We start from the raw sequence: 56,739 nt of genomic DNA, 5'->3' as shown, positions 1-56,739 counted from the left end.
GGTCGAAAGGCCGCTTAGCCTGAGCATGAGGGAGCTCCACAACCTGCGCGCCGAAAGCCTCGTGGTGACGCTGGAATGCGCTGGCAACGGCCGGAGTCTGTTCGATCCGGCGGTGCCTGGCGAAGCTTGGGGCCTGGGCGCTGTCAGCACCGCCGAATGGACCGGCGTTCACTTGATTGAGGTGCTTGAGCGAGCGGGCTTGCGACCGGGCGCGACGGAACTCACGTTTCGCGGCGCCGACAGCGGCGTCGTCAACGGCAACGGCGCGACGATTCGTTTCGAGCGTGGCCTCAGCCTGGACCAGGTTCGTGAGACGAAAGCGCTTCTTGCCTACGAGATGAACGGCGAGCCGCTATCGCGGCCTCATGGCTATCCATTGCGGTTGATCGTACCGGGCTGGTACGCGGTGGCGTCCATCAAGTGGCTGACGGAGATCGTCGTTACAGACAGGCCCTGCGGGGCGTACTTTCAAGCGGAGAAATACTGGTACAATTGGGTGCGAAATGGGCAAGCCGAGCGCGCGCCGGTGAAGCTGATGAACGTGCGAGCACTGATCTCTTCGCCTGACGAGGGCGAGGAACTGCCGTGCGGCGAGACCGCGATCCGAGGTGTCGCCTGGTCGGGTGCAGGCACCATATCCAGGGTCGACGTGAGCCTGAACGGTGGCCCGTGGCGCGCGGCGCGGCTCGTTGGCGAACGACGGCGGGCCGCCTGGCAATGGTGGGAGCTGATCACGCGACTTGAGCATTCAGGGCCACTCGCCGTGCGGGCGCGTGCCACCGACATGGCGGGCCGGACACAACCCGAGCACGCGGAGTGGAACCGTCTGGGCTACGGCAACAACTCGATTCACTCCGTTACGGCGCAGGTGATCTGAAGCCGGAGAGCGAGCGTTTCGGCAGAACGCTCCACGGCAGATGCGGCCGGCACGGAACGCGCCGGCCGCAGGATCGGAGTGACGATGCCACGTTTCGTTTTTGCCGCCTTTAGGCGGCAATCAGTTCGTCGGACGGGCCAAAGAACTCGAAGTGAACCCGCTCTCTTGAAACGCCTTCTCTGGCCAGCGCAGGAACGAGGGCACGAAGGAACGGCTTCGGTCCACAGAGATAGAATTCGGCATTTTCAATGGGTGTATTCTTGCGAAGCCACTCTGCGGTGATGAAGCCGTCGAAATCGTGAGACAGTCCGACCGCGTCCTCGGCCGTTGGTGCGCTGTAGAAGCTGCTGATCCTGATCTTGCCATGCGCGTCGGCGAGCTTGCGAACGTGCCGATCCATGGCATGCGTCCCGCTGTTCAGCGCGCCGTGGACGAAATGCGCTTCGAGGTTCGGATGCTCCTCGGCGATCGTCTCCAGGATGCTCACCATCGGCGTCAGGCCAACGCCGCCCGAGAGCAACACGACCGGTGCTTGTGGCGCTTCGGGCAGAAAGAAGTCGCCGGCCGGCGGGGTCGCACTTAGAACCATGCCGACGCTCGCGTGATCGTGGAGGTATCGAGATCCACCCTGTCCCTGCGCTTCCCGCTTGACCGAGATGCGGTAAAAACTATCGCTGGGACCGCTGGAGATCGAGTAGTTGCGCTTGATTTCCTGGCCGTTCTCCAGCTGGAAGCGAAGCGTCAGATACTGGCCGGGCTTGTGGCGCGCAACGCGACCGCCATCCTTGGGTTTCAAGACAAACGAGGTGACGACATCGCTTTCGCGAACCTTCGCGTCGACGACGAAGTCTCTCCAGCCATCCCAGCCGCCCGAGCGCTTCAGCAGTTCGCCGCGTATCTCGGCTTCGCGCTCCTTGAGGATATCGGCCAGGAACCAGTAAGCCTCGCCCCATGCATTCAAGAGTTCAGGTGTCGCTGCACTTCCGAGCACATCCTCGATGGCGGCGAGAAGGGCGGTGGCCACAAAGGGATAGTGCTCGGGCAGAATATGATACCCGATGTGCTTGTACGCGATCCGCTCGACCACGGGGCCGAGCACGGCAAGGTTATCGATGTTTTGCGCGTAGGCCACAATGGCGGCGGCAAGCGCGTTAACCTGTGAGCCGCCTTCGCCCTGATTGGCATGGTTGAACAGCCCGCGGATATGATCGTCACGGAACAGGTGGGCATACATGCTCTTCGTGATCTCGGCCCCGTGTGCCGCGAGGGCCGGGATGCTGGCCTTCACGATCTGAACGGTCTCGGGTGAGAGTGGTTTCGGCATGATCTTTCCTTTCGATGCGGTGCATCAGTGGGGCAGGTTGGTGATCGTAGAAGTGCAATTGAAGTTTCACCGGGCCTACGATCGGGAGGTGGTGGGGCACATCCGGTGGGGGATGATGACCGGCGAGCGGGTTTCCGCTTTCAAGCCAGCGTTCAAGACCTGGTCGGGTCGTACTTCGGCGTCGAAACGTTCAACGATCGTTCGGATGTCTGTTTCGGTTATAGCTCGCGAGCTCATCGCAAATCCGCGCTTAAATATGTATCTCAGATGCATCTATCTATGCGAGGACAAACATGCTATTCAAATGCATGTTTTTGGATTGGACTTTTTGACGCAGACCCCGATGAGGCTCACCAAGTATACCGACTACGCAATGCGATTGATGATCTATCTGGGATCACGGCCATCGGGGCTTAGCTCGATCCGGGAGATATCGGACACGTTCTCCGTCTCGCAAAACCATATGATGAAGGTTGTTCAGGACCTTGCGGGCGCTGAGTTTCTGGAGTCCGTGCGCGGTCGCAATGGCGGCATACGCCTCGCGAGGCCGACGAACGAGATCAATCTCGGCGCCCTGCTTCGGCATACGGAAGGGCTCACAGATCTGATAGATTGCCACGGCTGTCGTATCGCGCCCGCCTGCGCCTTGCCGAGCGTGCTTTCGGAAGCCACGGCCGCCTTTGTGGCGGTTTTCGACAAGTACACGCTCGCCGATCTCGTGGGCAAGCGTTCGGAGCTCGGCGCGCTTTTGGGCTTCGGGGCGCATTCGTCTTCGTCGCGGTAGGGTCATGTCGTGACCCTTCGACGACGCGGCCGTTCGCCTTGCCTCCCTTCGCAGGTGATCGCGGAGGTCGTGCCGCTCAAGTCCGCGCAATGTCGAGGCGAACGTCGAAGCTTGCGTCAGCGCAACGAGGCCGTGCCGCAGCGCCGCTAACAAGGATCACACAGGTTTCGCGAAGAGCGTCCATCTGCAGGACGATCGAACATAGCGGAGGGCGCAAATCATGGTCGACACGGAAAAGGGGGATCCGACATTATGCGATTGCGCGATTGAAGTTGCCGAACTGTTTGCCGGTGTACCGACCGGCGGTGCGGATGGCGGATCTATGCTCGATCTTCTTGCCGTTCGTCTCGAGGCATCGCGTGATCGCCTGAGGCCGCCGCCTCCGCTCGCGAAAGCAGAGGTGTTGTCGGAAAGAGCGGTCCTATGCTGACTTTGACAAGCCGACGAATTTTGCGCGTCGAGCGCGATGCCGATTTTTCCGTGCCGGCGGCGACCATGTCATCGGCGCTGCGACTGCCGCCGACCGAGCTCCGAAACCGCCTCGGCCGCGGAGAAGTCAGGAGCCAGGTTGAGGTCGGTCAGGGGGAGGACCTAGGTACGTTCAGGTTGACGCTGCCGTGCGGCGGCCGTCTCTGGACTGCAACGGTATCTGCCGATGGCACGGTGATCGACGAAGTCTTCTCGTTCGATCGCGAGCGCCTGGCGAACTGGCGCCGTCGTCACGGCAATACCGGCTAGGGTCCTTGGTCGCGATCTCTCCGGATTGAAGTTGCGTTTCGACAAAGAGCGATTGGAAAAACTGCCCCAGCTTCTCCCTGGATCAACGGGTCATGGATCGGTCCCGCTTCGACATCGATCGTGGATCACGACCTTTTCGGCATCAAGGAGAGCACATTGACAGAGTACACATTGGACACCGCCGTCGGAGTGATCGCATGCGAGCTTCCCGGCGCCGCGGAACTCTTCAGGCAGCATGGTATCGGATTTTGCTGTGGCGGCGACGTGCCGCTGGCGGAAGCGGCGGCGGATGCCGATTTAGAGGCCACCGATCTGCTGGCGCGGCTTCAGGGGCTTGAGCTTGCCGCGAGACGCGACGCACCGGATGGTACGGGCGAGCTTATCGCTCATATTCTCGAGCGTTATCACCAGACGCACCGCACCGATCTGGAATGGTTGATCCCGCTTGCGCAAAAGGTGGAGCACGTGCACGGTGCGCATCGCTCCGCGCCTCTGGGCCTTGCAGACGCGCTGGTTGATCTCAAGGATCACCTTCTTCCCCACATGGCGCGGGAAGAGCTCGCGCTCTTTCCGATGATGCGCCATGAGCCTGATCCGGATTTCGAACATTTGATTGCCGGCATGCGGGACGATCATGCATGCGAAAGCCGGAGCCTCGCCCTGATAGAGCATTTGACGCATGGATTTGCGCTTCCGGACGGCGCATGCAGGTCCTGGACGGCGCTCTATGTCGGTCTCCGAAAATTCTGCGATGATCTCGTCACGCATATGCATCTGGAAAACAGCGTCCTGTTTCCGAGGTTCTCCGGCATTTGATGCAGCGGTGGCGCCGCTGTTCCACCGGCGCCGCGTCCTGTGGGGTGAGACCCCGGCAGATCTGTCCGCATCGCTTTGCCCAACGTGAGCAAGCGGAGCTTCAGAGATGTTTGCGCAGGCAACCGGCGCTCGGTGCCGCACACGCCTTTACCGTTGAAGTTGGCGCCGCCGTGACCTCACGAGGCGCGGCGGCGATCAATCGCGCCCTACGAACCGAGCTCACAGGGCAGAACTTAATCGCATGACACTCAGTAGTTGTGGATGATGGTCGCCTGCCGCCCTCTGGCAGATATCGCGGGGGAGGGCGGGCCATGGGCCGGCCGATCCGCCTTCAAAGGTATCGCACTTGCGTCCGCCGGCCGGCGGCTTGACGCGAAATCCGTTCCCCAAATCCACCTGAACATCAAGCCGTGCACGATATGTGACAATCAAAGATTGCAATCAACGAAGCTGTCTTTGTTTGAGCTAGATCAAAGAATGTCTCGCGCCAAAGTTTCAATGCTCCGGCAACGATTTGCGGGAAAACACCCTGGAATGAAACTCTTCCGTCTTGTCCTTCTGCTCTGCCTCAGCCTGTGCGGCGCCGTATCCGCCAGCGCGGCATCGGTGCTGCAGGAGTTTTTGCCCGCTGCCACAGCGTCGGATCTTGTGCCGGGTGCGGACGGTTTCGGCCCGGTGCGTGACGATGTGGCGGTGGCCCCGGTGCTGAAGGGCGGCCAGACGGTAGCCTGGGTCTTTCTTACCTCGGATTTTGTCGGCACGACCGGCTATTCCGGCAAGCCGATCCATACGCTCGTGGCGGTGAACAAGGACGCCAAGATCGTCGGCGTCCGGCTGGTGAAGCATTCGGAGCCCATCGTCCTCATCGGCATTCCGGATGCCAAGGTGAAGGCGCTCGTTGCAGGCTATGCCGGCCTCGATCTGGTCGCCGAGGCGAAATCCGGCGGCACGACCCATGAGGTGGATATCATCTCGGGCGCGACGGTGACGGTCATGGTCATCGACGATTCGATCGTTCGGTCCGGGCTCAAGGTCGCGCGCGCGCTCGGCCTCGGCGGACTGACGCCGGAAGCGCAAAATGCCGGCCCTCGCTTCCAGATCGATCCCGCGGCTGCCGCGCCGGCCGACTGGGTCGAGGCAGAAGGTGACGGTACGCTGCGCCGCCTGTCGCTCGACGTTGCGCAGGTCAATGCTGCTTTCGCCGGCCATCCCGATGAGCGCGCCCGTGATCGTGCCATTCAGCAAGCGCCGGAAACGACCTTCATCGAGATGCAGGCGGCACTGGTTTCGGTTCCCCCTATCGGCAAGGCCTTTCTCGGGTCAGCCGAGGAGAAGAACCTTGAGGCCTGGCTCGGCGAAGGCGAGCACGCGGTCGCCGTTGTGGGGCGCGGGCTCTACTCCTTCAAGGGCTCGGGCTATGTGCGCGGCGGCATCTTTGACCGCATCGTGCTGATCCAGGACGATGTTTCCGTTCGTTTTCGTGATCGCGACCACCGTCGCCTGGGGGCAATCGCGCTTGCCGGCGCGCCGGAATTCAACGAGATGGACCTGTTCCGCATCCCGGCGGGTCTCGGCTTCGACCCGACAAAACCCTTCCGCATACAGCTTCTGGCGCAGCGCGAGGTTGGACCGGTCGAAAAGGTCTTTCATACGTTCGATCTGGGGTACCAGCTTCCGCAGCGGTATCTGCGTGCTGTCGCGCCACCGGTGAAGGACGTTGCCGCAGTTGCCGATCGTGACGAGGGGACGGCACAGGCGGACCTCTGGAAACGCATCTGGGACGACTCGAAGCTGAAGATTGTCGTGCTGGGCGCCATGTTGGTCGTGTTGACCGGGGTGTTCTTCTTCCAGACCTATGCGGTCAGGAACGCAAGAGCGTTCTACATCTTCCGCATAGTCTTCCTGACGGTGACGCTGGTCTTTCTTGGCTGGTATGCCAACGCGCAGCTTTCGGTTGTCAATCTGATGGCGCTCTTCGGCAGTCTCGTCAACGGCTTCAGCTGGCAGGCTTTCCTGCTCGATCCGCTGACCTTCATTCTGTGGTTTGCCGTTGCCGCGGCACTCCTGTTCTGGGGACGCGGAGCCTATTGCGGCTGGCTCTGCCCCTTCGGCGCCCTGCAGGAGCTGACCAACCAGATCGCGCGCAAGCTGCGTATCCCGCAATGGACGTTGCCCTGGGGGCTGCACGAGCGGCTCTGGCCGATCAAATACATGATCTTCCTCGGCCTTTTCGGGATCTCGCTGATCAGCGTCGAGCAGGCAGAACACCTGGCCGAGATCGAGCCATTCAAGACAGCGATCATCCTGAAGTTCATCCGCGCCTGGCCGTTCGTGGCCTATGCCGTCGCACTTCTCGTCGCCGGGCTCTTCGTCGAGCGGTTCTATTGCCGCTATCTCTGCCCGCTCGGTGCCGCGCTCGCGATCCCTGCGCGGATGCGCATGTTCGACTGGCTCAAGCGCTACCACGAATGCGGCAACCCCTGCCAGACCTGCGCCCACCAGTGTCCGGTGCAGGCGATCCACCGGACCGGCGAGATCAATCCGAACGAGTGCATCAACTGTCTGCACTGCCAGGTGCTCTACCAGTCCGAAACCGTCTGCCCCGTCGTGATCAAGAAGATGAAGTCGCGGGCGAAGCTTGCGGCAAGCCCGGGTGGCGTGCCGACCCATCAGCCCGCAGCCAAAGTTTAATCGAAGCCAAGGTTCAAGCAAAAAGGAACCAGATGATGGAATCAAAGGAACACAAGGGACTAAGCCGGCGAGCGCTTTTCAGCGCGACTGCAGGCAGCGCCATCCTGGCCGGCACGGTGGGGCCGGCCGCACTCAGCCTCGGCGCTGCGGGGCTGGTGACACCGGCCCGTGCGGCGACAGGCGCCGACGGCTCGGTCGCACCGGGCAAGCTGGATGATTACTACGGCTTCTGGTCTTCCGGTCAGACCGGCGAGATGCGCATTCTCGGCATTCCCTCGATGCGCGAACTGATGCGCGTGCCGGTGTTCAACCGTTGCTCGGCCACCGGTTGGGGGCAGACCAATGAATCGATCCGGATCCATCAGCGCACGATGACGGAGAAGACGAAGAAGCAGCTTGCCGCCAACGGCAAGAAAATTCACGACAACGGCGACCTGCACCACGTCCATATGTCCTTCACCGACGGCAAATATGACGGCCGCTACCTGTTCATGAACGACAAGGCCAATACGCGCGTGGCGCGCGTGCGCTGCGACGTGATGAAGACCGACGCCATCCTGGAGATCCCCAACGCCAAGGGCATCCACGGCATGCGTCCGCAGAAATGGCCGCGTTCGAACTATGTGTTCTGCAACGGCGAGGACGAGGCGCCGCTCGTCAACGACGGCTCGACGATGACGGACGTGGCGACCTACGTGAACATCTTCACCGCCGTCGATGCCGACAAGTGGGAGGTGGCCTGGCAGGTGAAGGTATCGGGCAACCTCGACAATTGCGACGCCGACTACGAGGGCAAGTGGGCGTTCTCGACCAGCTATAATTCCGAAATGGGCATGACGCTGGAGGAGATGACCAAGTCCGAGATGGACCATATCGTCGTCTTCAATCTCGCCGAGATCGAGAAGGCAATCGCTGCCGGACAATACGAGGAGATCAACGGCGTCAAGGTGGTGGACGGGCGCAAGGAGGCCAAGTCGCTCTTCACGCGCTACATTCCGATCGCCAACAACCCGCACGGCTGCAACATGGCGCCGGACCGGAAGCATCTGTGCGTTGCCGGCAAGCTCTCGCCCACCGTCACCGTGCTGGACGTGACGAAGTTCGATGCCCTGTTTTACGACAATGCCGAACCGCGCAGCGCGGTGGTTGCAGAACCGGAACTCGGCCTCGGTCCGTTGCACACGGCCTTCGACGGGCGCGGCAACGCCTATACCTCGCTGTTCCTCGACAGCCAGGTGGTGAAGTGGAACATCGATGAGGCCATACGCGCCTACGCCGGTGAAAAGATCAACCCGATCAAGGACAAGCTCGACGTTCAGTATCAACCCGGCCACTTGAAGACGGTGATGGGCGAAACACTGGATGCCGCCAACGACTGGCTCGTTTGCCTGTGCAAGTTCTCCAAGGACCGGTTCCTGAATGTCGGCCCTCTGAAGCCGGAAAACGATCAGTTGATCGACATTTCCGGTGACAAGATGGTGCTGGTCCACGACGGCCCGACCTTCGCCGAGCCGCATGACGCCATCGCCGTCTCCCCCTCGATCCTGCCGAACATCCGCTCGGTCTGGGATCGCAAGGATCCGCTATGGGCCGAAACGCGCAAGCAGGCCGAGGCCGATGAGGTCAACATCGACGAATGGACCGAGGCCGTGATCCGCGACGGCAACAAGGTTCGCGTCTACATGACCTCGGTCGCGCCCAGCTTCAGCCAGCCGAGCTTCACGGTGAAGGAAGGCGACGAAGTCACGGTCATCGTCACCAATCTCGACGAGATTGATGACCTTACCCATGGCTTCACCATGGGCAATCACGGCGTGGCGATGGAGGTCGGACCGCAACAGACGAGTTCCGTCACCTTCGTTGCGGCCAACCCTGGCGTCTACTGGTACTATTGCCAGTGGTTCTGCCATGCCCTGCACATGGAAATGCGCGGCCGCATGTTCGTGGAACCGAAGGGCGCCTGATCGATGCGGCTGTCCGTTCTCCTGATCGGCTTTCTTCTCGCCTCGCCGCTCTCAGCGGCGGAGCGTGCCGTCGTGCCGGGTGCGGGCAGTCTTGCCGCAGCCATCGCCGGGGCTGAACCCGGCGATGTATTGGTGTTGACCGACGGGGCCTATGACGGCCCCGTCACCATCGACCGGCCACTGACGGTCACCGGTCCGCGCGGAGCGGTGGTTGATGGGCGCGGGCAGGGCAGTGTGGTGACGATTGCCGCGCCCGATGTCACCTTGACCGGCTTCACCGTTACCGGTTCGGGCCGCATCAATCAGGATCTCGACGCCGGGGTCAAGATCGTTCAAGGGGCCGATCGCGCTCGTGTCGAAAAACTGCTCGTCACCGATAACATGCACGGCATCGACGTCCATGGCGGCCGCGGCGCCGTTGTCGCGGCGAACGAGATCGTCGGGACGCGCAACCCCCGCATGAACGAGCGCGGTAACGGCATCTATGTCTGGAACAGCCCCGGCACGCTGCTCGAAGACAACGTCATCCGCTATGGTCGCGACGGCATCTTTTCGAACGCCAGCGCCGACAGCATCTATCGCCGCAACATCATGCGCGACCTGCGCTTTGCCGTGCACTTCATGTACACCCGCAACACCGAGGTTTCCGACAACGTCTCGATCGGGAACCATCTCGGCTTCGCGATCATGTTCTCCAACCGCGCGAAGATCCTGAACAATCTCAGCCTCGGCGACCGCGAACACGGGCTGATGCTGAACTATGCCAACAATGCCGACGTATCAGGCAATCTGGTGCGCGGGGGCACGAAGAAATGCCTGTTCATTTACAATGCCCACAAGAACCTGGTCTGGGGAAACCGCTTCGAGAGCTGTGGAATCGGCATTCATTTCACCGCCGGCTCGGAGAAGAACGTGCTGACAGGCAACGCCTTCATGGCCAACCGCGAGCAGGTCAAATACGTAGGCACCCGCAATATGGAATGGAGCCATGAAGGCCGGGGCAATTTCTGGTCCGATCATCCGGCCTTCGACCTCAACGGCGACGGCATTGCCGACAGCTTCTACCGCCCCAACGACCTGATGGACCAGATCCTCTGGTCGCAGCCTGCGGCAAGCCTGCTCACCGGCTCGCCGGCCGTGCAGATCGTCCGCTGGAGCCAGCGGGATTTTCCCGCCACGCTGCCTGGAGGCGTGCGCGACAGCGCGCCGTTGATGCGCCCCCTGACCATCCCTGTCCCGCCCGAAATCCACGCCTATGAGGCGGAGGCCGAAGGGCGCTGGACCGAAGGAAATTACGATGACACCGACGCTGACAATCTCCAGGCTCACTAAGCGCTTTCAAGCCGTGGAAGCGCTGAAGTCGGTTTCCCTGGCGCTGGAGCCGGGACGGCGTGCGGCGCTGCTCGGCCATAACGGTGCGGGCAAATCGACGATGATGAAGATCGTGCTTGGCCTCATCCCTTTCGACAGCGGCGAGGTCTCGGTCTGCGGCATGGCGCCCGGTTCCCCCGCCGCGCGGACGCAGGTGGCGTATCTGCCGGAAAATGTGGCTTTTCACCCGGCTTTGACAGGCGAGGAGCAGCTTCGCCACTATCTTGCACTGCGCGGCGAAAGCCCGAGGCTGGCCACAGAGCTTCTTGCGCGGGTCGGACTTGGTCATGCGGCGCGGCGGCGGATCGGCACCTATTCCAAGGGCATGCGACAGCGGGTGGGCCTCGCCCAGACGCTGATCGGCCGCCCCCGGCTGCTCGTGCTGGACGAACCGACTTCCGGCCTCGACCCGGTGTCGCGACGGGACTTCTATGACCTGCTCGACGGGTTGGCTGCAGAAGGAACTGCCATCCTGCTTTCCTCTCATGTGTTGACCGAGGTGGAGGCCCGTACCGACCGCATCCTCATCCTTTCCGGTGGGGAACTGGTGGCCGAGGGTACGCTTGCCGATCTTCGGACCCGTGCGGCCCTTCCGGTCGGCCTTTCCGTCCGCCCCGCACCGGGCCATGCGCCGGCGCTGGCAGCAATGTTTCCCGAGGGCGTGCAAGGGGAGGACGGTCTCTTGCGCCTTGGCTGTTCGCAGCCGGAAAAACTGCCGCTCCTTGCCCGGATCGCGGCGCTTGGAAGCGCCGTTGCCGATCTTGATGTCATCCCGCCCAGCCTCGAGGACATCTACAGCCATTTCAGCCGAAGGGACGGGCAATGAACCGCATCCTTGCCACCGCCGCGGGCGAATTCCGCATCGCTTTCCGCAATCGTTGGGTCTCGATCGCCACCGGCATGATGGTGCTGTTCGCTCTGGTGCTGGCCGCAGCCGGCTCCGCTCCCACGGGTGATGTCGGCGTTGACCGGCTCTCCGTGACGGTCGCCTCGCTCACCTCGCTTGCGGTCTACCTGGTTCCGCTTCTTGCATTGCTGATGAGTTTCGATGCGGTGGCTGGCGAGGTGGAACGCGGCACGCTGCCACTGCTTCTCACCTATCCCGTCTCGCGCCTGCAGATCCTGCTCGGCAAACTGTTGGCGCATCTCGCAATCCTCGGACTTGCCGTGACGCTTGGCTATGGCGCGGCGGCGCTCGCAGCCGTCTGGTTCGATCCTGGAGCGACCGCGGGACTTGGCGCCCTATGGCGGCTGATCTGGTCCTCGGTGCTGCTGGGTGCGACTTTTCTTGGCACCGGCTATGCGCTTTCGGCTTTGGCGCGACGGCCGTCGGGGGCGGCCGGTTTGGCCATCGCCCTCTGGCTGGTGGCGGTGGTGCTCTACGACCTGGCCCTGCTGGCGCTTATCGTCACGGATCGAGGCGGTGCCTTCACCACACAGGCCTTGCCTGTCGCGTTGCTCGCCAACCCGGCCGACGCGTTTCGCGTCTTCAACCTCTCGGCCGCACAGGCCGTTTCCGCCGCCGGCGGACTGGGCGGCGCCGCCGGCACGATCCCGCTCTGGCAATCGTCCGCCTCGCTTCTCCTGTGGCCACTCGCTGCCATCGCACTTGCCGCGGCAGCCTTCCGAAAGGTGACCCCATGAGGAGCCGACTTCGTTTCGTGTTGCTCGCTGCCGCTCTGGCTATCCTTTCCGCCTGCAAGGAGGACGTAGCCCAAAGCATCGTGCCGCAGGACATGACGCCTGAGACCCTCGGTCATTACTGCCAGATGAACCTTCTGGAGCACCCCGGCCCGAAGGCCCAGATCTTTCTGGAAGGAAGCCCGGCGCCGCTCTTCTTCAGTCAGGTGCGCGATGCCATCGCCTATGCGCGCGGGCCGGAGCAGATTGCGCCGATCCTCGTCATCTACGTCAATGACATGGGGGCTGCAGGGGCAACCTGGGAGCAGCCTGGTGACGGCAACTGGATTGCCGCCGACAAGGCGTTCTACGTCGTCGGCTCTGCCCGGCGGGGTGGCATGGGCGCGCCCGAAGCCGTGCCGTTTGCAACTCGCGACGAGGCTGCGGCCTTTGTCCTTGCCGAGGGCGGCCAGGTGCTCGCGCTCGCCGATATTACCGATGCCATGGTTCTGACCCCGGTGGAAACCGGATCGGAACAGGGAGCGGACGACGACGACTATCTTGGCCGTCTGCGCGCATTGCCCCATCCAGCCGGAGGTTGATCCCATGCTGCTGACCCGACGCCGCCTGATCGCCATTTCTGCCGTTCTCGCAACAGCGCCCGCCATCGCCCACGCCAACGCGGCAACCCGCTTCTGGACCGGCCAGGCTCTTGGCGCGCGCGCATCGATCCGGATTGATCATCCGGAGGCCGAGACCATCATCGCTCGGGTCATGGCCGAGATCGACCGCCTGGAAAACATCCTCAGCCTCTACCGTCCGAACAGCGCGCTTTGCCGGCTGAACCGCGACGGTCATCTTCAAGACCCGCCATTCGAGCTTCTGGAATGTCTGTCACTGGCCGACGCAGTCCACCTGGCAAGCGACGGGCGCTTCGATCCGACGGTACAGTCGCTCTGGAGGCTCTGGGCCGATTCGGCTGCAAACGGCACGCGGCCCGGCTCGGCAGAGATTGACCACGTGCGAGCCAACGTCGGTTGGGGCAAGGTCAAGCTTGAAGCAGCAGCGATCACGCTACGGCCGGGCATGGCGCTGACGTTGAACGGCATCGGCCAGGGCTATGTCGCCGACCGGGTCGCGATATTGCTCGATGCTGAGGGCCTGACGGACATCCTGATCGACACCGGCGAGTTCCGCGCGCTCGGTGGACAGCCGGGCGGCGGCGGATGGCCGGTCCGACTGGAGTCGGGCGAGCGCCTGCCGTTGCGCCAGCGGGCGGTCGCTACCTCTGCCCCTCTCGGCACGACCTTCGATCAGGGAGCCAGAGACGGACATATTCTCGATCCCCTGACCGGAATGCCCGCGCCGGCAAACTGGCGCTCCGTATCGGTCTCGGCACCATCCGCCGCCATCGCCGACGCACTGGCGACAGCTGCATGCCTGATGCCGGATGCAGGATCGATCCTTGCGATGAGCGCGCGTTTTGAAGGCGCCCGCCTGGAAGCAGCGTCCGTTTAAGGGCGGTGACCAAGGAACGTCATCGGGAAGGCTTGAGAAGGGCCGGATCAGTCTCGGCCCCGATTGGCGAAAAATAGGCGGCTGCGACCGCAGCGACGATTACCTGTGGTGGTGTTGGCGTACTTCCGGAGCGCGCCGAACGGCCAGTCCGTGCGGACTACCTCGCCTCCACCGGCCCTGTTCCTCGCCCATCGAGAAGCCAGGCGATGTTGACCTGCAGGATGCCGGCCATCATGTCGAGGCGGTTGGCCCTCGGTTCTGCGCGGTCGTTTTCCCAGCTGATCCAGGTCTCTTCGGTAACACCCGCGATCGCGGATATTTCTTCGATCGAAAGCTTGATGGCATCGCGGGCAAGCGAAATGCGGCCGCCGATCGTGTCGTCCGTGGCGTCGGCCGTGGCGCGGGGTGCAAGCATGTCGTTCATGATGTCGATGATCCTTCTGTCGGGAGGTACGCCCGCAACGAGATCGCGGGCGTCGGTTGTGGACGCGAGCGGCAGAGCTCAGCCATCGTCCTTGGCGAGCCAGGCTTTGATCTGGTCCGGATGATCCGCGATGTACTGGTCGACCGCCTTTTCGTAGGAGGTCTGCTGGGCGTTGAACATCGCGGCTTCTAGATCGGCGAGAGGCAGCTTCATGCGCGACAGGAAGGCTGAAACTTCCGGATTGTCCTTTTCGATATTTTTGCGCGCGAGCACGTCCACCCGTTCGGCCTTGCCGAGCGCGTTTTTCGGGTCTGCGAGATAGCGAAGCTCGTACTTGCCGAACATCCAGTGCGGGCTCCAGGCCGTGGCGACAAACCACTCCTTCTTGCGCATCGCCCGGTCAATGGTCGTCAGCATGCCGGCCTCACTGGAGATCTGCAGCTTGTATCCGTCGAGTGCGTAGTCCTTGACTGTCTGCTCGGACAGGCGCGTAAGACCCGCGCCGGGATCGATGCCCTCGATCCGACCCTTGAGCGTCTCCTTCACCTCGTCCTTCTTGAGGTCGTCGATTGAGGCGATGGCGTCTTCGGGAATGTATTTCGGCACCACCCAGCCGAGCCTGGCGCCGTCGTAGACGGTCCCGAGGGTCGTTACCTTGTCCTTCACCTTGGCGAAGTAGTCGGCGTGGGTTTCGGGCAGCCAAGCCATCATCATGGCATCGAGGTCGCCGCGGCTGACACCCTGGTACAGCGGGGCGATGTCCGTTTGGACCAGTTCGACGTCCTGGCCGAGTTCGTCCTTGATCAGTCTTGCGGCAAGCTTGGTGACGAACTCGGCGTCCGACCAGGCGGCCCAGCCGATCCTGACCGGTGCCTTATCCTCGGCCGAAACTGCGCCGAACGTACCGGCGGCAATGCCGGCCGCAAGGCTGATGGTCGCAAGGGTCTTGAACATGGGTGCTCCTTTCTTGAAGGTTTGCAGTCGGCAACGCGAGCGCCGCCAGATGGATAGGAAGGTCCGCAGTGCCAGGCAGCTTCAGGCGGTGGCAGGCGAGGTCCGGGGCTGTTCCTCCCGCCGGCGGAACAGGACGCGCCACGGGCTGGCGCGCTCCTTTCCGAAGCTCTGGGTGATCCGGTCGAGAATGACGGCGAGAATGACGACGGCGAAACCGCCTTCAAAACCGGTTCCGACGTCGAGACGCTGGATCCCGGTCAGGACCGTGTTGCCGATGCCGCCCGCACCGATCATCGAGGCGATCACCACCATGGAGAGCGAAAGCATGATCGTCTGGTTGATGCCGGCCATGATCGACGGCATGGCGTTCGGCAGCTGCACCTTCACGAGCAGCTGCCAGGCGGTGCAGCCGAAGGCGTTGCCGGCCTCGATGAACTCCACATGCACCTGACGGATGCCGAGATTGGTGAGCCGCACGACCGGCGGCATCGAGAAGATCACCGTTGCGATCGTCCCGGGCACGGCGCCAAGGCCGAAGAACATCGCCGCCGGAATGAGGTAGACGAAGGCCGGCATGGTTTGCATGAGGTCCAGCATGGGTCGCACGGATGCCGCGACGCGATCGCTGCGCGCCATGGCGATGCCGAGCGGCAGGCCGATGAGCATCGCAACGAGCGTCGATGCGATGACCAGCGACAGCGTTTCCATCATCGCGGACCAAAGGCCCATGTGTTCGACCAGCATCAGGGAAAGGGCGGTAAAGACCGCAAAGCCGAGGCCGACGCGCCATAGCGACAAGAGCACGAAGGCCGCAAGCCCGAGGGCCAGGGGCGTGGCAAGAAGTGCCGCCTGGATGCTGTTTGTCACGGTGCCGATGGCGGCAGCGATCAGATCGAGCAGCGGTGCGAAATTGTCGAGGATGTAGTTGACGGCGCTGTCGACGCCGTCACCGATATCGAAAGTCATGGATAGTCTCCGAAGGGCTGGATCAGGCGGTGCGATCGAGCGTTTCGAGCAGCGCGGATTTGCTGATCGAGCCGAGGTAGCGGTTGGCTTCGTCGATGACGGGCATTGGGAAGGCGCTTGCAGCCACCTTCCCAAGCACGTTGGACAAGCTTTCCGACGCGGGGATCGGCTCGATATCCGGCAGGAAGGCGCGCCGATAAGGATCGGCGGCGCCGTCGCGGGCGTTTGCGATCAACGAAGACCGGCTGACCATGCCGTGATAGGTCTTGTCGCGGCCGAGAATGATGGCGACCTCGCGATCGTAGTGTTCCATGCGCTCAAGTGCAGCTGCGGCCGAAACACCCTGTCGCTCGATGATCGTCACTTGCGTCTTGCGGGCGACGTCGCCGGCGCGGAAGACCTGAGAGACATCGACATTGCGGAAGAACGAACGCACATAATCGTTGGCGGGCTTCAATACGATTTCGTCCGGGGTGCCCACCTGCACGACCTCACCATTTTGCATGATGCAGATGCGGTCGCCGATCCGCATGGCTTCGTCGAGATCATGGCTGACGAAGACGATGGTCCGGCTGTGTTCGGCCTGAAGGCGGACGAGTTCGTCCTGCATCTCGGTGCGGATCAGCGGGTCAAGCGCGGAGAAGGCCTCGTCCATGAGGAGCACGGAGGGTTCGGCGGCCAGCGCGCGCGCAAGGCCGACGCGCTGCTTCATGCCACCGGAGAGCTGGTCGGGGCGGCTGTCGTCGTAACCTTCCAGCCCGACAGCGTGCAGAGCCATCCGGGCGCGGGCCTTGCGCTCGGCCTCGCCGACGCCGGCGACCTCGAGGCCGAAAGCCGCGTTGTCAATAACGCTACGGTTCGGCAGCAGCGCGAAGGACTGAAAGACCATGCTGATCTCACGGCGGCGCAAGGCGATCAGTTCGCTGCGGGGCAAACGCGCTACGTCCTTGCCGTCGATCTCGATGGAGCCGGAAGTCGGTTCGATCAGGCGGTTGAGGAGGCGCAGCATCGTCGACTTGCCGGAACCCGAAAGTCCCATGATGACGAAGATCTCGCCGGCCCGAATGTCGAAGGTCGCGTTGTTGACGCCGATGGTGCAACCCGTCTCGGCGTGGATTTCCGCCTTGGTGCTACCGGCTTTAAGCAGGCTCAGCGCCTCATCCGGCCGCTCGCCAAAAACCTTGAAAACGCTCTTGATACTGATCTTGACCGGTTGCTCGTCGGCCGAGCGGTCGCTCTCAGTTTGAAATACCATATGCTCTGGGCCCGGCTCCGGAAGCGGGGCACTCTCCTTTGTGTTTGAAAGGCTGATGAAACGATCAGCGAAACGGAAAGGCGCGCGACCGAAAAGGCTAGCGCAAATACGACATCATGTCGCAATCCGATTGTCTTTTGGCACGCTTGTGCAGAAATGTCCATATTGTGAGAATAGAAAACTCAATATTGGTCGTTTTCGTCGCTGAAAGTGGAATGCTTTCGCGCTTTCGGAGCCGAGCATCGGCAGCGGACACGCGGGCGCGCGGCGGCGAAAAACACGTTCGCCGCCGAAGCGAACGCGCGTGGCGTAGGGGCGGTCATGACTTCGAGTTTGGACTCGACCACGGACTCACGCAGCTCCTACGAAGGGCTACCCGCTCGCCAGCTCTTCGATGCTCAACGCGATCGTTCCAGTCACGGTCTGGAGAGGCTGCAGGCGGACGAGGCCGCCGTCTCGTTGATCGCTGTGCGCGTTGGGCCGATGGCTCATCGGCTCGAAGCAAAAGAAGCTGCTTGTCGCCGACGGCGCGTAGAGAACGAAGAACCGAAAATGCCCATCGGCTTCCAGCGAAGCGGCAAGCCCCGTTTCCTGCCATTCGATGCGGGCTCGTCCATCCCAGCCGTCGAAGGCATTGTTCAGCCAGTCTGGGGGCAAGGCGGAGCCGGATGCAAAGTTCATGGTCTGAGGGATGGGGACGGGGCGGTCCGGCAGATGACCCTCCCGTTCGCTCCAATATCGGCCGGCACGGGCGAAAAGGCGCATTTCAGGCGTGCGCGGAAAGTATGGATGGAAGCCCAGTCCGTAGGGCAGGGCCTGGTCGGCGCGGTTGGTAATGGAGAGCGAGAGGATCAGGCGCGGTCCGTCGATGACGATCGTCTCTGCCGCTTCATAGGCAAAGGGTGTGGCAACGCTTGCCTCCTGGCGAAAGCGAAACGTAACGGATTGCCGGTCCCGCCGCAGAACTGACCAACGCTCAAGCCAGCCGTCTCCGTGCAATACGAGCGGATCGGTCGTGTTCGCTTCCAGCCTGTATTCGCGATCTTCGAATTGGAAGCGATTGGCCTCGATGCGGTTGCCGAAGGGCACCAGTGGAAAGCAAGCCTCGGCGCCGAACACCTGCGACGCAAGCCCCGGCGTCGGCGTCGGGGCGAACACTGGTGTACCTCGCCAGCGGGCCGATAGAATGGCGCCGCCGAGCGGGCTCACCTCGACGGTGAGCCCTTCGTCATTGTCGAGGAGGAGGACGCCGTCCATCATCCCATTCAGCCGCGGCGGCCGGCAGCAGCGGAGCGCAGATTGTCGAGCAGCACTGCGAGCAACAGGATCAGACCACGCACGACATACTGGTAGAAGGCCTGGATGTTGAGCAGGTTCATGACGTTTTCGGCGATGCCCATGATCAGGACACCGACGATCACGCCGGTCATCGCCGCGCGGCCGCCCGCAAGCGAGACGCCGCCGAGCACGCAGGCCGAAATGACCGAAAGTTCGAGACCCGTTGCCGCATTCGGCTGGCCGGAGGTGATGCGCGAGGCGAGAAGCACCCCGGCAACGGCGCAGACGAGGCCCTGCAGCGCGAAGATCCAGATGCGCATGTTGGAGACGTTGACGCCGGCAAGACGCGAAGCCTCCGGATTGCCGCCGATCGCCAGCGTGTTCTTGCCGAAGACCGTGCGGTTCAAGACGAAGCCGAAGACGAGGAAGAAGAAACCCATGACCCAGATCGGCGTCGGGATACCCAGGAATTTCGACAGCGCGAGCTGGTAAAAACTGGGGTCGTTGATGCCGACGGCGCGGCCATCCGACGCGATCAGCGCGAAGCCGCGGACGATCTGCATGGTGGCGAGCGTCGTGATCAGCGCGTTGATGCGAAAATGGGCGATGACCACACCGTTGACGAGGCCAACGAAGCCGCCGCACAGGAGGGCTGCGGCAAGCCCGATCAGGATCGATCCAGAGGCGTTCGAAGCCATGACCGCGACCATGCCGGAAAATGCGACCGTCGAGCCGACCGAGAGATCGAAATCACGGGAGGCCAGGCAGAACATCATCGTGCAGGCGACGATACCGATGGTGACGACGGACTGCAGCAGTCCGAGCATGTTGCGCTCGGTCAAAAAGTTCGGAACCGTCAGCGCCACGATGGCAAAGGCGACGGCGAAGATGACGACCAGACCCTGTTCGCCGAGAAGAAGTTTTTTCAAGGAAGTCATGACGGCTGGACCTGCTCGGTTGGAACATCGGGAAGGGCGGCGGCAAGGATGCGCCGTTCGTCGAAATCGGCGCGCGCGATGTCGGCGGCGATCCGGCCCTGGCACATGACGAGGATACGGTCGGTGATGCCCATCACCTCCGGCAATTCGCTGGAGATGACGACGATCGCCATGCCCTCAGCTGCGAGTTCATAAAGGATTTCGTAGATCTCCGACTTGGCGCCGACATCGATGCCGCGCGTCGGCTCATCGATGATCAGCACCTTCACGCCCTGCTCGGAGAGCCAGCGGCCAAGGATGACCTTCTGCTGATTGCCACCGGAGAGATTGATGATGTCCTGCTTGCGCGAGGGCGTGCGCACCCGAAGCTTGGCGATGAAGCGGTCGGCCAGCTCCGCTTCCTTCTTGAGATTGAGGATGCCGAAGGGCGAAAAGTGCCGGCGCGACGAGATCGCCATGTTTTCTTCGATGCTACGCCCCTGAACGATGCCGTCGAACTTGCGGTCCTCGGGGCACAGGACCATGCCGGCGCGGATGGATTGCGGCGGATTGTCTGCCGGCACGGTCGTGCCGTCGATCGCCACAGTTCCCTGGTGGCGTCTGTCGGCTCCATAGACGAGCCGGGTCATCTCGCTGCGGCCGGCGCCGATCAGGCCGAAGAAGCCGAGGATTTCGCCGCGCCGGACGGAGAAACTCAAGGGCGTCTTCAGTTTCGGCCCGCAGATCGCTTCGACGCGCAGCCGTTCAGCGCCGAGATCGCGGCTCCGCCAGCCCCAGATGTTGGAGATTTCGCGCCCGACCATCTCGGCGATGATCTGGTCGCGCGTCACCTTGGAAATGTCGGGATGGTGGGCGGCAAGTTTGCCGTCGCGCAGCACCGTCAGGCTGTCGCAAAGACGGAAGATCTCGTCCAGCCGATGCGACACATAGAGGATCACCGTGCCGTTCGAACGCAGGCGTTCGATGAGGGCAAAGAGGATTTCGCTTTCGCGTGATGACAACGACGATGTCGGCTCGTCGAGCGCGATGACGCGCGCATCGAGCATGACCGCCTTGGCGATCTCGACCATCTGGCGCTCGCCGATGGACAGCGATGCGATCTTGGCCGACGGATCGACGTCGATGCCGATTTCTGCAAGCTTCTCGCCGACGACGCGGAGCAACTGGCGGCGATCGATGACCCCGCCCTTGCCGGGGAAGTGGCCGAGCCAGAGGTTTTCGGCGACCGTCAGTTCCGGAACGAGCTGCAGTTCCTGGTGGATGACGATAACGCCGGCGCGAAAGGCATCGCGTACGGAGCGATAGCCTTGCGCCTCGCCTTCGATACGGATCTCGCCCTCATCGGCCGCCTGGTCGCCGGAGAGCAGGCGGATGAGCGTCGACTTGCCGGCACCATTCTCGCCCATGAGGCCATGGACGGCGCCCTTGGCGACGGAGAACGAGATGTCCGACAGCGCCTGGACGCCGGGATAGCCCTTGGAGATCGATTGGAATTCGAGGAAGTCTTGCATATGCGGCTCCGATACGGAACGCCAGGCAGCCGAGCCGCCGGGCCGATAGAGCGGGATGAGGAAAAGTGTGCGCGGTTTTCCGCCCGCATCCCGCTCTAAACTACCAGAATCGATCACGTTTATTGTTTGGGTCGGTCCGACCCCAACAATCGTGATCTCGTGTCGCAAGCAGCGATTACTCGATGCCGAGATCCTTGCGTACGGCCTCGTAGTTGTCGCGCAGCGCCAGTTGGCCGGCGGTCAGGGTCAGCTTTTCCGGTTCCTTGCCGTTGGCGATCCACTCGTACATGTTGAGTGCGGTCTCGTAGCCGTGGCGCTTCGGCGAGATGATGACGGTGCCGAAGAAGCCGGTGGCTGCGGGCTTCTTGAACTCGTTGATGGCCGAATCCGCGCCGCCAATGCCGACGCCGATCATGCTGTCTGGAGCAATGCCGACCGTTTCGGTCGCGCGCACGGCGCCGAGTACCGCTTCGTCATTGAGGCCGATCGCGACCCATTTCTTGATGCCGGCATTCTTGTTGAGCACGATCGTCGAGGCGTTGAGTGCGGCCTCGGTATCGGTCTTTGCCTGCGGCGCGTCGAAGATGTTGGCTTGCGGGAAGCCGTTGGCCTTGAGAACCGAAAGTGCGCCCTCGACGCGGTCGACCGCCGTCGGGAGCTGGTCGTAGGAAACGCGGATCGCGCCGACGTCCTTCATGTCCCAGCCACGCTTCTTGATTTCGTCGACCAGGGCCTGACCAACGGCTTCGCCGATCTTCGTCGCCGAAATGCCCATGTGGGGCACGTCTTCGATCGGGCTGCCGTCTGCGTTGACCAAACGGTCGTCGACGGTCATCAGCTTGAGGTCGTTGGCGGCCGCTTTCGCGACGATGCCGGGGCCGAGTTTGACGTCAGGGGTGCAGACGATGAAGCCCTGCGCGCCCTGGGCACCGAGATTGTCGATTGCCGATTGAACCTTCTCGCCGTCTTCCGCGCCGATCTTGACCAGCGTGAAGCCCTTTTCCTTGGCGGCGACGTCGGCGAACTTCCATTCGTCCTGGAACCACGGCTCTTCCGGCTGCTTGACGATGAAGCCGATCTTGACGTCGGCAGCGAACGCCGAGGTTGCCGCAAACACGGCGACGGTACCAGCCAGAATGGCTGCCTTGATAAAGCGCATGATGTCTCTCCCTGGTGAACTGCCTCCTGCAGTGAGCATTTGTGTATGATGAATCATCATATTCGTCAATTGCCTTTGTATGATGAATGAGATAGTGATGTATAACGATAACGTGCTTCGCTGCGTTGTCGCCTTCAAGCGTCCGCGCTATGGAGCGACAGGGAGACGGGAGCGGGAGGAAAATGGCGGTGGAAGAGCAGGACTACAGCAACGGCGCGGAGGAGCGCGGTCAGCGTCGCCCTCGCGTTCAGAAGAACGTGACGCGCGCCATCGCCTCGGACATCTGCGCCGACGTCTTTCCGGTCGGCTCCTTCCTGCCGCGTGAGAACGATCTTTGCGAGCGTTACGGCGTCAGCCGGACTGTCATCCGCGAAACCCTGAAGGTGCTGGAATCGAAGGGCATGGTCCGCGGCCGTTCCCGCGTGGGCACCATCGTCTGCAGCAAGGATGAGTGGAACATTCTCGATTCCCAGGTGCTTGAATGGATCGGCGAGCGCATCTTCGAATTCGACCTTCTGAACTGCGTTCTGGAAGCCCGCCGGGCGATCGAGCCGGCGGCGGCCGAATTTGCGGCCGAGCGCGCGACCGTCCAGGAAATTGCCGATCTCGAGCGCGCCTGGCAGGCGATGCGGGACGGCGAGCGCGATGTCGTCGGCTTCACCGACGCCGACGTCGCCTTTCATACCTGCCTGCTCAAGGCCAGCCATAACCAGGTCTTCCTGCAACTCGTCGGCATCATCCAGGCGGCACTGAAGTTCTCGCTGTATGCCTCCAATGAAGTTGCCGAACGTCGTGACGAAGCAATCGATATCCATGGCGAACTGGTCGAGGCACTGCGTCTGCGCGACAAGGCCAGGGCGCGCGACTGTTCCACGCGCATGCTGGATCTTGCCGCCCGCGACCTCAAGCTTGCGGTCGAACGTCACCGGCCCGCCCTTTCGGCGCGCTGAAACCCCTTCCCGGCGGCCGACATCGTCGCCTTGTTTCACCCAGCGGATATCGCACCATGAAGATCACCAAGCTCACCACCTACATCGTTCCGCCGCGCTGGCTGTTCTTAAAGATCGAGACCGACGAGGGCATCGTCGGCTGGGGTGAGCCGGTCGTCGAAGGCCGCGCCCTGACCGTGGAAGCCGCCGTCAACGAGCTTGCGGACTATCTGATCGGCAAGGATCCGCTGCTGATCGAGGACCATTGGCAGGTGATGTATCGCGGCGGCTTTTACCGCGGCGGCGCGGTCCATATGTCGGCGATTGCTGGCATCGACCAGGCGCTCTGGGACATCAAGGGCAAGGCCTACGGCCAGCCGGTCCATGCTCTGCTTGGCGGCCAGGTGCGGGACCGCATCAAGGTCTATTCCTGGATCGGCGGCGACCGTCCGTCCGATGTCGCCAAAAATGCCCGCGACGTCGTTGCCCGCGGCTTCAAGGCGATCAAGCTCAATGGCTGCGAGGAGATGCAGATCGTCGACACCTGGGAAAAGGTGGAGAAGGCGGTCGAAACCATTGCGACGATCCGCGAGGCGATCGGCCCGCATATCGGCATCGGCGTCGATTTCCACGGCCGCGTGCACCGGCCGATGGCGAAGGTCTTGGCGAAGGAACTTCAGCCCTTCAACCTGATGTTTATCGAAGAGCCGGTGCTTTCGGAAAACCGCGAGGCGTTGAAGGAAATCGCCAACCATTGCTCGACGCCGATCGCGCTCGGTGAGCGGCTCTATTCGCGCTGGGACTTCAAGTCGGTGCTGGCCGACGGCTATGTCGATATTCTGCAGCCGGACCTGTCACATGCCGGCGGCATCACCGAATGCCGCAAGATTGCTGCGATGGCGGAGGCCTACGACGTGGCGCTGGCACCGCATTGCCCGCTGGGACCGATCGCGCTTGCCGCCTGCCTTCAGGTCGATGCCGTCAGCCACAACGCCTTCATCCAGGAGCAGAGCCTCGGCATCCACTACAATACGGGCAATGACATCCTTGACTACATCTCCAACAAGGAAGTCTTCCACTACGCGGACGGCTTCGTGTCAATCCCGCAAGGTCCCGGCCTCGGCATCGAGGTGGATGAGCAATACGTCATCGAACGGGCGAAGGAAGGTCATCGCTGGCGCAACCCGATCTGGCGCCATGCCGACGGCAGCGTCGCCGAGTGGTAAGGAGCGCGGACATGGCGGGTCGTCTTGAGGGAAAACGCGTCGTTGTCACAGGGGCGGCGCAGGGGATAGGCCTTGCCATCGCCGAAACCTTCCTTGGCGAGGGGGCGAGCCTCTTCCTCATCGACCGTGATGGCGACCTCTTGGCAAGCGAAGCCGAGCGCCTGCGTGCGTCGGGCGGGAAGGTCGCCTACACCACGGCCGACATCACAGATGCAAGTGCCATCGAGCAGGCGGTTACCGCTGCTGCCCGCGGGATCGGTCAGCCGAATGCACTCGTCAACAATGCTGGCGTCAACGTCTTCTTCGAGCCGTTGAAACTCTCCGATGCCGATTGGCAGCGCTGCTTCGACATCAATCTCAAGGGCGCGTGGAACTGCAGCAAGGCCGTGCTGCCGGGCATGATCGCGGCCGGCGGCGGCGTCATCCTCAACATCGCCTCCACCCACGCCTTCACCGTCATTCCGCACACCTTCCCCTATCCGGTTGCCAAGCACGCGCTTCTCGGCATGACCAAGGCACTGGGGCTCGAATATGCCGGGCAGGGCGTGCGCGTGAATGCGTTGGCGCCGGGCTATGTCCGTACGCAGAAGGCGGTGGAATACTGGAACAGTTTCCCCGATCCGGTGGCCGCGGAGGCCGAGACAATGAAGCTCCATCCCGGCGGCCGCATCGCAACACCGGAGGAAATCGCCAAGGCCGCGCTCTTCATGATCTCGGACGAGTGTCCGTTCATGAACGCCACCTGCCTGACTGTCGATGGCGGCATGAGCGTGCTGCACCATCCCTGAGCAGCCACTTCGATAGCTCCTTTTTTGAAACCTCCGGCGTCATGCGCCGGAGGTTTTTCTTTGCCTCCACATCGGGTCGTTCATCGCTTGACCAGAAATAACTCCGATTATATGAGAAATATAAAGAGCGCAGGGCGCTCAAGGCAATCGGGAGGGCACATGTCGAGAAAATTGCGATCGCAGCACTGGTTTGGCGGACTGGACAAGGATGCCTTCATTCATCGCAGCTGGATGAAGAACAACGGTTTGCCCGACGATGTCTTCGACGGGCGGCCGGTGATCGGCATCTGCAACACCTTCTCGGAGCTGACGCCCTGCAATGCGCATTTCCGCGGGCTGGTCGAGCACATCAAGGCGGGCGTGCTCGAGGCCGGTGGCCTGCCGCTGGAGTTCCCGGTGTTTTCCTGCGGCGAGTCCAATCTGCGGCCGACCGCCATGCTTTTCCGCAACCTCGCCTCGATGGATGTCGAGGAGGCGATCCGCGGCAATCCGATCGACGGCGTCGTGCTGATGGCGGGCTGCGACAAGACCACGCCGTCCCTGGTGATGGGAGCCGCATCCTGTGACCTTCCTTCGATCGTCATCTCCGGCGGCCCGATGCTGAACGGCCGCTTCAAGGGGCGGACGATCGGATCAGGCACCGATGTCTGGAAGTTCTCCGAGGACGTGCGCGCCGGCGTCATGTCGCAACAGGATTTCATGGCGGCCGAAAGTGCGATGTCGCGCTCGCCGGGGCACTGCATGACGATGGGCACCGCCTCGACCATGGCTTCGATGGTTGAGGCGCTCGGGCTCGCGCTTCCCGGCAACGCCGCCTGTCCGGCTGTTGATGCCGGACGTGCCCGGCTGGCGCGGCTGACCGGGCGGCGGATCGTCGAAATGGTGGCCGAGGATCTGCGCCTTTCGAGGATCCTCACCCGCGACGCCTTCGCCAACGCGATCCGCGTAAACGGCGCTATTGGCGGTTCAACCAACGCTGTCGTGCACCTGCTGGCAATCGCTGGCCGGATCGGGACGGAGCTCTCCCTCGACGACTGGGACCGGCTTGGCCGCGGCGTCCCGACCATCCTCAATCTGATGCCTTCGGGTCGATATCTGATGGAGGATTTCCACTATGCCGGTGGACTGCCCGCCGTCATGAAGGAGATCGCCGCGTTTCTGAAACTCGATGCCCTGACAGTGACGGGACGAAGCGTCGGCTCCAACATCGAAGCGGTCGAGAATTACAACGCCGACGTCATCTTGCCGCTTGATCGGGCCTTGACGCCAAGCGGCGGGATCGCGGTTCTGCGTGGCAATCTTGCTCCCAAGGGCGCGATCATCAAGCCGTCGGCCGCAACGCCGGCGCTGATGCAGCATCGCGGCCGCGCCGTGGTCTTCGAAACCATCGACCATTACAAGGCGCGGGTCGATGATCCGGATCTCGATATCGACGAGACCTCGATCATGGTGCTGAAGAACTGCGGTCCGAAGGGTTATCCGGGCATGGCGGAGGTCGGCAACATGGCGCTACCGCAGAAGCTCCTGAAAAAGGGCGTGCGCGACATGGTCAGGATCTCGGACGCGCGCATGTCGGGAACGGCCTTTGGCACCGTCATCCTTCACACGGCACCAGAAGCTGCGGTTGGCGGCCCGCTCGCACTGGTAAAGGACGGTGACTGGATCGAGCTCGACGTTGCCGGGCGCCGCCTCCACCTCGATGTGAGCGACGAGGAACTGGCGCGCCGAAAAGCCGCCTGGACGGCACCGACGCCGGACATGGCCGGCGGTTACCAGGGCCTCTACGTCGAGCGTGTCATGCAGGCCGACAGCGGCGCGGATCTCGATTTTCTCGTCGGTAGCCGCGGCCATGCGGTTCCGCGTGAAAGCCATTAAGGAGGCGACGGTGGACGACTTCCGCATCGAAAACCTCCACGGCATCCACGCCATCCTCTACGCGCTTTTCGACAAGGAGGAGAAGCTCGATCGCGCCGCCATGCGGCGCCAGACGGAGATCTGCCTGGCAAGCGGCGTGCACGGCATGGCAGGGCTCGGCCTTGCGACCGAGGCCTCCAAGCTCGACGAGACCGAGCGCATGGCGATCATGGAGTGGCTGGTCGAGGATACGGCCGGACAGGTGCCCGTCGCTTTGACGATCTTCGGTTCGTCGGTCGAGGAACAGGTGCGCCAGGCGCGGCATGCGGCGGGCATCGGCGCCGACTGGCTGATCCTTCAGCCGCCGATGGTCGGCCAGTTCTCGGCCGCTGAATATATCCGCTTCTTCGGCCGCGTCGCCGACCAGACCGATCTGCCACTCGCGATTCAGAATGCCCCGGCCTTGATGGGACGAGGGCTGACGGCGGCCGATATCCGCGAGCTCGTGCGTCAGCATCCGAACATCCGGCTGGTGAAGGGCGAGGGGCCGGTTGTCGACATCGCGCATCTGATCGAGGTCACCGAGGGCCGGCTGCCGGTGTTCAATGGCCGGGCGGGCCTCGAACTGCTGGAGAACCTGCGCATCGGTTGCCACGGGCTGATCCTTGCGCCTGACTCGATCGACTATGCCGTGCGGGCCTATGAGTTCTTTTCAGACGGCTGGGACGAGCACGCGGAAGAGGCCTATCGGCAGATGCTGCCCGCCGTGGTCTTCACCATGCAGGGCATCGAGACCTTGCTCTGCTACGGCAAGCGCCTTTTTGGCGAGCGGGCGGGCATAACAATCCACGACCGATCGCCGGCCATGCGGCCGACCGCGGTCGGCCTTGAGATGACCCGGCGTTATGCGGCGGCCATGGGTGGCTTTTCCTGACGGAGGCGACCGTCTATGAACGAAGCCGAGACACAAGGGAGACGGTGCGCATGAAGGCAATCGCTCGGGAGGATCGCGGCCTGCCGGCTCGCATCGCAGGCGATATCGGCCGCCGCATCACACTCGGCGAGCTGAGGGTCGGCGACACCCTGCCGAAAGAGGCAGACATGCTGGCGACGCTCGGTGTCAGCCGCACGACGCTGCGCGAAGCGTTGAAGATCCTCTCGACCAAGGGCTTCATCGAGGCGAAGCCCCGCCTCGGGACGCGGGTGCGGGCAGCCGAACACTGGAACACGCTCGATCCCGTCGTGCTGTCCTGGCAGAGCGACGCGGAAGATCAGGAGGCGCTTGCCGAGGAATTGTTCGAGATCCGCCTGTCGATAGAGCCGCTCGCTGCTCGCCTTGCTGCGAAGCGAGGTTCCGTTGCGGAACATGCCGACATACGCGCCGCCTTCCTGCGCATGGCGGAGGGAGGGGCCAATGTCGAGGAAGCGATCGAGGCCGATATCGCCTTCCACCTTCATATCTTCCAGGCCGCGCACAACCGCTTCCTTCTGCCGGTAGCCTCAGTCATTCGAGCGGCGCTCTCGATAAGCATCCCGAAAACGATGGCGGCAACTGGCGGCTTTGGCCAGTCTCTGGCACAGCACGAGGCGATCCTGCTGGCGGTCGAGGAACGCGATGGAGAGGCTGCATTTGCCGCAAGCAGCACACTCATTGCATCGACATATGATCGAAACTTCAGGTGAAACGGCCCCGGGTGACGGTGAGGCCCGATACGCGATCTTCTGTAACGGGGTTCGCGTCAATTCGTCTCTCCGTGCTGCTGCGGTCGCAGGGCAAGCTTGATCCCCCAGTCACTGATTGACGCAGTCAAGCGCTCAAGGGCTGCTATGGTCCTGCGGCTGCAGCCAGGTGAGGCGCGGTATCACTTCGACATGAAATTGCGCGCAATCTGCACGACTGCGGCGTCGCTTGCGTCTCCTCGTGTTGCCGTCCTTGGGCTCGATGCTTGAAGCCATGCCTCGGTCATGACGCGCAGGATTTCCTCGTCGGATTGGACGACGCCCGCAGCCTTGAAGTCGGCGCGGACTTTGGCGAGCACATCGCTCCGTTCAACATCGAGCGTGCCCATGGCCAGATCCTCCGAGTATGCTTTCGCACGTTCCTCGTCGAGGTTCAGTTTTTTTGCCGCCCACATGCCGACAAGCATATTGCGGCGCGCCATTCTCAACACGTCTTCACCGCGATGGCTCATGGAATTTATCCTCCGTGGCGGCGGGGAACTTTATCCCAAACGCGGCGGGGAAGCCAACCGATGTCGTCGTTCGGTTAGTGTCAAATTTTCTTGGCCTACAGGACTTTCTGATCCTCTTTCGGGGTCGGCGCCCCCAGTGTTTTCCCTGCCGCTGCCTTGCTTTCGGTACATCGGGCCTAGGGCTTATGCATCTCTCTCCCCGACCTCGGACACGTACACCTCGTAGCCAAACAAGGGATGTTGGCTCAGGTCCTTGCCATCGAACCGGATCATAAAGTCTTCAAGATCGACTTGGCGTGAAAAGCCCAGCGCCACGGCCGCCATGCTTTCGATATCGTCGTCCTCATCCTGGTACGTCGCGCTCATTTCAAGGACGCCCAACCGTTCGAAGTTCGCCTGCATCTGGAACGATAGCCAAACCATATACTCCAGTGGGTAGCCAGGGTTTCCTCCGTATGTGACGATGAACGGGTAGGCGGAACGAAACCGGGCGACGACCGCTTCGCCATCCGTGGTAAAAACGATGAGATCGCCGTCCTCATCGAGCTCGTGGAGTTCAATCGTCAGGTCATGCTTGCGCAGCGCAACGTACCCGCCAAGTCGGTCCCACGGTAAGGACGTCAGGATGATTTCACACCACCGTTTGATGGCGTCATCTAAATCAATGCGGTTCAAAAACATGGAGAACCCCCAGGATCAACGCGCGAACTCAGCCTGCGGCACGTCGGAAGTGTGCTTGAAAGCATCCGACGGCGTGAAGTCATCCGCGTGTATACACTCACCGATCGCACCCAAGTGCGTCACAATCGAGAGCTTTAACCTCGCGCAGTACGCGTTGTAGTCGATTGATATTAGTGAAGTCTAAATTTGGAGAGTCTTTGAGCTGCTGGTTCGTGATCGTGGGCTCCATTGCAAGCCGTTCGCCCACAAGCGGGCCTTCACGCCACGATTGCCAGATGCTCTCTGGCGGGCTCGTTCAGCCGATATTTGCCGCCAGTACAGACGTCGATATCGCACGATACCGAGTACGACGGTCGTCAAACCGGTCCGTCTGCATTCTTCAGATAGCTGATAACGGCATCGGCGATCATCGCCCGGTGCCTGCCGATCGTAGCCGGCTCAGAGAGGTCGCGGCGGAAGATCGTCCCGAACGTGTAGCGGTTCGAAACCCGGAAAAAGCAGAAGGCACTGATCAGCATATGGACGTCGATCGGGTCGGCCTTTCGCTTGAACACGCCTTCAGCGATACCGCGCTCCAGAATCCCGGCGATCGTCTCGATGACCGAGACATTCAGATCGCGGATTGCGTCTGACCGCAGCATATGGGCCGCGTGGTGGATGTTCTCGATACTGACCAGTCGCACGAAATCGGGATTGGCCTCGTCGTGGTCAAAAGTACTGGAAATGAGGGTGCGCAACGCTTCTTCCGGCGCAAGGCTTGCGAGTTTCAGGTCCTCCTCGAGCGTGCGGATCTTGCGATAGGCGCGCTCCAGCACGGAGAGATAAAGTCCTTCCTTGCCGCCGAAATAGTAATAGATCATGCGCTTGGAGGTTCGGGTTCGCTCTGCGATCGCGTCAACGCGCCCGCCCGCCAGGCCGTGCGTGGAGAATTCCTCCGTGGCGACGACAAGGATGTCCTCCTTGGTTCGTTCCGGATCGTTCTTCCGACTTGCCTCAGCGCGCCCTGCCATTCTTTCGTCGTCACTCCCCGACACCAGCCGGAATTTTTTCCCGGAATTTTTCAATGAAACCAAATTGAAACGGGCGAGCTGCGAGGCACGCCGCGTCGCCTCCCATGAAACTCATATTGAGGTTATGGGGCTCTTTCAAGAGAGTCCACTTGACATACGTACTAGTTCGTACATTTTGTAATAAGCGAAGACGGCCGGAGGAGGTCGTGTCCGCATCGTGCCCCTGACGCCGCCCGTCGATGCAATGCGACGCTCGGGCGCCAGGACGGCACCCCGCTTTGGGAGGAGCGCATGACCCGCATTATCGATTTCTATTTCTTTGCGCTGAAGGTGACGATTGCCCTGCTGCTCGCCGGCATGGTTGTGCTCGTCTTCGGCAATGTCGTTCTGCGTTATGCGTTCAATCAAGGCATCACGGTATCGGAGGAGCTGTCGCGCATCTTCTTCGTCTGGCTTACCTTCCTCGGTGCCGTCGTGGCCATGCGCGAGCACGGGCATCTCGGCGTCGATACGGTCATCAAGCGCCTGCCGCCCCTTGCGGCAAGGATCGCTGTGCTCTCGGGCCATGCGTTGATGCTGTTCGCGACCTGGCTGATGATCAGCGGCAGTTGGGCCCAGACGCTGATCAATCTGCACGTCGGCGCGCCAGCTACCGGGCTCTCGATGGGCTTCTTCTACGGTGCCGGTCTCGCCTTCGGCGTGCCTGCTTTCCTCATCCTTCTTGCCGACGCCTTCGCGATCGCAACGGGCCGTATCGATGTGACAACGGCCGAACTGGTACGCGACAGCGAGGACGAGATGGCGCTCGATGATCTTCCCGAGCCGGTTCTCGGCCCCGTTTCCGCCAAGCGCTGAGGATATTGCGATGACCGTTGCGATTTTCCTCGGCGCCCTTCTCGGCCCCATGGCGCTCGGCGTGCCGATTGCCTTCGCTCTCGTTATCAGCGGTGTGGCGCTGATGCTCTTTCTCGGTCTCTTCGACGCGCAGATCGTGGCACAGAACGTCTTGAACGGCGCCGACAGTTTTCCGCTGATGGCCGTGCCCTTCTTCCTGCTTGCCGGTGAAGTCATGAACACCGGAGGATTGTCCCGGCGCATTGTCGCCTTGGCGATGGCGATGGTCGGCCATATCCGCGGCGGTCTCGGTTTCGTCGCGATCTTTGCCGCGTGCATTCTTTCCAGTCTCTCGGGGTCGGCCGTCGCGGACGCTGCAGCACTTGGCGCACTGCTTCTGCCAATGATGCTGAAAAGCGGCCACGACGCTGCGCGCGCCGGCGGGTTGCTCGCCTCCGCCTCGGTGATCGGACCGATCATCCCGCCGTCGATCGGCTTTATCCTCTATGGCGTCGTTGGCGGCGTCTCGATCACCAAGCTTTTTCTCGCCGGCATCTTCCCGGGGCTGATGATCGCCGCGGCCCTTTGCATCACCTGGCTGATCGTTGCCCGCAAGGAGCAGTTCGAGTTGCCGCCAAGGCAGAGCGGGGCCGTGCGGCTGAAGGCGCTCGTCGACAGCATCTGGGCCCTCATGCTGCCCGTAATCATCATCGTTGGCCTGAAGTTCGGGGTCTTTACGCCAACCGAAGCCGGCGTGGTTGCTGCCGTCTACTCGCTTTTCGTCGCCATGGTCGTCTATCGCGAACTGCCGCCAGCACAGCTCTTTCATGTCTTCGTGTCGGCGGCAAAGATCACCTCCGTCGTCATGTTCCTGGTCGCCTGTGCCGCAGTATCCGCCTGGCTGATCACCGTTGCCGACGTTCCCGGCGCGCTTGCCTCGCTCATCGAACCGCTGATGGACAACCAGACGCTCCTCTTGCTGGCGATCATGGTTCTGATCGTGCTCGTCGGCACGGCGATGGATATGACGCCGACCATCCTGGTGATGACGCCGGTGCTGATGCCGATCATCAAGCAGGCAGGTATTGACCCGGTCTATTTCGGCGTCCTGTTCATCATCAACAACTCGATCGGCCTCATCACTCCGCCGGTCGGCACGGTCCTGAACGTTATCTGCGGCGTCTCCAAACTGTCGATGGAAGACCTGATGAAGGGCGTGCTGCCCTTCCTGATCGCCGAATTGATCGTCCTGTTCCTGCTCGTCCTGTTCCCAGCCCTGGTGACCGTTCCGGTTACCTGGTTCGGGCACTGATGAGAACTTCACGCTTCAACACGGCCGGCGGACATGCCGGCCAAATCTGGGAGGAGAACATGTTGAAACTGACGAAAATGGCCCTGGGCCTTGCTCTGCCGCTCGTTTTACTGACGGCAGGCCCGACGCTTGCGGAAATACGCGACCAAGCGATCAAGTTCGCATCGGCCAACAACAAGGGTCACCCGCAGGTGACCGGCATGGAGAAGTTTGCCGAACTCGTGAAGGACAAGAGCGGCGGCAAGATCGAGGTCAAGCTCTTCCCCGGCGGCACGCTCGGTGGCGATGTCCAGACCGTCTCGGCGCTGCAGGGCGGCGTCATAGAAATGACGGTGCTGAACGCCGGCATCCTTGCCAACAACGTCAAGCAATTCGGCGCCGTCGACCTTCCCTTCCTCTTCGACAGCGGTGCCGAGGCGGACAAGGTGATGGACGGTGCCTTCGGTGACAGTCTCCTCAAGCTTCTGCCCGATACCGGCCTTGTCGGTCTCGGCTACTGGGAACTCGGCTTCCGCAATCTCACAAACAACCGCCATCCGGTGACGAAGCTCGAGGACATCAAGGGCCTGAAGATCCGCACGATCCAGTCCCCGATCCCGATCGAGCTGTTCAACACGCTCGGCGCCAATGCCGTGCCGCTGCCCTATACCGAACTCTATACGGCGCTCGAGACCGGAACGGTCGACGGCCAGGAAAACCCCGCCGCGAACATCCTGAACGCCAAGTTCTACGAAGTGCAGAAGTACATGACGCTGACCCGTCACCAGTACAATCCGCAGATCGTGCTCGTCAGCAAGAAGTTCTGGGATGGCCTGAACGACGAGGAAAAGACCGTCCTGCAGACGGCGGCGACCGAAGCGCGCGACTATCAGCGCAAGGTGTCGCGCGAAGCGGACGCCGCAGCCCTTGAGGAAATCCGCAAGACCGGCATGGAGGTCAGCGAATTCAGCCCAGAGGAAACGCAGAAGCTGCGTGATGCCGTCAAGCCGGTAATCGACAAGTTCAGCGCCGAGATCGGCACGGAGACGGTGCAGGCGCTGTTTAAGGAGATCGGCGCCGCCCGCGGCCAGTAATTGCCGGAGGACGTCGGCCCGCCCGCAAGCCACGGCGGGCCGAAGCCTGGCTGCCCGTGGTTGCGGGCTTTGAGGATGGAAACGCAAACCATGACCGAAACGCTTGTAAGGCCCTTGAAGGCCGGCCTGATCGGCGCGGGCATTCAAGCGTCGCTGACCCCGGCGATGCACATGACCGAAGGCGCAGCTCAGGGGCTTCGCTATGCGTATGAGTTGATCGACCTTCGCGAAATCGACGCGACGGAAGACGACCTGCCGCGCCTGCTTGCCGATGCTGAACGGCGGGGGCTTGCAGGTGTCAACATCACCCATCCGTGCAAGCAGGTGGTCATCGCCCATCTCGATGAGCTTGCCCCTGACGCGCAGCGGCTTGGCGCCGTCAACACGGTCGTGCTCAGGGGAGGGCGGCGCTATGGTCACAACACCGACTGGTGGGGTTTTGCCGAAGGTTTCAGGCGCGGACTGCCGGATGCCGATCTCTCCTTCGCCGTGCAGCTTGGGGCAGGTGGCGCGGGCGTCGCGACGGCATATGCAGCACTTTCACTCGGCGTGAAGCGCCTTGCAGTTTTCGACCGCGAGCCGGAGCGGGCGCAGGCGCTTGCCGAAATGTTGACCGGCCTGTTTCCCGAGGCGGATATCTCAGCCGGCACGGACCTTACCGCTGCAATGCAATCGGCGTCGGGGCTCATCCATGCGACGCCGACCGGCATGGCGAATTATCCGGGACTGCCGCTTAACGGCGACCTTCTCGATCCGCGCCACTGGGTCGCCGAGATCGTCTACTTCCCGCTCGAAACGGCCCTGCTTGCGCAAGCGAGGCGACGCGGGTGCCGCACGCTCGACGGTGGAGGAATGGCTGTCTTCCAGGCGGTCGGCGCCTTCCGCCTGTTTACCGGGCTCGAGCCGGATGCGGCACGGATGCTCGACCATTTCAAGGCGATGACCGGCTGACGCCGAAAACGCAAACGAGGAACGAACGATGAAGACCTCGATAGCAACGGTTTCTCTCAGCGGCGATCTCAAGGACAAACTGCGTGCCATCGCCAAGGCGGGCTTTGCCGGGGTCGAAATCTTCGAGAACGATTTCCTCGCCTTTGACGAGAGCCCACGCGAAGTCGGACGGATGGTGCGCGACTTCGGCCTGGAGATCAGTCTGTTCCAGCCGTTCCGCGATTTCGAGGGCATGCCGGAGCCGCTGAGAGCCCGGACGTTCGACCGCGCCGAGCGCAAGTTCGACCTGATGCAAGAGCTCGGCACCGACCTGGTCCTTGTCTGCTCCAATGTCTCGCCGGCTGCCGTCGGCGGCATCGACAGGGCGGCCGCCGATTTTCGCGAGCTCGGCGAACGGGCCGCGAAGCGGCACCTACGCGTCGGTTACGAGGCGCTCGCCTGGGGGCGTCATATCAGCGATCATCGCGATGCCTGGGAAATCGTCCGGCGTGCCGATCATCCGAATGTCGGGCTGATCCTCGACAGCTTTCATACGCTGTCGCGCAAGATCGAGATCAATTCAATCCGCTCGATCCCGAAGGAGAAGATCTTCATCGTGCAGCTGGCCGATGCCCCGCTGATCGATATGGATCTGCTCTACTGGAGCCGGCACTTCCGCAACATGCCGGGTGAGGGCGACCTGCCAGTGACCGACTTTACCCGCGCGGTGGCAGCAACCGGCTATGACGGCTATCTGTCGCTCGAAATCTTCAACGACCAGTTTCGCGGAGGCAACGCCAATGCGATTGCCGTCGACGGATATCGTTCGTTGATCTACCTCGGGGACCAGGTCAAACGTGCCGAACCGGACATCCGTTTGCCGGTTCCCATGATGCCCCCGCGCGTCGACGTGAAGGGGGTTGCGTTCGTGGAGTTCAGTGCCTCGGACGAAGACGCAGGCGAGCTTGAAGCGCTGCTCGTTTCGATTGGGTTCAAAAAGGCCGCACAGCACCGGACGAAGCAGGTGGTGGTTTACCGCCAGGGTGCAATCAATCTGGTGGTCAACACCGAGCGGGAGGGCTTCGCCAGTGCTTCCTATCTCGTACACGGCACCTCCGCCTATGCCTTCGGCCTTCTGGTGGATGATGCGGCCGCGACTGTGGAGAGGGCACGGGCGCTTGGCGCCGAACCTTTCGAGCAGCCGGTCGGCCCGGGTGAACTCCTGGTTCCGGCGATCCACGGTGTAGGCGGCGGGCTCATATACTTCCTGGACGAAAAATCCGAACTCTCCCGGATCTGGGAGATCGAATTCGATCCGGTGCGCGACGAAGGCTCCGTCGTGCCGGCTGGACTGTCCGCTATCGATCACATCGCTCAGACCGTCAAATACGAGGAGATGCTGACGTGGCTGCTCTTCTACACATCGCTTCTCGAAGCGCATAAAACACCGATGGTGGACATCATCGATCCAGCCGGCATCGTTCGCAGCCAGGTCGTGGAAAACGACGCGGGTACACTGCGCCTGACGCTGAACGGCGCGGAGAACCGCAATACGCTGGCCGGCCGCTTCATCACCGAAACCTTCGGCTCCGGCGTACAACATCTGGCTTTTACCACCGAAGATATCTTCGCGACGGCGCAGGCGTTGCGGAAAAACGGCTTCAACGCACTGCCGATCTCGCCGAACTACTACGACGACGTCGAAGCCCGCTTCGGCCTCGATGCGGAACTTGTCGAGCGGCTGAAGTCCGAAAACATTCTCTATGACCGCGATGACGGCGGCGAATATTTCCAGCTCTACAGTCCAACCTTTGGCGAAGGGTTCTTCTTCGAGATCGTCGAAAGACGCGGCTATGGCGGCTACGGAGCCGCCAACGCCATCTTTCGCATCGCGGCACTGAGAAAGCACTTGCGGCCAGACGGGCTGCCGAAGAGCTGGTCGTCTAGCCGATAGCCTGGCTCCAGAGCTTATCGGCGCCAAGCCACCTTTCCATTGCCGGATCGCGATGATCGAAGAAGCGCTGGCCTTCTGGCCAAGTGAGCCGATCGCAGCGACCTCTCGTGGGCCTAATCGTGGAGGCGCCGCCACTTGATAGGATCTCCCTGCAGACGGGAGGATCGGAACCATTCGCTCAAGGCCGCATTCTAGAAAGGTATCACAGATGGAGCGGACCAAGCACGCCCCAGATTGCGCCTAGTGTCGACCAGCACTTAGCTGCTGTGCCGCCTGTCACGCGTATCCACTTCGCATTGCGGTCGCGTCGCCAGTTGCCGTCCATGGTGGATGGGATGGGAGATGAAGTAGGTGCGACCGTCAAAGTCATTCGCTGGTTGGCGATCGGGATGTTCTGTGCTTGCGGTGGCGCGTGCACCACCACATCAACGCCCGACATGAATAGAATGAAGGCGTATTCTCCCACCACGCAGCATCGCGTCGATGCGAGCGTGCGAGTTGCTTCCGGTCAAACCTCAAAGCGTGCCGGCCAATATGTCGTCGGCAAGCCCTATGTGGTCAAAGGCAAGCGTTACTATCCGAAGGAAGAGCCGAGCTACGATCGAAGCGGCGTTGCCTCATGGTACGGTCGGGTGTTTCAAGGGCGGCCGACCGCAAATGGCGAGACTTACGACGCGGGTCGCCTTTCCGCCGCGCATCCGACGCTGCCCTTGCCCAGCTACGTGCGGGTGACCAATCTCGAAAACGGATCGTCGGTCATCTTGCGTGTCAATGATCGTGGTCCTTACCGCAAAGGGCGTACGATCGATGTTTCCAGCAAGGCGGCAGACATGCTGGATCTGAAGCGTCGCGGTACAGCTTCCGTCCGTGTGCAATATGTAGGGCGCGCCGCCCTGGGCGGAGATGACATGGCGTTTCTCATGGCGTCAGTTCTGCGGAAGGGCCGCGGCCTCCGCGGCATCAATCGGCCAATCGGGGTGCAGGTCGCCGAAAAGCCGGCAGACGGGAACTCTGTCGAGCGCAACGTCCCGTTCGTCGAGGCGAAATCTGGCGGCAACTCTCCGGCTGCCTCGGGCTCAAGTGGGAAGCTCATGTATGTGCCCCGGCTTTTCAAGCCACGCGCGTCCGAATTCGTTGGCGAGGCAAGTCTTCTCGACGGAGCGGGGATTTATCCCGAATGCTGCTTGAACAGAGAGCGCGCCCCGGATGGACCGGATGGACATGCACTGCAGGCGTTTCTCCCGGCAGCTTTCGAACGCAAGAGCCGGCTGACTGGGGTGACTGGCGGACGCCGCCCTCGGCAAGGCGGCAACCCGCCAGCAGACCTTGCTTGAGCGGCGGGCAGAAACGCGTTCTGTTACAGCCAGCCGGACCTCTTGAAACGCCAGTAGAGTATCGTGCAAAGCGTCGCAATCACGCCGAGGACGGCGAAATAGCCATAGCGCGTGGCAAGCTCCGGCATGTTTTCGAAGTTCATCCCGTAGATACCGGCGATGGCAGTCGGCACCGCGAGAATGGCTGCCCAGGCCGCCAGCTGCCGTGTAATCGTTCCTTGGCGCTGCTGTTCCAGCAGATTGGAGGCTTCAAATACCGACGTCATGATCTCGCGAAGGCCGCCGACCAGACCTTCCACGCGCCTGACGTGGTCGTAGACGTCCTTGAAGAACGGTTTGGCATTATCGTCGATACATGGCAGCTCGAGGTGGGTCAGCTTTCCCACAACTTCCCCCATCGGTCCGAGAACGCGCTGAAAGCGGATGACGTGACGACGCATGCGGAAGATGCGCCTGATCTGCTCGGGCTGCAGGAACGATACGAGGACGTGTTTCTCGAGCTCCAGAACCTTGTCCTCGAGCGTTTCCACCACCGGCAGGTAACCGTCGACGACGAAGTCGATAATGCCATGGAGGACATAATCGGGGCCGTGTTCCAGAAGCTTCGGGGATTGTTCGAGCTGCAGACGCAGTTCCTTGTGGGAGCGGGCAGATCCATGGCGGACGGAAATCAGGTGGTGCTTTCCGACGAATATGCAGGTTTCGCCGTATGCGATCTTGTCGCCCTCAAGGTGGGCCGTCTTGACGATGACAAACAACTGGTCGCCGTAAATGTCGACTTTCGGCACCTGATTGCCGTTGAGAGCGTCCTCTACGGCGAGGGAATGCAGGCCGAACATCGCCTGGAGATAGGCCATCTCGTCAGCGGTGGGGTCAGTCAAGCCGATCCACGCGAACGCGTCGCCGGAAGCCTCGAACGGTTTGGTGGTGAGCGGTACTTCTTCTGCGCGCATGCCAGAACGATAAAGATAGGAGGCGACGACTGGCATTATCTTGTTTTCCGAGGTTGCGTTGGCTGCGGGCGCAGCGCTCTTGGATCGCGACTTTCGGGCCGAACCCGACGAACCGATTAGCAGGCAGCCTGAAGGAGGACAATGCGTCGATGCAGAGGTAAGTTGATTGGGCGGACGCCCGTACAGGGCAGCGTATTGCCGGCCTCTATGCTACCCACGCTCTGGAAATTAGCTCTACTCACCTCAACGAAGCGACCTGATCATGACGAAGCTTGAGAAGTTGCGCGACCTCGACATCGTTGCGAACTCATCTTTCCGAACCTCGCACTTGAGCGCCGCAAGCGGGCTCGTATGCCTTGATGCTGCGCTGTATGTGATCGCCGATGATGAACTGCATCTGGGAGTGTTTCCGGCTCGCGGCTCAGGGCCGGGTCACTTGATCCGCTTGTTCGACGGCGAATTGCCGGAGACCAAAAGCGATCGAAAGAAGCGCAAGCCTGATTTGGAAGCGCTGACCTTTATCCCTCCGTGCGCCGCTTTTTCATTTGGCGCCCTGTTTGCAGTCGGTTCAGGATCGCGGCCTAATCGCAAGCGAGGGGCCTTGCTCCGTCTCGATGCGAAAGGCGCGGTGGTCGATCCTCCGAAGAGCGTCGATCTTTCATTCATTCTTGATCCGCTTGCGAAGGAATTCGGCGAACTCAACATCGAGGGCGCGGCGATTGTCGGCCAGGAGCTGCGGTTGCTGCAGCGCGGCAACAGGCGTCCCAAGGACAACGCCATCGTTTCCTATCCGTTGTCTGCGGTGTTGGACGCTCTTGAGAACGATCGAGTTGATCCACTCGGGCCCAGTGCGGTCGACCGGTTTGATTTGGGCGCCATTGGCGGAACTCCGTTCGGCTTCACCGACGCCGCATCACTGCCCGGTGGCGAGATGATTTTCAGTGCTGTCGCCGAGAATACCGAGAATGCCTACCTCGACGGGCCGTGTCTCGGCGCTGGCATCGGCATCATTGGAAAACGGGGGGAACTCCTTGCCTTTGATCAACTCGAGTACCCGCACAAGATAGAAGGTATACATGCGAGACAGGAAGGCGACCTCGTGAAGCTTCTGCTTGTGACCGATGCCGACAACCCCGACATCCCTGCGGGCCTGTTTTCAGCACATATCGTCCGGTAGATCGCTGACGCTATTTGGGCGGGCTTCAGGCCGTCAGAGTTCGTGAGAACTCGAACATGCAAGGTGATTGGCGCAGCGGTTGCATGACCTGGCGTAGCTCCGGTGTCGAAAACCGCATGCTTGCCGGCTGCTTAGATGGAACAGCCTGTAGGCTGAGGCCAAACCGGAGATTTTGCGTGGCCGTTTTCAGCTTGATCGGCGGTGTCTTCAGGACGCCTGACCATGCCTCCTTGGGAAAGGCCGCGAGGTTTCCGTCGCCGAGATCAAACGGAGCCAGCGCCTGTGAAACCAGGCCCTCCGGCGCACCGTCTTCCAGAATGAGAGAAATGTCCCTCCAGCCGTCATGTGCCTCGACATCCACCTCCACACTTGCCTGCACCCAGGCGCCTGCCGGCAACGGATTGACGAAGGCGCCCGGAAGGATGTCGACGAAACATTCTCCGCCGGCCACACGGATCTCCTGCCAGTTCGACGCTCGGTCGGGCCGGGAGATGGTCCGACTTGCGGCCGCCAAACCCGGAGAAGCGGCCGGACCAGCGGCCAGCGGCCTGCAATCGGCAAGAAGCGGATCGGGCACGATGTTGCCGAGCGGGTTGTTGACGGCATCGAAACGATCGTCCTGCGCCCAAGTGCGAAGAGCGGACGGAGCAAGGAACCCACGTAGGTAAGCTGCCAATGCCTTGCCGACCGCATAGCCGCCTGGCACCGAGAAATGGGTGCCGTCGTCGGAAAAACCATCGTAAGGCACCCCATCGACCGAATGCGGATCCATCCAGATGGAATTCCAGTCGAAGACGTGGCAGTGCGGTCTTGTGGCTGCGAAGGCGAGGCTCTTCTGGTTGATCCAGTGTGCTTTTGCCCGTTCCGATCCGCCGGCGACCCATTTTTGTGTGCCCCGCGCAAGGATCGGCAGCAGGATCACCGTCTTTCCGGCTTCAATCAGCCGATCAACGATGGCCTCGCGGATCGACTGGATGACTTCCTTTGTCTCCACCATCATGTCGTTCGTGCCGGCATCGACGACGATCAGGTCAAAATCGAGCTTCAAGACCTCTTCGAGGCGCTCTGCGATGTCCCGGGCCTTCTGGCCCGAGACACCCGCGTTCAGTCCGCCGAAACCACGGGTGACGCCAACCCTGCCGCTCGGCTCCCAGCCGGGAAATACGCGCGGATCGTGAAAGACGGTGATGTCGAGCTGGCCGGCGGAGAGAACCTCCGCCCATGTCGCCCAGCCTCTGGCGCAGGAGTGGATGTGCCTGTCGCCTGCGTGGTGATTTTGCTGGACAAGCGACGTGCCGATGAGAGCGACGCGCTTGCCATGGATCGGAAATCGCACTGTCATGACCATGTCAGGAGAACAGCGTGCCGCCGTTCACATCGTAGCAGGCGCCGGTGATGAACGACGCCTCATCGGAGACCAGGAAGGCTACCAGGTTGGCGACCTCTTCCGATCGGCCTTCGCGCCTGACCGGCGTTGCGGCAGCGACGCGCTCCCGCACCTCCGGCTTGGTGAACGTGTCGTGGAAGGTCGTGGAGATCATGCCGGGGCAAACGGAATTGACGCGGATCCTCGGTCCGAGTTCCTTTGCAAGGCCACGCGTGAAGGTCATGACCGCCCCCTTCGAGGTAGTATAGGCCAGCGCACCCGGGCCACCACCATCGCGACCGGCCTGCGAGGCAAAGGTGACGATCGCGCCACCGTCGGCCATCGCAGGCACGGCCGCCTTGGATGCATTGAAGAGTGAAGTGAGATTGACGTCGATCACCTGCCGGAAGAACGCCTCGTCCATGTCCTGCAAGGTCTTGCGCGCCAAAAGCCCGCCGGCGACATGCACAAGCCCGTCCAGCCGACCGAACTCGGCGACTGCACTGTCGACAGCCGCTTGCGCATCGGCGGCCACGGTCATGTCGGCCCTGATGGCGATCGCCTTGCCGCCGGAAGCCGCTATCACCTTCACGCATTCTTCGGCGCCAGCCGCCGAGCCAAAATAGGTGATGGCGACCTTTGCGCCGTCGCTGGCGAGCCTCTCGGCGCAGGCCTTGCCGATGTCGCGGCCGCCGCCGGTTACCAGGATGACCTTGTCCTTCAATCCGTTCATGACATTTCCTTTCCAATCAGAAGTTTTTGGGGATGACGATGCGCAGCTGGTTGTCGTCGACATCGGTGAAATAGAGGTCGGCGCTGAAGCCCTGGTCGTCGACGAAGTGAAAGACCCGCCGAGGTTCGCTGAGGGCATAGGGAACGAGAAGCGTCACCAGCGTCTGCTTGGTGGCGGCCGGAAGCGTTGCCTCGATGTGATACTGGGTCGCCAGGCCTTCGATTTCGGTCGGATCGACGCCTTCGAAACCTTCGACCATGCGTATCTGCGGCGGCCCTGCGGTTGAAAACACGAACTGCCCGTAGAGTCCTGCCCGCTTGCCGGTCAGGCGGAAACTATTGCTGCCGACGTCCATTGGATGGGCGGAGTGGAACAGCCATTTGAGGGGCTGTGGTTCGGCGCATTCGACGCGATCGACGATGACGAGAAAGTCGCTGCTGGCGAAATGGATGTCTCGCTCGACCCTCAGGACCAGCGGATTGTTCGCCCGATAGGCCGCCGTGGCATCGCCGCTGATGAAGACATGCGTCGGCTCCTCACGCACCGCCGTGATCCGACCTCCCGCCTTCTTGCCGATCGCCTTGTCGCCTTCGGCGTATTGCCCGCTGTCGCCTATGAGAATGGCGTTCTTGGATATGGTCTGCCGGCGCCAGCGGCGATGCATGGTCGAGTTGAAGGCGACATAGTAACCGCTCTGTATCGCCAGATCTTCGCCGAAGGCATAGAGCAGGAATGCGTTCTGGTCGCCGTGACTGTGGCTCAAGGAACCAAAGGGGCTGCTCTTGAACAGGAACTGGACGTGGCGATCGGGATCGTCCATGTGTTTCTGGATCGCAACCCAGCCGATCTCCCTGAACCACTTGACCGGCGGCAGGTCGGCAGGCGCCTTTGCCTCGACTTCAGGGTAATCGTGCCGATAGACCAGCTCGTCGAAATTGAGGTCCCACCAGCCGTAGTTATAGAATTCCATGGCGGTACCGGCGGCATCCGCCTTCAGCCGCTCGAAATACCACTGGTAATGGGCGTTGCCGGTGACGCCGGCAAACTGGCGGACATTGTAGCCAACCTTGAGGCCGGGTGGATCGCCGAGGGTGGAATCATCTCCGAAGCAGGCTCGCTTCGTGCCCGGCGCTTTCGTGTAGAGCGGAAAATCACCTGTCTTCTGGAAGAACGGGCGCCGATAGAGATCGACCTTCATGAAGTTTCGGATGAGATTGGCGGCTTCCGTCAGATAGGCGATGCCGGTCATCCAGTAGTGCGGACCCTCCGCCCACCCGCCATCGCTGTCGCCCCAGGGCGAATAGAGGGTGAAGAGAAATTCGACCGTATAGTCCAGCCAGCCCTCGGCTTCCTTTTCCTCGCCGGCGAGCGCGATACAGGCGGCGGTGAGGGCCGCCGAAAGCGAACGCACCGCGTGACTGTCATAGGGAAAAACGTGGATGCGCGCGCGCCAGATCACGTGGTCTGAGACTTCACGTGTTCGCGCAAGGAGCACGCGACGCACCCGCTCTCGCTCGTCTTCGTCGAGATGATCGTGTAGCCAATCGTAGCCCCAGGCGAGCGCGGTCACCACGCGGAACGCTGCCTCGTCATTATAGGAGCGGGCCGTTGCCCCCTGCGGATCCCAGGCCGCTACTGACAGCAGCCAGTCCTTGGCCCGTGCGATCATGTCTGCGTCATCCAGGATGACGCCGGCAATCGCCAGGTGCCGGATGGCATAGATCGCCTCCTGGCAGTCGATGTACATCTGCCGCCAGAGCTTGGCGGTGCGCACATTGTCCGGGTAGCGTAGCGGTTCGGCGATCGGGCTCCGCGAGAGCCACGGCTCCACCGAGTTCATGTAGAAGGTCTTCCAGCCGCAGCAGTCGGGATCCCCGCTCAGCCGGCCGCGAAAATCGGTGATGCCATCCGGATTGAGCCACAGGCGGGGATGGCGAAGATCCATGGTGTTGCGTCGCGCCGTCGCGCGCGGCAAAGCCGTCTCGGGCAGTCCCGGCTTGAGCGTGAATTCACGCACGCTGCTCCAATCGGAGGCGACACGCTTTTCGGTATCGTCCCAGAGAGCAAACGACCAGCAGTAGGATCCGGGCTCAAGGGTTGTATCCGGGGTGAAGAAGTTCCAGGCAATATTGTCGAAGACCAGCGTCCGTTCCGGCGCAAAGCCCGCATCGCTGGAAATCCGCGCCACATAGCGCGCATCGTCGTTCAGGTCCGGCAGCCAGCTGAACCGGGGCGGGTTCTCGACATAGGCGTCGCCGGCCGGCTGATAGCCGATCGTCAGGGTCCCGGGTTTCGGCTCGTCGAGATATTGCAGGCGGGGTGCTTCAGCGGCTTTGGGCATCGAAATGACGTCCTTTGAATACGTGACAGAGGCGGGCGCGGACCGGCCGCGCCCGGTAATCGGGTCAGTTCTTTCCGTATTGGCGATCATAGGCCGCCTGCATCACCTCGGTGACCTTGGCGTAGCCAAGCTGGTCGAGGCGGGCGACGTAGCCGTCCCAGGAGGCATCGACATCCTGGGCTCCGAGGACCCAGGTCTGCTGCATTTCCATCATGTAGGTGAGAAGGCTCGGCCAGTACTTGTCGTAAACGGCGCGCTCGTCGCTGTTCATGGAGACGCCGGTGAACTCGGGCTGCAGAAGCCCTGGTTCCTTCTCGTACATGGCGATCCCGTCGAGAGCCATCTTGTTCGTCCATTGCTCCTCGGAGGCATAGGCGGCCCAATAGCCACGCGGCACGCCGGCGCCGATTTCCCACATCTGAGCGTTCACCGGCTTGGGATTGTGAAGGACGGTCTGCTTATAGACGGGCTTGCCATTGACCATGTCGTAGGTCTCGCCCTCGATGCCCCAGTTCGACAGGATCCGGCCCTTTTCGGAGAACCAGAAGTCGAAGTACTTGATCGTCTCGACCGGGTGCTGGTTCGAATAGGAGATCGCCCAGCCTGCCGGCTGAACGGTCGCACGCCGGCTGTCCTCAAAGCGTCTCCCGGACACGGTCTTCGGCGGCAGCATCGGCGCGAAGTTAATGCCTGGAATGCTGTCCTTCAGAGCGTCGGTGTAGTTGGACGTGCTTGCGAACCAGTCGTGCGTCATGCCCCCGATATTGTTGCCGAGCATGTATTCACGCACCCGAGCGCCACGGGTGAACACCTCCGTGTCGATCAGGCCTTCCTTGAACCACTGCGCAACTTTGGAGATACCGGTCCTGTAGGTCGGTGTCGTCCAGGGATGCGCAACCTTGCCGTCTTCGATCATGAAATCGCCATAGCGTTCCGAGCCGGACACGCGGGCATCCCACATGTTGATCAGCCGCACCGCTTCGATCGGCTCGCGTGCGAAGTAGGGAACCTCATCCTTCTTGCCGTTGCCGTTCGGGTCCTTCTCGCGGAACGCCTTGAGAACGGCATAGAGCTCGTCGACGTTTTCCGGAACCTTCAGGCCCAGCTTGTCGAGCCAATCCCGGCGGATGAACCAGGCACGCGAAAATTCGCCCTCGGGCACATAGGGGATGAAGTAGATGTGACCATCAGGCGCGCTGATTGCCTGGCGCACGATCGGATGCTCGTCGAAGAACCTCTTGAGGTTGGGGGCGTTCTCCTTAATCAGATCATCCAGCGGCATGAAGGCGCCCTCCATGCCATAGCGGATGAAATCGTCCTTAAGCCCGCCGGTGACGTCGCCGCCAACGATGTCCGGCAGATTGCCGGAGGCCATCAGCAAGTTGAACGCATCGCGGCTGCTGCTGGTTGCGAGCGAGGCGACATTCTTCACGTGGATGCCGGTCCATTCGGCCGCCTTCTTCTCGACAGGCCAGTCTTCCGTGTAGACGTATTTGTCGCGGAAATGGAAATGGATCGTCAGTTCTAGCGGATCGTCTGTAATCTTCGTTGAGGCGTCTTGCGCATAGGCAGGGCCGGATTGCAGCAACGCACAGGTGGCGAGCAACGCCAGCGTGTCTCGAAAATATCTCATTCCATTCTCCTCCTTAAACAGAATTGACTGAGACGGCCGTTATTCTTTCACTCCACCAAGGGTGATGCCCCTGTTGAAGTATTTCTGGATGCTTGGATAAATGAGCAGCACCGGAATGATCGAAGCGATCATGATCGCCGCGGTGACGGTCTCGAACGAGTAACGAGACGTGAGCAGGCTGCTTGCAAACTCGTCGTTGGCCGTGAGATCGACGATGATGCGCTTGAGGTAGAGTTGAAGCGGTATCTTCTCCTCGCCGCGCAACAGCACCATGGCCCAGAAGTAGCTGTTCCACCTGGAAACGATGCAGAACAGCGCGACCGTGATGATCGCCGGTTTGGACAAGGGGATGAAAACCTTCCAAAGCAGCTGGAACTCGCTGGCGCCATCCATCTTGGCGGCTTCCTCGAAGGATTTCGGCACGGCCTCGAAGAAGTTGCGTAGCAGGATGACGTTGAAGGCGTTGCAGGCGAAGCCGATGATGATGCCGAAGCGCGAATCGAGCAGCCCGAGATCCCGCATGTTCAGGAAGAACGGGATCATGCCGGCGTTGAACCACAGGGTGAACGCCACCATCAGGTTGAGGATCTTGCGCCCCCTGAGCCGGGCACGCGACAACGCGTAGGCGCCGGGGATCATGATCGCGAGACTGACGGCCGTACCCCCGAAGGTGTAGATGAAGGTATTGCCGTAGGCTATCCAGAAGAGCCGATCCGAAAGAACGAACTCGTAGGCAGCAAGTGTCAGGTCTTTCGGCAAAAGCACGACCTGCCCCGAGGTGACCGCGGCACCCGATGAGATCGACACTGACAGGATGTAGATGAACGGGTACAGCGTCGAGAGGACGAAGAGCCCGATCAGGGTTGCGTTCGCATATCCGAAGATCCGGTCGCCGCGGGAATAGAGATTGAAGCTGGCCATGACGATCACCAGAGCGAGGTTGTCGAAACCTTCCGGCTGATCCGGTTGGCTGCGAAGACGAGAGCGAAGGCGATGACCGCATTGAAGAGGCCGGCGGCGGTGGCAAGGTCGTACTGCGTACCCTGCAGACCCGTCCGGTAGACATAGGTCGAGACGACGTCGGCGGTGCGGTAGGTTGCCGGCTGGTAGAGCAGGATGATGTACTCGAACCCGACCTCGACGAGGTTGCCGATGCGGATGATCAGCATGATGATGATCGTCGGGAGGATGCATGGAAGCGTGATGCGCCACATCATCTGCCAGCGCGACGCGCCATCGACCCGGGCCGATTCATAGAGCGTCGGACTGATGCCGGCGATTGCCGCGAGATAGACGATCGATTCGAAGCCTGCTTCCTTCCAGACGTTCGAGCCGATGAAAATCGTGCGGAACCATTCCGGCTGGGTGAGGAAATAGACCCGGTCGAGACCGAGGCTCGACAGAATGAGATTGACCACGCCGGTCGTCGGAGACAGCAGGTTGATTACGATGCCCGCGACGATCACCACCGAGATGAAGTGGGGCAGGTAGACGATGGTCTGGGAGAACCTGCGGCCCAACTCGCTCTGAAGCTCGTTGAACATGATGGCGAGCACGATCGGTACGGGGAAGGCGAAGATCAGCCCGAGGCCGCTGATGGTGATCGTATTGACGAATGCGCGGATGAAGATCTGGTCGCCAAGCAGGGTGCGAAAATTCTCGAGACCCACCCAGGGACTTCCGGCGATACCGCGGAACGGGCTGAAATCCTTGAATGCGATCTGCAGCCCTTCCATGGGCTTGTAGAGGAAGAGCACAATCCAAAGGAGCATCGGAAGGATGAGCAGGTAAAGTTGCCAGTCTTTCCGGAGGTCCTCGCCAAGGCGCTTTAAATATCCAGCGATCATCGATGTCATCCTCGCCTCACGCATGACCGTTGACGGCTTTGCCGCTCTCGGCGTCGAAGACATGAAGGCGACCCACCGGTATCTGCAGCCTGCCGATTTGCGAGAGCGCCTCGACATCGGCGGGCGTTTCGATCTTGGCGACGATCGGTTGGCCGGAAATCCTGGTATGCAGCAGAGCCTCGGACCCAAGCGGCTCTACGAGGTCGACTGTCGCGGCGATTTCCTGGACGTCCCCGCTCGCGTCATTGCCGACCGCGACGTGCTCGGGCCGGAGGCCGACCAGGATACGTTGATCGGCGCGCAGGGATGTGCCGATTGCCTTCGGTAATCTGAGGAGGGCGGCTTCCGGGTCGGCGGCGTCTATGCGCGCCATCGGCTCGCCGTCCACGCAGACGACTGTTGCGCGCAGGAGGTTCATCGGTGGTGAACCGAGAAAGCTTGCAACGAAGGCATTGGCCGGTTTGAGGAAAAGCTCCATCGGTGTGCCGACCTGTTCGACGCGGCCGCCGTTCATGACGACGATGCGGTCTGCCAGCGTCATCGCCTCGATCTGGTCGTGGGTGACGTAGATGCTGGTGACGCCCATGCGTTTGTGAAGCCGCTTGATCTCCGCGCGCATCTGGGTGCGAAGCTTGGCGTCGAGGTTCGACAAGGGCTCGTCGAACAGGAAGACTTGCGGCTTGCGGACGATCGCCCGTCCCATGGCGACACGCTGCCGCTGGCCACCGGACAGGTCCGCGGGCTTGCGTGCAAGGTAAGGCGTGAGGTCGAGGATAGCGGCCGCTTCCTTGACGGCCGCTTCGATCACGTCCTTCTTTTCCCGCCTTACCCGCAGGCCGAACGCGATGTTTTCAGCGACATTGAGGTGGGGATAAAGCGCGTAGTTCTGGAACACCATCGCTACGTCGCGGTCCTTTGGCGCGACCCGGTTGACGAGCCGCCCGCCGATCGAGACCGTTCCGCCGGAAATCTCCTCCAGACCCGCCACCATCCGCAAGGTCGTGGACTTGCCGCATCCCGACGGCCCGACGAGAACGACGAACTCCCCGCGTTCGACATTCAGGTTTACAGAGTGCACGACTTCGAGTGCGCCGTAGCGTTTCACTACGTCGTTCAATTCCACTGCAGACATTTCAGCTTTCCTCCCGACGGCGCCTTCCTCAGGTCAGGCTGCGCCGTGGTTTCCGTTTTTCTGTTGTGGTTGCATTGATCGATTCGATGTAGCTCCACAGCTTCGGATCGCGTGAAAGCTCCGTGATCTTGGCCTCGAGAGAGCCAAGATGCCGGGTCATCGCGGCCACCGCTTCGTCCGGAGATGCGGCCCTTATCGCATCGACGATATCGCGGTGTTCGTGGATGACCTCGCCTGTCCTGCGCACGCCGAACACCATCTTCAGATGGCGCATACGGTCTATCTCGCCCTTGGCCTGATTGACGAAGGCCCAGACGCCGCCGAGCCGCGCCGTCGAAAAGATCGCCCGGTGAAAGTCTTCGTCCAGCTCGAAGAAGCGCGTGTAGTCTTCGCTTGCGACAGCCTCGATCTGCTGGTTGAGAGAGAGTTCCAACCGTCCAAGATCTTCCAGCGTATGTCTCTTGGCGGCCTCCGCCGCCGCCCCGGATTCAAGGCGAAAACGAATGAAGCAGGCCTCGATGTAGCGCTGTACCTCAATCGTCGCGACGAAGGTGCCGCCCTGCGGAACGACCTTGACCAGGCCCTCCTCGGATAGCCGGATGATCGCCTCGCGCACCGGGGTCTTGGAGACGTTGAGGATCGCGGCCACTTCCTTTTCCGGTAGCGCCCGTCCGGGCAGAAGCCGGACCTCGACGATCAATTGTCGAAGCAACCGATAGACTTTGGCCGTGGTGTTGCCCGGCCCCTCCTTCGGAAACGTGCGAAGCAATTCTTCCAGGGGCAAGGCGGGGATTTCGACAATCTGAGACATATCTTTTCGCAAACTGATATCTTAGTTATGAGAGTGATGTCTCATTTCCCGGATGTCAAGGCGAAATCTGAGTCAAGATTTTGGTTCGGTACGGACCCGAGTAAGACAAGCTGATCTCGCCCGCGTTCTTTGGACCGATCAGGCGCGCGAAGGAGGGCAGGGGCCTCCTGCCGCCGCCGTTTGATACGCTCATTTCAAGTGACAGGGACGCACACGTTCTCCCGCTGGTTCTTGCGCCGACGCGTTCATCGAGCTTCCTCATGCAGTGTCCAGGCACTTTCGACCGCTCACGTTTTGCGTTGCAACGAAACTGAATGTCACTTCCTATTCTCTGCGGAACACGGCAGTGGTGTATCTCAAAGTATTTTACGGTTGCCATGCGACCAGCTTCGAGAGAACCGGCAACATGAAAAGTCCGATCCCGTTGACGCAGTTCCCGCAGACGAACATCTTCCGCAAGGGCGACGTCTTCGTTCTGTTCGGCGAGCTTTTTGATCGCGGTTACGCCACCCATCTGGTCGATCAGGCCAGGAAGGCCGGGATGGAAATTGTCGGAATCACGGTCGGGCGGCGAGACGAAAACAACGCGCTGCGGCCGCTCAATGATGAGGAACTCGCCGCGGCGGAAGCCCGGATCGGCGGCAAGATCATCAACGTGCCGCTGATGGCCGGCTTCGACCTTGACGCACCGGCGGGTGGACCCACGCCAACCGATTTGCTCGCGAACATGACGCTCGAAAGCTGGGAAGCCGACAAGCTTGATTGGTCACACATCGAAAGATGCCGGGAAGTCGGTGTCGAGCGGTTCAGGACGTCCCTGTCTGAGGTCATGCGCATCCTCGACGGCATGATCCCGGATGGCAGGAACGTCTACTTTGCCCACACCATGGCCGGCGGCATCCCGAAGGCCAAGGTGTTCATGGTCATCGCCAATCGCATCTACAAGGGCCGTGGCGCCCGCCACATGTCGTCCCAGACGCTGCTCGACAGCGATTTGGGCAAGCTCATCCTCCAGAACTTCGACGAAGTTTCGGCCAATACATTCCGCCATCTGATTGATCTGAGCGCCGGGATCCGCGCGCGCGTCGAGGCGTCCGGCGGTCAGGTTCGCTATTCGGCCTTCGGTTACCATGGCACGGGCATACTCGTGTCGGGCGAGTATCGGTGGCAGACCTATACGAACTACACGCAAGGCTATGCCAAGATGCGCCTCGAGCGGATTGCGCAGGAAGCCTGGGCTTCGGGCATCAAGGCAACGGTCTACAACTGCCCCGAAATCCGCACCAATTCATCCGACGTCTTTGCCGGCATCGAGTTGCCGCTCATTCCGTTGCTGCTCGCGCTGAAGAAAGAGGGCGGCGGTGACTGGGTCGAAGCACAGTGGCAGGCGTGCCAGGATCTTCTGGCGGAGGAGTACACGGTCGAGGACGTCCTTCGGAAGATTGCCGATATGCAGACCAGTGACGTGATGCGGCCCTTCTACGATTTTTCGGCTTGGCCGATGCCCAACAGTCCTGGCCAATCCGACCTCGCGATCGGGACCTCCAGCGAGATCACCGCGATGCACAAGGACGGTAAGGCGCTGATCTCCGATCTCTTGAGCCGGCTGGTCGTAGAGGCGGTCGGGCAGCTGATCTTTGGTGAGAGCTCGGAGCCGTCAGGCCCTGTACTGTGGCTCAACCACGACATCGTCGCTCGGACGCTGGTCCGCACGAACGGCGCATCGCGTGAGGCGCTCGCGGCGGCATGAGGCAAAGCGTGGGCCAGCTGAAATAGGTCGACTATCGCTTGCGCACATCCGAGGGGGCGCGGAGAATTGAGGCCGACCCTGGTCACTGCAGCGCGCGTTGCGGGCAGATGTGTTTCGAACACGGCGAGGGACCGGCCTCGATTTCCAATGCCACACGCACCAAGACGGTTTGGGTGCCCGCCCCTACTTGCTCCCTTTGCTACCGAGCAGAGGCGTCACTCTGGGCATAAGGATCGGCATTCCGCTCGCACTCAGTAGCTTGATGTAGGTTTCGCAAAACAGGTCCTCACCATGCTGCTTGACCTCTTCTTGTGCCCTGTCGAAGGAATCGCGAAAGACTGGATGGAAGTCGATGGCCAGTCCGGCGCCGTCACTGACGCCCTGAATGTAGGACATGTTCGGTTCCGCATCCGGACAGTACATTCCAACCGAGATCGCGCGTCCTGCTAGGCTCAGGAAGATTTCAGGTTTGAGGGCAGGTTTCTTGCCTGCAGCCAGATCTGCCATGATCTGCTCCTGTGTCCTTGGTGCGGCAGCGGACGGCTGAAAGGCCGCTGCTGCGATGAGCGCCAGTACTGCCGCAAGCGTTCTTCGGCTTTTCATTTGCTCTTCAGTTTGGTCTTCTTTGGTCCGGTATGACCCTCAACACCATCGCTCGCGCCGGCCACTCCAGGTGCGGACCAATCGTTCGTTTCGCCAATGTCGCGGGTGCAAGGGCGCTTTCACAGCCCGAGCGTGTCCGTGCCCTGTGGTTGGATGACGATGCGACTGGCCGCGGATTGGCATAGGAGGCGTTTCGCTATCGCCGTTGATTCATCTGCGTCAGCGTCAAAGGGTAACGGAGCGGGTGATAGGCTGCCGCGCTGATGTTGACGGTTCGGTTGGTTGCATCATAGGCAACTTGATCGAGAGTAAGGACCGCAGCCGGAATTTCCATTTGTAGCAGCGCGGCCTCCGCGTCTGTCGCGAGCCGTGCGCTGACTGTCGATTGCCCGCGAGCCGGGAACACGCCGTAGGTTTGTTCGAATTCCGAGTAGAGCGAACGGTTCTCCGCCGACCAATCGAGCTTGAGAATGCCGGGCGTCATTGCCGCAGAAAACCAGTCGCGCTGGACGACGACCGGCAGGTCGTTCAGCAGCCGCAATCGCTCCAGATAAACCACCTCGGAGCCGACCGGCAGAGAAAGAGACCGCGCGATCTCTTCGCCGGCCTTGATCACTTCGCCTGTCAGAAGACGCATGCCTGGTCGCAACCGGTTCTCGATTGCCGTTTGCGTAAAGCTCCTGACGATCTCCAGCTCATAGCTCGGTTTCGGCTCCGACACGTAGATGCCCTTGCCCGGTCGGCTCTGGAGATAGCCGAGATGTTCAAGTTCCTTCAAAGCCTGGCGCACGGTTATGCGGCTGACGCCATATTGCGTCACCAACTCCCTTTCGGAGGGAAGCTTCTCATTCGTCGCCCATTCGCGCTGATCAATCTTTGCCTTCAGCAGATTGCGCAATTGGACATAAAGCGGATCGGGGTGATTGCGCTCTATCAGGGATTCGCTGCGTTGGTCGCCGTACGCCGACATTGAGGTTCCTGGTTTGTGATCGAGGCCGCTTGATTATTGCAAATACACGCAAATGTCGTCCGGTGAAACGCCCGCATAGCCGCGAAGATGCACGCGGAGAGAGACGGCAATCATAGTTGACATAACTGGTTATAACCAGTAGTGATCGTGTCGTCTTAATCGGCGGAGCATGACATGAAACTTACCCTGATCGGCGGCGGTGGTGTCCGCGCCCCCCTATTTGTCGGTTCGGCGCTCAGGCGCGCGGAAAAGAGCGGGCTGACCGAGATCTGCCTTCAGGATATCAACGAGAACAAGCTGGAGCTCTTCGGGCGGGTCAGTCAGGAAGTGGCCCGGCGCGTGCAATCGCCGGTGCGCATAACCATGACGCCCGATGCCGAGCGCGCGCTCGACGGCGCGAAATATGTGGTCACGACCGTCCGTCCTGGAGACGAGGACGGGCGCATCAAGGACGAGCGGATCGCGCTTGCCCATGGCGTGCTCGGCCAGGAGACCACCGGTCCCGGCGGCTTCGCCATGGCGCTCCGCAGCATTCCGGTAATCCTTCGCTATGCCGAGATCCTGAAGCGGCGGAGCCCCGACGCCTGGCTTTTCAACTTCACCAACCCGGCCGGCCTGGTAGCACAGGCACTCCAGGACTCCGGTTATCACCGCACCATCGGGATCTGCGACGGCGCGAACGGGGCCCAGGAGGCGCTTGCGCGCTGGTTCAAGGTGCCGCAGAACGATGTCCATGCCGAAGTCTACGGGCTGAACCATCTCTCCTTTACCCGTGGCGCAACGCTGAACGGCAAGGAAGTGCTGCAGCCGCTGCTCGACGACGAGGCTTTCCTCAAGGCTACGTCGCAGCGGATGTTCGATCCCAGGCTGATCCGCCGCCAGCGCAACTGGATCAACGAATATCTCTACTACTACTATTACGCGGAACGCGCTGTGGAGGCGCTGAAGTCGGATGCGCGCACGCGCGGCGAGGAGGTCAAGGACCTGAACGCCGCACTCATGGCGCGCCTCGGCAGGATGGATCTGGACAGCGATGCCGATGCGGCCCTCTCCGCCTACTACGCCTACGAGCGCCGGCGAAACGCCACCTATATGCACTACGCCTTTGAGGACGCGCCGAGCATGGAGGCTGCCGACCAGGTCTCGGATCATCCCACGCACGGCGAGACCGGCGAGGAGGGGGAGGGCTATGCCGGCGTCGCGCTCAATCTCATCGACGCGCTGGAGACCGGCGTGCCCTGCTATAGCGGCCTGAACGTGCGCAACGAGGGTGCGATCGAAGGGCTCGCCGATGACGATGTCGTGGAGGTGAGTTGCGTCGTCGACAAGGCGGGCATCAAGCCGCTGCCGATCGGAAAGATGCCGGAATCGCAGGCGCAACTGATCCTCAACGTGAAGCGCTACGAACGGCTCGCGATCCGCGCGATCCTCCAGCGCGACCGGCAGACAGCGATCGAGGCGCTGATGGCGCATCCGCTGGTTCTGTCCTATTCCCGCGCAGAGCCGCTCGTGGACGAATATCTCGCCGCGCACGCAGCCCACACGGGAGAATGGCATTGAGTGAACCGAACGACCGACCGGCCTTCGAGGTCGTGGTGATCGGCGAATACTATTTCGACATGATCTTCCGCGGCCTGCCCGGTGCGCCGACGATCGGGACGGATATTTGGGCGAAGGAGTTCGACTGGCTTCCGGGGGCGTCGTTCTCCACCGCGCTTGCGCTTGCCCGCCTCGGCACCCGGGCCGGCTGGTGGTGCACCTTCGGCAACGACATCTTCAGCCGTATGATCGTCGACGAAGCGCGGCGGGAAGGCATACCGACAGACCTCTTCCAGATGGTCGACCGGCCGCTCAGGCGCGTCAGTGCCGCCTTTTCGCTTTCGCACGACCGCGGCTTCATGAGCTATTCGGAAGAACCGGAGGGACTGATTGCACGCGAAGAACTTCGGCGCCTCAAGCCGCGCGTCCTGTTGCTGCAAGGTTTCTCGCTGGACCCCGAGCGCCTTGCTCTGATCGAAGAGGCGCGTGCTCTCGGCGTCCTGGTCTGCTCGGATTGCCAGCATATCGACATGACGCTCGATACGCCTTCGATGCGGGAGGCGTTGTCGTCGATCGACGTGTTCCTGCCCAATGCCAAGGAGGCGGTCGACCTGACCGGTGCCGCGGATGTGGAGGGTGCCCTGGCGCTTCTCTCCGAACTCTGCCCGACCGTCGTGGTCAAGTGCGGCGGGGAGGGGGCGATCGCGATGCACGAGGGTCGGCGATACGCTGTATCGGCACTTGCGGTCGAGGTCTTCGACACGACGGGCGCAGGCGATTGCTTCAATGCCGGCTTCGTGCACGGCCTCCTGAGCGAACCAGACTTCTGTTCCGCGCTCGAGATTGGCGTCATCTGCGGTTCGCTCGCCGTCACCGGCTATGGTGGCCGCAATCTTCCCTATCTCGACGACATTCCGAAATACAGGCGAGCGAGGGCTCCCGTATAGCAGCGTCCAGTGCAAAACAAAGGTGGGAACAATGGCAAGATATAAACTGGGACTCCTGGCCGGCGCGGCCGCCCTGATGGCATCGATATCGGCCGTTTCGGCGCGCGCCGAGACCGTTTCGATGTTCTGCTCGGCAACCGATTACGAGCTCTGCGAAAAGGGAGCAGCGGAATGGTCGAAAACCTCGGGCCATGAGGTGAAGATCAATCGCATGCCGCAGAACCTCGACGATGCGATCCCGATCTACCAGCAGCTCTTCGCCGCCAATTCCGCTGACGTCGACGTGCTCTATGTCGACGTGATCTGGCTCGGCATGTTCAAGGATCACCTTGCCGACCTTGCGCCGCTGGTGCCCGAAGACGAGGTGAAGGCGCATTTTTCCTCGGCGACCGACGCGGCGCGGCTTGAAGGCAAGCTTGTCGCCATGCCTTTCTACATCGACACCGGCCTGATGTTCTACCGCAAGGACCTTCTGGAAAAGTACGGCAAGCAGCCGCCGAAGACCTGGGACGAACTGACCGCGACGGCCAAGGAGGTCCAGGATGCAGAGCGGGCGGCCGGTCGTCCCGACATCTGGGGCTACGTCTGGCAGGGAAGGAGCTATGAGGGCCTCACTTGCGACGCACTCGAGT

General features: G+C 61.7%; 52 protein-coding genes (2 of these 52 running past the window's edge). 29 read left to right on the top strand and 23 right to left on the bottom strand.

The annotated features are described in order from the left end of the window. Positions 1–877, top strand: the 3' portion of a protein-coding gene (locus C1A35_RS24530) for a sulfite oxidase (protein WP_199773010.1). Its footprint begins 518 nt before the window's first position; 877 of the gene's 1,395 nt are visible here — the last part of the coding sequence; its start codon lies off the left edge, out of view; the stop codon is at positions 875–877. Between the two features lie 109 nt (positions 878–986). On the opposite strand, the gene hmpA is transcribed toward C1A35_RS24530, so the two are convergent. Continuing rightward, complete coding sequence (gene hmpA / locus C1A35_RS24525) at positions 987–2,201, bottom strand: NO-inducible flavohemoprotein (protein ID WP_104666871.1); 1,215 nt, start codon at positions 2,199–2,201, stop codon at positions 987–989. Here hmpA and C1A35_RS36775 point away from each other — a divergent pair. From C1A35_RS36775 to C1A35_RS24470, 11 genes are all read left to right on the top strand, one after another. Beyond that, positions 2,200–2,985, top strand: a complete 786-nt coding sequence (locus tag C1A35_RS36775; protein WP_234822978.1) for an Rrf2 family transcriptional regulator — start codon at positions 2,200–2,202, stop codon at positions 2,983–2,985. The two genes, hmpA and C1A35_RS36775, sit on opposite strands and share 2 nt — an antisense overlap. A 220-nt stretch (positions 2,986–3,205) precedes the next feature. Beyond that, positions 3,206–3,415, top strand: a complete 210-nt coding sequence (locus C1A35_RS24515; RefSeq protein ID WP_104666870.1) for a hypothetical protein — start codon at positions 3,206–3,208, stop codon at positions 3,413–3,415. Then, positions 3,409–3,723 (top strand): DUF6522 family protein, encoded by a 315-nt coding sequence (locus C1A35_RS24510; protein ID WP_104666869.1) that lies wholly within the window; start codon positions 3,409–3,411, stop codon positions 3,721–3,723. Before C1A35_RS24515 ends, C1A35_RS24510 begins: the two co-directional genes overlap by 7 nt. Before the next feature lie 156 nt (positions 3,724–3,879). Then, positions 3,880–4,539 carry a DUF542 domain-containing protein gene (locus tag C1A35_RS24505; RefSeq protein ID WP_104666907.1) on the top strand — a complete coding sequence of 220 codons (660 nt, stop codon included), beginning with the start codon at positions 3,880–3,882 and terminating at the stop codon, positions 4,537–4,539. A gap of 534 nt (positions 4,540–5,073) precedes the next feature. Further along, positions 5,074–7,230, top strand: a complete 2,157-nt coding sequence (locus C1A35_RS24500; RefSeq protein ID WP_104666868.1) for a NosR/NirI family protein — start codon at positions 5,074–5,076, stop codon at positions 7,228–7,230. Positions 7,231–7,262: 32 nt separating this feature from the next. Further along, entirely contained in the window at positions 7,263–9,194 is a 1,932-nt protein-coding gene (nosZ, locus tag C1A35_RS24495) for a TAT-dependent nitrous-oxide reductase (RefSeq protein WP_199773009.1), read from the top strand. Positions 9,195–9,197: 3 nt separating this feature from the next. Beyond that, positions 9,198–10,526 carry a nitrous oxide reductase family maturation protein NosD gene (locus C1A35_RS24490; protein ID WP_104666866.1) on the top strand — a complete coding sequence of 443 codons (1,329 nt, stop codon included), beginning with the start codon at positions 9,198–9,200 and terminating at the stop codon, positions 10,524–10,526. Then, positions 10,492–11,391, top strand: a complete 900-nt coding sequence (locus tag C1A35_RS24485; protein ID WP_104666865.1) for an ABC transporter ATP-binding protein — start codon at positions 10,492–10,494, stop codon at positions 11,389–11,391. The genes C1A35_RS24490 and C1A35_RS24485 overlap by 35 nt, the downstream gene beginning before the upstream one ends. After that, on the top strand, positions 11,388–12,209 hold the full coding sequence (locus C1A35_RS24480; RefSeq protein ID WP_104666864.1) for an ABC transporter permease: 822 nt from the start codon (positions 11,388–11,390) through the stop codon (positions 12,207–12,209). The genes C1A35_RS24485 and C1A35_RS24480 overlap by 4 nt, the downstream gene beginning before the upstream one ends. After that, on the top strand, positions 12,206–12,787 hold the full coding sequence (locus tag C1A35_RS24475) for a nitrous oxide reductase accessory protein NosL (RefSeq protein WP_104666863.1): 582 nt from the start codon (positions 12,206–12,208) through the stop codon (positions 12,785–12,787). Before C1A35_RS24480 ends, C1A35_RS24475 begins: the two co-directional genes overlap by 4 nt. A 4-nt stretch (positions 12,788–12,791) precedes the next feature. Further along, positions 12,792–13,703: an FAD:protein FMN transferase gene (locus tag C1A35_RS24470; RefSeq protein WP_104666862.1), complete on the top strand. Its 912-nt coding sequence runs from the start codon at positions 12,792–12,794 to the stop codon at positions 13,701–13,703. 157 nt (positions 13,704–13,860) lie between these two features. Here C1A35_RS24470 and C1A35_RS24465 read toward each other — a convergent pair whose 3' ends face one another. From C1A35_RS24465 to C1A35_RS24430, 8 genes are all read right to left on the bottom strand, one after another. Continuing rightward, positions 13,861–14,127, bottom strand: a complete 267-nt coding sequence (locus tag C1A35_RS24465; protein WP_226020894.1) for a helix-turn-helix domain-containing protein — start codon at positions 14,125–14,127, stop codon at positions 13,861–13,863. A 78-nt stretch (positions 14,128–14,205) separates the two neighbouring features. Next, a complete protein-coding gene (locus C1A35_RS24460) occupies positions 14,206–15,081 on the bottom strand; it encodes a glycine betaine ABC transporter substrate-binding protein (protein ID WP_104666861.1) in 876 nt (291 codons plus the stop codon). 81 nt (positions 15,082–15,162) lie between these two features. Continuing rightward, positions 15,163–16,047 carry an ABC transporter permease gene (locus tag C1A35_RS24455; protein WP_104666860.1) on the bottom strand — a complete coding sequence of 295 codons (885 nt, stop codon included), beginning with the start codon at positions 16,045–16,047 and terminating at the stop codon, positions 15,163–15,165. Between the two features lie 22 nt (positions 16,048–16,069). Beyond that, positions 16,070–17,302: a glycine betaine/L-proline ABC transporter ATP-binding protein ProV gene (gene proV, locus C1A35_RS24450; RefSeq protein WP_104666859.1), complete on the bottom strand. Its 1,233-nt coding sequence runs from the start codon at positions 17,300–17,302 to the stop codon at positions 16,070–16,072. Positions 17,303–17,674: 372 nt separating this feature from the next. Beyond that, positions 17,675–18,562 carry an aldose 1-epimerase gene (locus tag C1A35_RS24445; protein WP_104666858.1) on the bottom strand — a complete coding sequence of 296 codons (888 nt, stop codon included), beginning with the start codon at positions 18,560–18,562 and terminating at the stop codon, positions 17,675–17,677. A gap of 5 nt (positions 18,563–18,567) precedes the next feature. Continuing rightward, positions 18,568–19,518: an L-arabinose ABC transporter permease AraH gene (gene araH, locus C1A35_RS24440; RefSeq protein ID WP_104666857.1), complete on the bottom strand. Its 951-nt coding sequence runs from the start codon at positions 19,516–19,518 to the stop codon at positions 18,568–18,570. Continuing rightward, positions 19,515–21,029, bottom strand: coding sequence for an L-arabinose ABC transporter ATP-binding protein AraG (gene araG / locus C1A35_RS24435; RefSeq protein ID WP_104666856.1), 1,515 nt, complete (start codon positions 21,027–21,029; stop codon positions 19,515–19,517). Before araG ends, araH begins: the two co-directional genes overlap by 4 nt. 175 nt (positions 21,030–21,204) lie before the next feature. Next, positions 21,205–22,188, bottom strand: coding sequence for an arabinose ABC transporter substrate-binding protein (locus tag C1A35_RS24430; RefSeq protein ID WP_104666855.1), 984 nt, complete (start codon positions 22,186–22,188; stop codon positions 21,205–21,207). 182 nt (positions 22,189–22,370) lie between these two features. Here C1A35_RS24430 and C1A35_RS24425 point away from each other — a divergent pair, with 182 nt between their 5' ends. The 6 genes from C1A35_RS24425 (at position 22,371) to C1A35_RS24400 (ending at position 28,668) form a co-directional block, all read left to right on the top strand. Then, complete coding sequence (locus C1A35_RS24425; protein WP_104666854.1) at positions 22,371–23,138, top strand: FadR/GntR family transcriptional regulator; 768 nt, start codon at positions 22,371–22,373, stop codon at positions 23,136–23,138. Between the two features lie 56 nt (positions 23,139–23,194). After that, positions 23,195–24,343, top strand: coding sequence for a galactonate dehydratase (gene dgoD / locus C1A35_RS24420; protein ID WP_104666853.1), 1,149 nt, complete (start codon positions 23,195–23,197; stop codon positions 24,341–24,343). Between the two features lie 11 nt (positions 24,344–24,354). Further along, on the top strand, positions 24,355–25,131 hold the full coding sequence (locus C1A35_RS24415) for an SDR family oxidoreductase (RefSeq protein WP_104666852.1): 777 nt from the start codon (positions 24,355–24,357) through the stop codon (positions 25,129–25,131). 159 nt (positions 25,132–25,290) lie between these two features. Continuing rightward, complete coding sequence (gene araD, locus C1A35_RS24410; RefSeq protein WP_104666851.1) at positions 25,291–27,006, top strand: L-arabinonate dehydratase; 1,716 nt, start codon at positions 25,291–25,293, stop codon at positions 27,004–27,006. After that, complete coding sequence (locus C1A35_RS24405; protein ID WP_234822977.1) at positions 26,993–27,919, top strand: dihydrodipicolinate synthase family protein; 927 nt, start codon at positions 26,993–26,995, stop codon at positions 27,917–27,919. The genes araD and C1A35_RS24405 overlap by 14 nt, the downstream gene beginning before the upstream one ends. Positions 27,920–27,969: 50 nt before the next feature. Continuing rightward, positions 27,970–28,668: a FadR/GntR family transcriptional regulator gene (locus C1A35_RS24400; RefSeq protein ID WP_104666849.1), complete on the top strand. Its 699-nt coding sequence runs from the start codon at positions 27,970–27,972 to the stop codon at positions 28,666–28,668. Positions 28,669–28,847: 179 nt separating this feature from the next. Here C1A35_RS24400 and C1A35_RS24395 read toward each other — a convergent pair whose 3' ends face one another. The 3 genes from C1A35_RS24395 to C1A35_RS24385 all read right to left on the bottom strand — a co-directional run bounded on the left by C1A35_RS24395 (position 28,848) and on the right by C1A35_RS24385 (position 30,868). After that, positions 28,848–29,147, bottom strand: coding sequence for an ATPase inhibitor subunit zeta (locus C1A35_RS24395; protein ID WP_104666848.1), 300 nt, complete (start codon positions 29,145–29,147; stop codon positions 28,848–28,850). A gap of 213 nt (positions 29,148–29,360) precedes the next feature. After that, positions 29,361–29,858, bottom strand: a complete 498-nt coding sequence (locus C1A35_RS24390) for a hypothetical protein (protein ID WP_104666847.1) — start codon at positions 29,856–29,858, stop codon at positions 29,361–29,363. Positions 29,859–30,214: 356 nt separating this feature from the next. Beyond that, positions 30,215–30,868: a TetR/AcrR family transcriptional regulator gene (locus tag C1A35_RS24385; RefSeq protein WP_104666846.1), complete on the bottom strand. Its 654-nt coding sequence runs from the start codon at positions 30,866–30,868 to the stop codon at positions 30,215–30,217. A gap of 291 nt (positions 30,869–31,159) precedes the next feature. Between C1A35_RS24385 and C1A35_RS24380 the strand changes: the two genes are divergently transcribed. From C1A35_RS24380 to C1A35_RS24355, 6 genes are all read left to right on the top strand, one after another. Then, positions 31,160–31,723, top strand: a complete 564-nt coding sequence (locus C1A35_RS24380) for a TRAP transporter small permease (protein ID WP_104666845.1) — start codon at positions 31,160–31,162, stop codon at positions 31,721–31,723. A gap of 10 nt (positions 31,724–31,733) precedes the next feature. Beyond that, positions 31,734–33,014 (top strand): TRAP transporter large permease, encoded by a 1,281-nt coding sequence (locus C1A35_RS24375; protein ID WP_104666844.1) that lies wholly within the window; start codon positions 31,734–31,736, stop codon positions 33,012–33,014. Positions 33,015–33,073: 59 nt separating this feature from the next. Beyond that, on the top strand, positions 33,074–34,087 hold the full coding sequence (locus C1A35_RS24370) for a TRAP transporter substrate-binding protein (RefSeq protein WP_104666843.1): 1,014 nt from the start codon (positions 33,074–33,076) through the stop codon (positions 34,085–34,087). 90 nt (positions 34,088–34,177) lie between these two features. Next, entirely contained in the window at positions 34,178–35,038 is an 861-nt protein-coding gene (locus tag C1A35_RS24365) for a shikimate dehydrogenase (protein ID WP_104666842.1), read from the top strand. A 28-nt stretch (positions 35,039–35,066) separates the two neighbouring features. Beyond that, positions 35,067–36,971 carry a bifunctional sugar phosphate isomerase/epimerase/4-hydroxyphenylpyruvate dioxygenase family protein gene (locus C1A35_RS24360; protein ID WP_104666841.1) on the top strand — a complete coding sequence of 635 codons (1,905 nt, stop codon included), beginning with the start codon at positions 35,067–35,069 and terminating at the stop codon, positions 36,969–36,971. Between the two features lie 335 nt (positions 36,972–37,306). Beyond that, positions 37,307–38,305, top strand: a complete 999-nt coding sequence (locus C1A35_RS24355; RefSeq protein WP_440271560.1) for a septal ring lytic transglycosylase RlpA family protein — start codon at positions 37,307–37,309, stop codon at positions 38,303–38,305. Between the two features lie 23 nt (positions 38,306–38,328). On the opposite strand, the gene C1A35_RS24350 is transcribed toward C1A35_RS24355, so the two are convergent. Next, entirely contained in the window at positions 38,329–39,294 is a 966-nt protein-coding gene (locus C1A35_RS24350) for a magnesium and cobalt transport protein CorA (RefSeq protein ID WP_104666839.1), read from the bottom strand. Between the two features lie 226 nt (positions 39,295–39,520). Here C1A35_RS24350 and C1A35_RS24345 point away from each other — a divergent pair, with 226 nt between their 5' ends. Continuing rightward, the gene (locus tag C1A35_RS24345) at positions 39,521–40,435 is read left to right on the top strand and encodes a DUF6929 family protein (protein WP_104666838.1); all 915 of its coding nucleotides are present in this window, start codon (positions 39,521–39,523) and stop codon (positions 40,433–40,435) included. A gap of 25 nt (positions 40,436–40,460) precedes the next feature. On the opposite strand, the gene C1A35_RS24340 is transcribed toward C1A35_RS24345, so the two are convergent. The 8 genes from C1A35_RS24340 to C1A35_RS24305 form a co-directional block, all read right to left on the bottom strand. Continuing rightward, positions 40,461–41,777: an SGNH/GDSL hydrolase family protein gene (locus C1A35_RS24340; protein WP_104666906.1), complete on the bottom strand. Its 1,317-nt coding sequence runs from the start codon at positions 41,775–41,777 to the stop codon at positions 40,461–40,463. 7 nt (positions 41,778–41,784) lie between these two features. Then, on the bottom strand, positions 41,785–42,534 hold the full coding sequence (locus C1A35_RS24335; protein WP_104666837.1) for an SDR family NAD(P)-dependent oxidoreductase: 750 nt from the start codon (positions 42,532–42,534) through the stop codon (positions 41,785–41,787). Positions 42,535–42,550: 16 nt separating this feature from the next. Beyond that, positions 42,551–44,875, bottom strand: coding sequence for a DUF4962 domain-containing protein (locus C1A35_RS24330; RefSeq protein ID WP_104666905.1), 2,325 nt, complete (start codon positions 44,873–44,875; stop codon positions 42,551–42,553). 64 nt (positions 44,876–44,939) lie between these two features. After that, the gene (locus C1A35_RS24325; RefSeq protein WP_104666836.1) at positions 44,940–46,508 is read right to left on the bottom strand and encodes an extracellular solute-binding protein; all 1,569 of its coding nucleotides are present in this window, start codon (positions 46,506–46,508) and stop codon (positions 44,940–44,942) included. A 39-nt stretch (positions 46,509–46,547) separates the two neighbouring features. Beyond that, on the bottom strand, positions 46,548–47,429 hold the full coding sequence (locus C1A35_RS24320; RefSeq protein WP_104666904.1) for a carbohydrate ABC transporter permease: 882 nt from the start codon (positions 47,427–47,429) through the stop codon (positions 46,548–46,550). 5 nt (positions 47,430–47,434) lie between these two features. Next, complete coding sequence (locus C1A35_RS24315; protein WP_440271559.1) at positions 47,435–48,364, bottom strand: ABC transporter permease; 930 nt, start codon at positions 48,362–48,364, stop codon at positions 47,435–47,437. Positions 48,365–48,371: 7 nt separating this feature from the next. After that, on the bottom strand, positions 48,372–49,487 hold the full coding sequence (locus C1A35_RS24310) for an ABC transporter ATP-binding protein (RefSeq protein ID WP_104666835.1): 1,116 nt from the start codon (positions 49,485–49,487) through the stop codon (positions 48,372–48,374). Between the two features lie 28 nt (positions 49,488–49,515). Beyond that, positions 49,516–50,298: a GntR family transcriptional regulator gene (locus C1A35_RS24305; RefSeq protein WP_104666834.1), complete on the bottom strand. Its 783-nt coding sequence runs from the start codon at positions 50,296–50,298 to the stop codon at positions 49,516–49,518. Between the two features lie 406 nt (positions 50,299–50,704). Here C1A35_RS24305 and C1A35_RS24300 point away from each other — a divergent pair, with 406 nt between their 5' ends. After that, positions 50,705–52,048 carry an enoyl ACP reductase FabMG family protein gene (locus C1A35_RS24300; protein WP_104666902.1) on the top strand — a complete coding sequence of 448 codons (1,344 nt, stop codon included), beginning with the start codon at positions 50,705–50,707 and terminating at the stop codon, positions 52,046–52,048. 183 nt (positions 52,049–52,231) lie between these two features. On the opposite strand, the gene C1A35_RS24295 is transcribed toward C1A35_RS24300, so the two are convergent. Both C1A35_RS24295 and C1A35_RS24290 read right to left on the bottom strand, forming a co-directional pair. Continuing rightward, positions 52,232–52,555 (bottom strand): hypothetical protein, encoded by a 324-nt coding sequence (locus C1A35_RS24295; protein WP_158665147.1) that lies wholly within the window; start codon positions 52,553–52,555, stop codon positions 52,232–52,234. Positions 52,556–52,847: 292 nt separating this feature from the next. Beyond that, positions 52,848–53,621, bottom strand: coding sequence for a GntR family transcriptional regulator (locus C1A35_RS24290; protein WP_104666832.1), 774 nt, complete (start codon positions 53,619–53,621; stop codon positions 52,848–52,850). Between the two features lie 174 nt (positions 53,622–53,795). Between C1A35_RS24290 and C1A35_RS24285 the strand changes: the two genes are divergently transcribed. The 3 genes in view from C1A35_RS24285 to C1A35_RS24275 are tightly spaced (at most 31 nt apart) and all read left to right on the top strand, a layout consistent with a single transcriptional unit that may run on beyond the window. Then, positions 53,796–55,181, top strand: coding sequence for a family 4 glycosyl hydrolase (locus C1A35_RS24285; protein WP_104666831.1), 1,386 nt, complete (start codon positions 53,796–53,798; stop codon positions 55,179–55,181). Further along, positions 55,172–56,107 carry a PfkB family carbohydrate kinase gene (locus C1A35_RS24280; protein WP_104666830.1) on the top strand — a complete coding sequence of 312 codons (936 nt, stop codon included), beginning with the start codon at positions 55,172–55,174 and terminating at the stop codon, positions 56,105–56,107. The genes C1A35_RS24285 and C1A35_RS24280 overlap by 10 nt, the downstream gene beginning before the upstream one ends. A gap of 31 nt (positions 56,108–56,138) precedes the next feature. Further along, positions 56,139–56,739, top strand: the start of a protein-coding gene (locus C1A35_RS24275; RefSeq protein ID WP_104666829.1) for an ABC transporter substrate-binding protein. It continues 671 nt past the right edge of the window; only the first 601 of its 1,272 coding nucleotides appear in the window; the start codon lies at positions 56,139–56,141; its stop codon lies off the right edge, out of view.

This window comes from Ensifer adhaerens (genome assembly GCF_002940685.1).
Classification (GTDB): Bacteria; Pseudomonadota; Alphaproteobacteria; order Rhizobiales; family Rhizobiaceae; genus Ensifer; species Ensifer adhaerens_E.
Note: the sequence above shows the minus strand (reverse complement) of the source record. Positions and strands in the feature narration are given on the sequence as shown.

Excerpts from the sequence above, each read along its gene's own strand:
- C1A35_RS36775 (WP_234822978.1), top strand. The coding sequence starts at position 2,200 with ATGATCTTTCCTTTCGATGCGGTGCATCAGTGGGGCAGGTTGGTGATC.
- hmpA (WP_104666871.1), bottom strand. The coding sequence starts at position 2,201 with ATGCCGAAACCACTCTCACCCGAGACCGTTCAGATCGTGAAGGCCAGC.
- C1A35_RS24515 (WP_104666870.1), top strand. The coding sequence starts at position 3,206 with ATGGTCGACACGGAAAAGGGGGATCCGACATTATGCGATTGCGCGATT.
- C1A35_RS24510 (WP_104666869.1), top strand. The coding sequence starts at position 3,409 with ATGCTGACTTTGACAAGCCGACGAATTTTGCGCGTCGAGCGCGATGCC.
- C1A35_RS24500 (WP_104666868.1), top strand. The coding sequence starts at position 5,074 with ATGAAACTCTTCCGTCTTGTCCTTCTGCTCTGCCTCAGCCTGTGCGGC.
- nosZ (WP_199773009.1), top strand. The coding sequence starts at position 7,263 with ATGATGGAATCAAAGGAACACAAGGGACTAAGCCGGCGAGCGCTTTTC.
- C1A35_RS24490 (WP_104666866.1), top strand. The coding sequence starts at position 9,198 with ATGCGGCTGTCCGTTCTCCTGATCGGCTTTCTTCTCGCCTCGCCGCTC.
- C1A35_RS24485 (WP_104666865.1), top strand. The coding sequence starts at position 10,492 with ATGACACCGACGCTGACAATCTCCAGGCTCACTAAGCGCTTTCAAGCC.
- C1A35_RS24480 (WP_104666864.1), top strand. The coding sequence starts at position 11,388 with ATGAACCGCATCCTTGCCACCGCCGCGGGCGAATTCCGCATCGCTTTC.
- C1A35_RS24475 (WP_104666863.1), top strand. The coding sequence starts at position 12,206 with ATGAGGAGCCGACTTCGTTTCGTGTTGCTCGCTGCCGCTCTGGCTATC.
- C1A35_RS24470 (WP_104666862.1), top strand. The coding sequence starts at position 12,792 with ATGCTGCTGACCCGACGCCGCCTGATCGCCATTTCTGCCGTTCTCGCA.
- C1A35_RS24465 (WP_226020894.1), bottom strand. The coding sequence starts at position 14,127 with ATGAACGACATGCTTGCACCCCGCGCCACGGCCGACGCCACGGACGAC.
- C1A35_RS24460 (WP_104666861.1), bottom strand. The coding sequence starts at position 15,081 with ATGTTCAAGACCCTTGCGACCATCAGCCTTGCGGCCGGCATTGCCGCC.
- C1A35_RS24455 (WP_104666860.1), bottom strand. The coding sequence starts at position 16,047 with ATGACTTTCGATATCGGTGACGGCGTCGACAGCGCCGTCAACTACATC.
- proV (WP_104666859.1), bottom strand. The coding sequence starts at position 17,302 with ATGGTATTTCAAACTGAGAGCGACCGCTCGGCCGACGAGCAACCGGTC.
- C1A35_RS24445 (WP_104666858.1), bottom strand. The coding sequence starts at position 18,562 with ATGATGGACGGCGTCCTCCTCCTCGACAATGACGAAGGGCTCACCGTC.
- araH (WP_104666857.1), bottom strand. The coding sequence starts at position 19,518 with ATGACTTCCTTGAAAAAACTTCTTCTCGGCGAACAGGGTCTGGTCGTC.
- araG (WP_104666856.1), bottom strand. The coding sequence starts at position 21,029 with ATGCAAGACTTCCTCGAATTCCAATCGATCTCCAAGGGCTATCCCGGC.
- C1A35_RS24430 (WP_104666855.1), bottom strand. The coding sequence starts at position 22,188 with ATGCGCTTTATCAAGGCAGCCATTCTGGCTGGTACCGTCGCCGTGTTT.
- C1A35_RS24425 (WP_104666854.1), top strand. The coding sequence starts at position 22,371 with ATGGCGGTGGAAGAGCAGGACTACAGCAACGGCGCGGAGGAGCGCGGT.
- dgoD (WP_104666853.1), top strand. The coding sequence starts at position 23,195 with ATGAAGATCACCAAGCTCACCACCTACATCGTTCCGCCGCGCTGGCTG.
- C1A35_RS24415 (WP_104666852.1), top strand. The coding sequence starts at position 24,355 with ATGGCGGGTCGTCTTGAGGGAAAACGCGTCGTTGTCACAGGGGCGGCG.
- araD (WP_104666851.1), top strand. The coding sequence starts at position 25,291 with ATGTCGAGAAAATTGCGATCGCAGCACTGGTTTGGCGGACTGGACAAG.
- C1A35_RS24400 (WP_104666849.1), top strand. The coding sequence starts at position 27,970 with ATGAAGGCAATCGCTCGGGAGGATCGCGGCCTGCCGGCTCGCATCGCA.
- C1A35_RS24395 (WP_104666848.1), bottom strand. The coding sequence starts at position 29,147 with ATGGCGCGCCGCAATATGCTTGTCGGCATGTGGGCGGCAAAAAAACTG.
- C1A35_RS24390 (WP_104666847.1), bottom strand. The coding sequence starts at position 29,858 with ATGTTTTTGAACCGCATTGATTTAGATGACGCCATCAAACGGTGGTGT.
- C1A35_RS24385 (WP_104666846.1), bottom strand. The coding sequence starts at position 30,868 with ATGGCAGGGCGCGCTGAGGCAAGTCGGAAGAACGATCCGGAACGAACC.
- C1A35_RS24380 (WP_104666845.1), top strand. The coding sequence starts at position 31,160 with ATGACCCGCATTATCGATTTCTATTTCTTTGCGCTGAAGGTGACGATT.
- C1A35_RS24375 (WP_104666844.1), top strand. The coding sequence starts at position 31,734 with ATGACCGTTGCGATTTTCCTCGGCGCCCTTCTCGGCCCCATGGCGCTC.
- C1A35_RS24370 (WP_104666843.1), top strand. The coding sequence starts at position 33,074 with ATGTTGAAACTGACGAAAATGGCCCTGGGCCTTGCTCTGCCGCTCGTT.
- C1A35_RS24365 (WP_104666842.1), top strand. The coding sequence starts at position 34,178 with ATGACCGAAACGCTTGTAAGGCCCTTGAAGGCCGGCCTGATCGGCGCG.
- C1A35_RS24360 (WP_104666841.1), top strand. The coding sequence starts at position 35,067 with ATGAAGACCTCGATAGCAACGGTTTCTCTCAGCGGCGATCTCAAGGAC.
- C1A35_RS24355 (WP_440271560.1), top strand. The coding sequence starts at position 37,307 with ATGGGAGATGAAGTAGGTGCGACCGTCAAAGTCATTCGCTGGTTGGCG.
- C1A35_RS24350 (WP_104666839.1), bottom strand. The coding sequence starts at position 39,294 with ATGCCAGTCGTCGCCTCCTATCTTTATCGTTCTGGCATGCGCGCAGAA.
- C1A35_RS24345 (WP_104666838.1), top strand. The coding sequence starts at position 39,521 with ATGACGAAGCTTGAGAAGTTGCGCGACCTCGACATCGTTGCGAACTCA.
- C1A35_RS24340 (WP_104666906.1), bottom strand. The coding sequence starts at position 41,777 with ATGACAGTGCGATTTCCGATCCATGGCAAGCGCGTCGCTCTCATCGGC.
- C1A35_RS24335 (WP_104666837.1), bottom strand. The coding sequence starts at position 42,534 with ATGAACGGATTGAAGGACAAGGTCATCCTGGTAACCGGCGGCGGCCGC.
- C1A35_RS24330 (WP_104666905.1), bottom strand. The coding sequence starts at position 44,875 with ATGCCCAAAGCCGCTGAAGCACCCCGCCTGCAATATCTCGACGAGCCG.
- C1A35_RS24325 (WP_104666836.1), bottom strand. The coding sequence starts at position 46,508 with ATGAGATATTTTCGAGACACGCTGGCGTTGCTCGCCACCTGTGCGTTG.
- C1A35_RS24320 (WP_104666904.1), bottom strand. The coding sequence starts at position 47,429 with ATGGCCAGCTTCAATCTCTATTCCCGCGGCGACCGGATCTTCGGATAT.
- C1A35_RS24315 (WP_440271559.1), bottom strand. The coding sequence starts at position 48,364 with ATGACATCGATGATCGCTGGATATTTAAAGCGCCTTGGCGAGGACCTC.
- C1A35_RS24310 (WP_104666835.1), bottom strand. The coding sequence starts at position 49,487 with ATGTCTGCAGTGGAATTGAACGACGTAGTGAAACGCTACGGCGCACTC.
- C1A35_RS24305 (WP_104666834.1), bottom strand. The coding sequence starts at position 50,298 with ATGTCTCAGATTGTCGAAATCCCCGCCTTGCCCCTGGAAGAATTGCTT.
- C1A35_RS24300 (WP_104666902.1), top strand. The coding sequence starts at position 50,705 with ATGAAAAGTCCGATCCCGTTGACGCAGTTCCCGCAGACGAACATCTTC.
- C1A35_RS24295 (WP_158665147.1), bottom strand. The coding sequence starts at position 52,555 with ATGGCAGATCTGGCTGCAGGCAAGAAACCTGCCCTCAAACCTGAAATC.
- C1A35_RS24290 (WP_104666832.1), bottom strand. The coding sequence starts at position 53,621 with ATGTCGGCGTACGGCGACCAACGCAGCGAATCCCTGATAGAGCGCAAT.
- C1A35_RS24285 (WP_104666831.1), top strand. The coding sequence starts at position 53,796 with ATGAAACTTACCCTGATCGGCGGCGGTGGTGTCCGCGCCCCCCTATTT.
- C1A35_RS24280 (WP_104666830.1), top strand. The coding sequence starts at position 55,172 with ATGGCATTGAGTGAACCGAACGACCGACCGGCCTTCGAGGTCGTGGTG.